Below are 57,671 nucleotides of genomic sequence, written 5' to 3'. Positions count from 1 at the left end.
TCACCACCGAGCTGCCGGCCCGGGTCCTGGCGGCACTGCGCTCCGAAGGCGTCGAGGTGGCTGTCGAGGATGCCCGGATGTGGAAGGCGCATGTCGAGCGTCTGGCTCGCCAGACCGGACCCGATTCCGGTGCGAGGGTCCGCTACATCGGCGCCTCCTCACAGGCAACTTACGCCGCGGCGCAGGGCAAGCCGGACGTGGCGATCTACGACCACCCGGTCGTCGCTGCCGGACGGGTCGAGTTGCTCCCGTTCGTGCGCGAACAGGCAATCTCGATCACGGCCCATCGTTTTGGGACACCTGATCACCTGAGCGACACGATCATCTAGATCCGCGGCACGGATCAGGGCGCCGGCCCGGGCTTCTCAGCCCGGGCCGGCGCCCTTCGTCTGTATGGCAGCATCGATGGAGGCAAAAACCCTTCCACCCAGAAAGATGCCCCCGGATGAACATGGAACCCCGGCCCACCCCGACCGGGTGGGTCCAGGTCATGGTCCTGCTCGTGGACCGCGACCGTCCTGCCCCCGAATCCGATGGCATCGCGGCTGTGGCTCTTGCTTCGGTGCTGGCATATGCCGCGGATCCCTCCCATCCCGACTGGCAGCGGTGGTTATCGGGCCCCGTCACCAAATCGGTGCGCCGGGCTGATGCAAAAACGTATGCGAAGACGGCCCAGGCGCATCCCGAAGCCATCGAGGCCACCCAGGGCCGGGGACGGGCCCTGGCCCTGCCGCCACTGCCCATGGATGGGTTGCCCAAGACGCTGGCCCGGCTACAGGTTTCCGGAACCCAGCTATCGGCGGGCGCGGCGGAACCGGCGGCCGACGGCCTGCCGATGATCGTGCTCAATCAGGATCTGGGGATGAGTACTGGAAAGGCGGCAGCCCAAGCCGCCCACGCACTGTTCGCCTGGGTGCTCGAGCTCGAGCCGCAGCGGGGAGCCGCCTGGCTCCGGGCTGGCCCCCAGGTCGGCATCAGCTGGAGGGGAGAAGCGGAGTTGCTGGCCGGCACTGTTCTTCCGGGCGCGGGACCACTGATCCGCGACGCGGGGCATACCGAGATCGCTCCCGAGTCGGCGACTGCCTATGTGGCGGTCAACTAGTGTGCCCGCCACCTGGGGCGACGCCCGGAACCCGGCTCAAGGAACCGGTCGCGCCGGACTCAGGCCGCGGGCTCCCAGCCGAAGTTGCGTCGCAGTAGGCGACTCCATTTATTGGCCGGAAGTTCGGGGTTCAACATGGCGATGCCCACACAGTACTTGCTCATGCTGACCGGGCGGATGCCCAGCTCTGACAGTGCGGTGGAGGCCGCACCCCGGCCCGATGCCGTCTTGGTTTCGATCACGAAAAGTTCGGGGCCCTGTAAGGCACGGGCCTCGTCGGTGTAGAGCAGATCGACATCACAGGTCAGCCGTTCGCCGTCGATGGGATCAACGAATGTCGCCCTGCGGTAGTCGCTTTCCATCACCGGGTGCAGCTCGGTGGGAGACATGGAGTATTCGGCGGCGAGCACCCCATCCAGGAAGGCTTGGGCATCGTCGGTGATCCGGCCGGCGTCGTCCATTTGGTGGGGGATCCGGTGTTTGACGGTCGCCCCGCGCCGGCCCTTGGTTTTGATTTCGAACATGCACAGGCCGGTGTCGGCATAGGTGCGGGTGCGGACCTTGAAGCGGCGGCGTCGGCCCTGCCGGTGGGCGCGATACTGCTCGAATTCCGGGGTATCGAAGTAGACGGATTCGTAACGGAAGGTACGCCGTCCATCGATGGTGAGCACCCGGAACCTGTCGTCCAGCTTCGCAGCCAGGGCAGTGAATTGTTCGGGGGTCAGCAGGTACTTATGGTCCACGCGGGTCTGCAGGGCGGCACCCTCGTTGACCTCCTGGAGCCCGATCGGTTCCCGGGCGGCGACGGCGGCTTCCAACGCCTCCCGGGCCTTCACTTGGACCCGTGGCCCTGGTTGGCGTACTCCCGCTCCGCGGCGACGGGTGCGGAAACCCCGGAGGTTTCCTGCTGGCGGGCTGACGCGGTCGTGCGTTCCTGGGCACGCCGGGACGTCTTGGCCGGCAATTCGCGGAAGCGGACGTCCACGACGGTGGTGTCACGCACCATATCCAGTTCCAGCACCACGGTGCGGAGGATCCGTGCCCCGAGCAGCTGCTCCAGGGCGGCATCCATGTCCTGGCTACGCGGGTAGGCGGTGTCCAAGGTCACGACCTGGCGGGTCGTGGTCGCGGCAAAGCGGGGGTGGTCGGCGGCGAACATCACGACCAGCAGGGCGGCGGTGATCGTCGGTGCGAGCCAGGCAGGATCCGGGTGCAGACCATTGACCAGTCCGATGGCCAGTGAAATGAAGTAGTAGGCCACTTCCTCCTGGGTCAGGGTGTTCGAACGTAGTCGGATGATCGACAGGATACCGAACAGGCCCAGGCCCAGACCCGCCCCGGCGTCACTGGTCGTCAACAGCAGGGTGACCGCGAAGATGCCCATGCTCAGTGCGACGTAGGCCAGGGCTAGATCCCGGCGGTGATGCCTGCGGAAGTAGACGACGTACACCAGGACTGCGGTTCCCAGAATATTGGCCAGCAAGGCCATCCAAAACGTAAACATGATTCCCTCTCGTTGCTCTGGTGAACAAGCCTAGGAACCGAAGATGAGACAAAGATGAGACGAGAAGGAGAGAAGAATGAGAGCGCCTTGGCCTGTGGATCGAGCTGGTGGTTCACCCGAGGCGCGTGGCGCTACCGGGCGTCCTCATGCGTGCCGCTGGATTCGGCGATCTGTTTGATCGCCGCGAGTGTTTTCGGGATGCCGTCGAGAGCCTGCTGGGTACGGTTGCTGATCTGGGCGTCCGCGCCGTCGCCGAATTTCTCCTCGAACATCGCGATCCCGTCCGGCAAAAAATCCCACGACTCGCGCAGGATCGTTTCGGTATCCGTCGGGGTCATGGTGAAGCCCCATCGGACGAAGCTGCCACCGACGATCCAGGCGAACTCGCGCCCGCGCTCGGCTGTCACGACCTGTGAGCGCGTCTCCCAGATCCGGTGCGCGAGTTCATTTCGGCCGGTGAACCAGGCTCCGGGCAGCCCGGCGCTGGACTCATCGTCCCACCAGCAGGAGGTACATACCGGGCTCCACTCGCCGGTCCGGCGGATGTCGGAGACCAGATCGTAGAGTATTGGGGCCGTGGCCGCCACCGTGATGGACTGTTCGTGGTGGCGGATGCTTGTCCGGCTCATGATTTGCCCTGTGCCGACTGGTCAGCTTTTCGGCCACCCTGCCAGTCCTCTTGCCGGCCGACACGGGTGGTGTCACCGCCGAGGGCGGCCAGCTGTGGCTGCTCACGCAGGCTGCGCTTGAGTTCGGCGAAACCCGGGAATCTGGCCAGCCCGACCACGTGATCCCACAGCTCGACGGCCGAATCCTCGTCCGGCAGCCGGCTGATCACCGGCCCGAAGAATGCCACACCGGCGGGTGGCTCGAAGTGAATGATGGGCGTGCCGACGTCCTTGCCGGTCAGTGCCAGCGCCTCGTCGGTCTCCTGGCGGATCTCACGGTCCCAGGACTCGTCGTCGAGGGCCTGCGCCAGCGCCCGGGGCAGGCCGGCCTCGTCGAGAATTGGCTCTACGAACTCACGCGTGCCTCGCCGCTCACGCAGCTCACCCTCGCCCCGCTGCTCGGCCGGGTCAGGGGCAGCGTCGAAGATGTGTGCGCCGAGGGCCGCATAAAATCCAGCCACCGAGGTGCGGCCATGCTCCGAACGTGCCCGAGCGGCCACCCGCAGAAGCCTGAGCCCTGCCGTGTGCCCGGCCTCGTACTCCGGCGGAAAATGCGCGTCATAGTCGACCTCGGAATTGATCAGCCGCAGCGAGATGAAACGCCAGTCCACGGTGTAGTCGCGCTGCGCCTGCACTTGCCGCACCCATTTGCTCGTCATCCAGGCGAAGGGGCAGACCGGATCGAAATAGAAGTTGATGGTGGCGCTCATCTATCTACCTTGGCACCGGGTGGCACCCCCCGTCCATGCTGGGCACGGCCGTGGCCCACAAAATGGGCACTCGGAGCTCATCCGAGCGGTCAGCAGATTCAACGCTGAACCGCAGGTCGTGGCGACAGAGGGTGGCACAGGCTCCCGCCCCGGGGCCTATTCGGCGTCGTGATCGGTTTCGAGGATGCCCACCAGCCGGTCCAGGGCCGCATCGGCACCTGCCCCTTCGGCCCGTAGCACCACAGTGGTCCCGTGCTCGGCGCCCAGCCCCATCAGAGACAGGATGCTTGAAGCGTCCATCGCCTCGTCGGCGGGCTCGCCCGGAAGGGCGATGGTGACCTCCAGATCCAGTTCGCCGGCGGCTTCGGCGAAGATGGCTGCCGGACGGGCATGGAGCCCCACGCGGCTGGCGATGGTTGCTGTACGTTCTGCCATGGTTTTCTCCTGTGGTGGTGGTGCGGATGGTAGGTGGTCAGAGTCCAAGCTCGTCCAGTATCGGTAGGGCCGAGCGCACTGCCGTGCGGGCCTGGGCTGGGCCTTCGGCCTCCAACGCCAGGGTGGCCAAGCCGGAAGCTTGTGCGTAGGTGACGGTCCGCAGGACGGCGGCAACGGGGGCCAGGGCCCGGGCGGTCATCGAGAGTGAAGCGATCCCCAATCCCACGAGGACGACGGCGAGGGCCGGGTCTGCGGCTGCCTCCCCGCAGACACCCACGGGTGGGATCGGGCCGGAAGATGTTCCTGCGGCTTCGGCACCGGAGACGGTGAGCCGGATGAGTTCCAAGACGGCCGGCTGCCAGGGATCGTTCAAGGCGGATAAGGGGGCTAGCTGACGGTCGGCGGCCATCGTGTACTGGGTGAGATCATTGGTCCCGATCGAGGCGAAGGCGACCGGACGCAGCACCGATGCGGCACGTACCGCTGCGGAAGGAACCTCAACCATGATCCCGGAGTCCGGCAGCCCGGCTACGGTGCAGAGGGCAGCGAAGTCGGTAGCCTCCTGGGCTGTGGAGATCATCGGAGCCATCACCTTCACCTGGGCCTGATGGGCTGCCGCTGCCTCGGCGATCGCCGCCAACTGCCGGGCGAGGACCCCCGGGGCCCCGGTATCGGTACGGAACCCCCGCACACCCAGTGCCGGGTTCGGTTCGCTGGCATCGGTGAGAAAGGGCAGCGGTTTATCGGCTCCGGCGTCCAACGTCCGCACCACGACCTTCTTCCGAGGAAACTCGGCAAAGACCGCCCCGTAGGCGGCGACCTGCTCATCGTGCCCGGGTTCGGTGTCCCGGCCCAGGAAACAGAATTCGGTGCGCAGCAACCCCACGCCCTCGGCCCCGGCGGCGGCCGCGGCGCCGGCATCCGCCCCGCCACCGACATTGGCCAGCAGAGGCACCCGGCGACCATCCGCCGTCGTACCGTGACCGTCGAAGATCTCCAAGGGGGCCCGCGCAGCAAAGGCCTGGGCCGCAACACGCTGCTCGTCCCCGGGGGCGGTGCAGACGGTGCCTGCGGCACCATCGACATAAATATCGGTGCCCTCGGGGATCGATTCCGCTCCCGTGGCTGCGACGATCGCGGGGATGCCCAAGGCGCGGGCCAGGATGGCCGTGTGGGACTGGGGGCCGCCCTCGCTGGTGACCAGGGCGATGACGCGGACCGGATCCAAGGTGGCGGTGTCGGCGGGCGCCAGATCCCGGGCCAGCAGGATGAATTCTGTTGCCGAATCGGGGATCCCGGGCGCGGGGACCCCGCGGAGTTCGGCGATGATGCGCGAACGGACGTCGTAGACGTCGGCAGCCCGTTCTGCCATATAGCCACCCAACGACGTCAGCATTGCCGCCACCGTTTCTGCTGCCTCCCAGATGGCCGGCTCGAGCCCGCGGCCGGCGGCCAGAGCCTTTCCTGCGGTTTTGTGCAGCATCGAGTCGGTGGCCATCAGTGCGGTCGCCGAAAGGACGTCGGCCCCGGCAGGATCGGCTTGTTCGGCCCGGGCGCGCAGGCCCGCGGCGACGGCCTGTCCCGCCTGCTTCAACCGGGCCGTGGAGTCCTCGACATAGCCGGGAGCTTGGCGTACCGAGGCATCAGTGTCCTGCGGGGAGTCGATGGCATCTGCCATGCGGCGGACCGGGCCCAGGATGCGGCCGGGGCTGACGCCGATTCCGTGAAGGGTGCTCATCTGCCTGTCCTTACTGCTGTGGTGTTCTGGGGGTGTCGTGGGTGGTTGCGCCTAGGCGGAGACCGGTACCCGCTGGTCCCGGACGGCGGGCTTGCCCTTCACCGCGTAGCGCTTCAAGGCCAGGACGGCCAGGGCGGAGATGATCATGCCCACGATGATCGAGACGATGAACATGGCCAGGTTGCCGATCGCGAAAGCGACGAACAGGCCGCCGTGCGGGGCCTGGCTGGTGACGTGGAAGCCCATCACCAGGGCGCCGGTGACGCCTGCGCCGAGCATGCTGGCGGGGATGACGCGCAGCGGGTCGGAGGCAGCGAACGGGATGGCGCCCTCGGAGATGAAGGCGGCGCCGAGCAGCCAGGCCGCCTTGCCGTTCTCCTGCTCGGCAGTGGTGAACCGCTTCTTGTCCAGGGCGGTGGCCAGGGCCATGGCCAGCGGGGGCACCATGCCGGCGGCCATGACCGCGGCCATGATCTCCCAGGGGGCTTGGTTGGTGACGGAACCCGTGCCCAGGCCGGCGACGGCGAACGCGTAGGCGACCTTGTTCACCGGGCCGCCCAGGTCAACGGCCATCATCAGTCCCAGGATGAGTCCCACCAGTACCGCTGCGGAGCCCGACATGCCGGAGAGCCAGTTGTTCAACGCGTTGCTCAGGGCCGCGATGGGCCCGCCGAGGAACAGGAACATGACGCCGGAGGCCAGAATGGAGCCGATCAGCGGGATGATCACCACGGGCATCAGTCCGCGCAACAGCTTCGGGACCCGCCAGTTGCCGATCCAGCGGGCGATGACACCGGCGAGCAGGCCGCCGACGATGCCGCCCAGGAAGCCGGCACCCATGAAGCCGGCGACGGCTCCAGCGGTGAAGCCCGGCGCCAGACCGGGGCGGTCCGCCAGCGCGTAGGCGATGTAGCCGGCGAGGACCGGGACGAGGAAGCCCATCGACAGGCTGCCGATCTTGAACGCCACGGCGCCCAGGTAGATATGCAGGCCGCCATCGGGCAGGTTGAACAGGTTGTTCTGCAGACTGACCTTGTCGGCGACGTCGGTGATGTCGTACCCGCCGATCGCGAAGCCCAAGGCGATGAGCAGGCCACCGCCAGCGACGAACGGGATCATGTAGCTCACGCCGGTCAGCAGCGAACGCTTCAGCGCAGCGCCGATCCGCTCGTGGCCCTGGCCCGACTGGCCGTCCGTCTCGGAGGTGCCCGTCCCTGCCGGTACCCGGCGGGCCTGCGGGTTGTCAGCTGCGGCCAGGGCATCGGCGACGAGCTTGGCCGGCTCGTCCACGCCTCGCTTCACGGGAACCTGGATGACGGGGAGCCCGGCGAAGCGGTCCTTATGGCGCACGTCGACGTCCACGGCGAAGATCACCGCATCCGCCGCGGCGATGACTGCCGGGTCCAAGGGGGTCGAGCCGGCGGAACCCTGGGTCTCCACCTGGAGGTCCACTCCCGCTTCGGCAGCCGCTGCGACGAGTGAGTCGGCGGCCATGTAGGTGTGGGCGATCCCCGTGGGGCAGGCAGTCACGGCAACCAGGGTACGACGGCGGGCGGCCGGCTCTGCGGCTGCTGGTGCCGTCGTGTTCGCGGTGCTGACCGCCGGCTGGGTCGGTGCCGGGGAAATGGCGCCCTGGACCAGCTCCACGATCTCGGAGGGATTTCCGGCTGAACGCAGTGCTGAGGTGAAGTCCTTCTTGACCAGGGAGCGGGCCAGTTTGGCGAGCAGCTTCAGGTGTTCTTGGTCGGCTCCCTCGGGGGCGGCGATGAAGAACACCAGATCGGCGGTTCCGTCCTTGGCGCCAAAATCAACGGGTGGGGACAGGCGGGCCATCACCAGGGTGGCCTCGGTGACCGCCGCCGAACGGCAGTGCGGGATGCCGATGCCGCCGGGGACGCCGGTGGCGGTCTTGGATTCGCGGGCGATGCCGTCCGCGGCCAGGTCCTCCGCGCTGGTGGCGCGGCCCGTCTCGGTGACGACCGCCGCGAGCGCTCGAATAACGTCGGCGCTGGTGGGGCCGAGATCGCGGTCCAGGAGGACGAGATCTTCGGTGATGAGCTCGGACATGCTTACTCCTTGGGAGTTTGGGTCGATGAGGCCAGCAGCTGGCCGGTGGGTGCGGCGGTCAGAGGCGTGACGGTGACGGATTCCGGCGAGGTCTGCTCCGGGGTGGGGATCAGCGAACCGGGGAGGGATGCCGCTGCCGCACCGTAGGCGACAGCGGATCGGAGGCATTCGGGCGGTGTGGCGCCGCGATCGTGGGCGATGAGGTAGCCGGCGAGGGATGAATCCCCGGCGCCGACGGTACTGCGGGCCCGCACCGGTGGGTGGGTGGCCCACCAGGCCCCGTCGACGGTGGCGAGTACCGCGCCCTGGGCGCCCAAGGTCGCCAGGACGGCAGCGGTTCCCCGTTGAACTAGCTGGCGGGCTGCACTGGCTGCCAGCTCGGGCGAGGCCTCCAACTCTGCGGCGTTGTGGGTCCCGGCCAGGCTGGCCAGTTCTTCGGCATTGGGTTTGATCAGGTCCGGGAGCGGGCCGGATCCGGCGTATAGATCGCTGAGCGGAGCATCCGAGGTGTCGACGGCGAGCAGCGGCCGGCTTGCGCCGAGGACCTCATGCAGATGGGCGACTATTTTTGCGTAGTAGTCGGTCGGCAGGCCGGGAGGCAGCGAACCGGCAAGCACCACCCAGGAGGAGCCGTTCGCCGTCCGGACCAGGGCTTCGGTGAGGGTCGACTGTTGTGCGGGACCGAGGGTGGGGCCCGGTTCGTTGACCTTGGTGGTGGTTCCATCGGGTTCGGTGAGCGTGACGTTGCTGCGCAGTGGTTGTCCGATGGGCAGGGCCCGGTGCGGCAGCTGATCGACGCCCAGACCGATCACGACGGGGTCCGTGGCGTCCCCGGGGAGCACGGCCAATGTCGGGACCCCGGCGGCGACGAGCCCCCGGGCGACGTTGACCCCTTTTCCGGCAGCCTGTGCGTCGGCTCGGAGGGCTCGCTGGACGGCGCCCCGGATCAGCATGGCGCCCAGATCGATGGTTCGGTCCAGGCTGGGATTGGCGGTAAAGGTGGTGATCATGCCAGGGTCACGTCCACGTCGGCCCGCTCCAGGGCGGCGGCCAGATCGGGGCCGGGGGCCGTGTCGGTGACCAGGGTGTCCACCTGGTCCAGTGCGGCGAAGCGGATGAGGGTCTGTTCACCGAGTTTGCTGGAGTCAGCCAAGACGACGACGCGGCGCGCGCAGGCGACGATCGCTGACTTCACCGCGGCCTCCAGCGGATCGGGGGTGCTGAGCCCGAAGTCGGCGTCGATGCCGTTGGCACCGATGAAGGCGATATCCGGGCGCAGGGCGCGGAATTGGTCAATGGTTGATGCGCCGGTCGCGGCGCTGGTCAGGGCGCGGACCCGACCTCCGATGACTTCGAGCTGGAAGGAACCGCTGGCGGCCACCCGGTAGGCCACGGGTACGGAATGTGTGAGGACCAATAAATCCGCGGCACGGGAAGTGCCCAGGCTGGAGCCCATGGCCTGGGCGAACAGTTCCGTCGTCGTTCCCGCGTCGAGGACCACCGACGTGGCACCCGCCGGCAGCAGTTCCACGGCGGCGGCGGCGATGCGGGATTTCTGCTCGTGGTTCAGCGACGTCCTGACGCTCAAACTTTCCTCCACGGTGCTGGTGGTCCGGGTGGCTACCGCCCCGCCGTGGACGCGTCGTAGGATCCCTTCCTGTTCCAGCTGGGCCAGATCCCGGCGAACGGTTTCACGCGTGATGTCCAGTTGCTGGGCCAGCTCGGCGACGGTGACCCGGCCTTGGCTGGCGACGCGGTCGCCCATCACACGGTGTCGCTCCTCGGCGAACATGGCGCTTTCCCTTCGGTGGCCTTCATCACAACTTATCTGTGTTTCGTTGACTTTAGGGGGTGCTCTAACCAGAAGTCAACAGATAAAAAGAGATACCAACATAAACGGGCTTTGGTGAAGAATGTCTCTGCTTGCTGTCGCTCTCTGCCCCATCAGCGGCTTGCCTCGGCGTTCGTGCTGCGGTTGGCTAGGGTGATGGCCTCCTTAATCGAAGATTACGCACTGCTTTCCGACCAGCGCACCGGCGCATTGGTGTCCGAATCCGGCAGTGTCGACTGGCTCTGCTTCCCGCGCTTCGATTCCGATGCGGCCTTCACCTCCCTGCTGGGCGACTCCGAGCATGGTCGCTGGCTGCTGGCCCCCGCCGGTGCCGCAGATGACTGCGAACCAGACCATCCGGCCCGGCGCTCCGAACGCGTCAAGGCAGCGCGGGCTGCTGGTGTCGCCGATGCAGAATCTGCAGGCGACCCGGCCGATGACGGGCGCCCCGTCGTCGTTCAGCGCACCTACATCGACTCCACGTTCGTGCTCAGAACCCTCTGGAAAACAGTCGAAGGTCAGGTCCTCGTCACCGATCTGATGCCTGTCGGGGCCCGTAGGGCCTCGATCGTGCGCCGGGTCGAAGGCCTCGTCGGCAGTGTGACCATGCACCAGGAGATCAGCTTCCGCTTCGGCTACGGATCGGTCATCCCCTGGGTTCGGCGGCACGAAGACGAATCCACCGGGGTGACGTCGATCGTCGCAATGGCCGGCCCCGACGCCATGGTCCTGCATGGCGACCGGCTGCCCCATGGTGAGGACCACCGCCACGTCGGTGACTTCATCGTTTCGGCGGGCGAAGCTGTCGATTTCGAGCTGAGCTGGTTCCCCTCGCACCGCAAGGTCCCCTCGCGGATCGATCCCGGAGCAAGTATCCAGGAGACCGTCGCCTACTGGCAGCACTGGTCCCGTGATATCCCGACCCAGGACTCCTACCACGACGTGGTCAAGCGCTCGGTTCTGGTACTGCGGGCGCTCACCCATGAGGCCACGGGAGGGATCGTCGCGGCACCGACGACTTCACTTCCTGAAGACTTCGGAGGTGAACGGAACTGGGACTATCGCTTCTGCTGGTTGCGCGATGCCGCCCTGACCCTCGAAGCGATGATGACCCACGGCTACGAGAAGGAAGCGCTGAAATGGCGTGACTGGCTTCTACGTGCCGTCGCCGGTGACCCCGAGGACCTGCAGATCATGTATGGGCTGGCCGGGGAACGGCGGTTGCCCGAACGCGATCTGGACCACCTGCCGGGATATGAGGGATCGCTGCCGGTACGCGTTGGAAACGGTGCTGTGGACCAATACCAGGGCGATGTCGTCGGTGAGGTGCTCGTGGCGCTGGAAAAACTGCGGAACATCGGTGGCGTCGAGGACCATTTCTCCTGGCCGTTGCAGAAGACCCTGCTCGGCTACGTCGAGAAGCATTTCGAACATAAGGACCACGGCATCTGGGAGATGCGCGGGGACCTGCAGTACTTCACCCACTCGCGGGTGATGATGTGGGCCGCGTTCGACCGTGGCGTGCGGGCGGTGCGTGAACACGGGCTCGACGGCGATGACGCCTCGTGGGCGCAGCTGCGCGATCGACTCCATGAGGAAATCATGGAGCAGGGCTTCAACACCGAGGAGAACTGCTTCACGCAGACCTACGGGGACACCGAGGTGGACGCTTCGCTGCTGGTGCTTCCCCAGGTGGGTTTCATCGAATACGACGATCCGAAGATGCTCGGGACGGTGGAGCGCCTCGAGCGCGATCTCATGGACGCGTCGGGACTGCTGTTGCGGTACCGGACGTCGGCGGGGCATGACGGGCTGGCCGGCGACGAACACCCGTTCCTAGCCTGCTCGTTCTGGTTGGTGGAGCAGTACGCCCGGACGGAGCGGATCGAGGACGCCCGGCGGCTGATGGACCAGCTGGTGGGATATTCCAACGGACTGGGTCTGCTCGCCGAGGAATACGACACCGTCAGCGGGCGAATGGCCGGGAACTTCCCGCAGGCCTTCTCGCATCTGACCCTGATCCGGGCAGCGGATGCGATCAACGGGTACTCCCTGCGCAATCGCTGAGTCGTCAACGGGGAGTGACGAAGTGGTTACCCGCGGGTAACATGAGCATATGCACATGATTTTCCGCCTCCTGCTCATGCTCCTGCAGGCCCGCCGCCGGCCGAAACTTGATCTGTTCGACGTCGATTCGATGCCGATGCGTGCCCTGCTCACCGATATCGACGTCGCCGGGCATATCAACAACGGCATGTATTTTTCGATCTTCGACCTCGGGCGATTCGACCTGATGGTCCGCGCCGGAGCGTGGGACACGATGAGGCGTCGTCGCTGGACCCCGGTGGTCCAGGCGGAGACCATCACCTTCAGGAAGTCGGTGGTCTTCAACCAGAAGTTCAGCGTTGAAACACGTATTGCCGGCACGGATGAGCGCAGCATCTATTTCGAGCAGCGGATCGTCGCCGGGGGCGAAATCTATGTCAGTGCCCTGATCTGCACCCGCCTGCTGGGGCGCCAGGGGCCGCTGACCAACGAAGAGATCCTCTCGGCCTTCGGTGCCGCGGTGCCCGAGGACCTGCACCTGCCGGAGTGGGCGACGCGGTGGCGCGAATCGACGGCGCTCCCCGGGGCGCGCAAACCCGCCCCCCACACGTGGGGTCGGCGGGTCCGCAGCTAGCCGCGGTGCCGCTTCGTGGACAACAGCAAGCCTCTGGTGCAAAAATCGGCGCATGAACGATCTGCTGGCGACGGCTCCTGCATCGCGGTCCCTCCGCCCCTTCGCCGCCGACGATGAGCCGTTTGTGGCGATGCTGGCCACCGATCCACGAGTGACACGATATGTCGGCAACGGGGCCACCTGGAGTCCCGAGTACGTGCGCCGACGCGTGACCGAAGCGCTGGCAGCGCTACCGGGCGGTGATCCGGCGGCCGTGCGTTGGTTCATTGGCCTCGAAGCTGGCCGCCGTGTGGGGCTGGTGGTCTCCTCGCGTCGTGGCGCTGTCGTGGAAGTTGGTTATTGGGTCTGCCCCGACGCCTGGGGGCGGGGGGTCGCCAGCTGGATGCTCGGCGCGGCACTGGCACCGATCCGGTCGGTGTTCGGAGATCGGGAGCTGCTCGGCAGGGTCCTGCCCGGAAACCAAGCCTCGATCCGGGTTTTGGAATCCCAGGGGTTCGTGCTCGACCCCGGCGAAGGGCCCGATCTGCGCTACGTTCGTTCGGTCGCCTAGGCCGGGGCCGGGGCCTCAAGAGCGAATTCGGCGAGTTGTCCGCGGATGCCATCAAAATGGCGATGCATCAACCGCGCGGCTGCCGGCTTGTCCTTGGACCGCACCGCGTTGAGGATGTCGCGGTGGATTTGAGCCGTTTCCGTCAGGGTGGTCCCCGGGGTATTGCCGCCCAGGCTGTCGATGGCTTCGTGGATCGTGCGGTAAACCTGCCAGAAGACTCCCAACAGGTTGGTCAACAATTCGTTCTCCAGACAGGAAAACAGCAGGCGGTGGAACTCCTGGTCGATCTCGACGAAGGTCCGCCCATCGAGGGCGTGGGCTTCCATCTGGACGACCAGGGTCGTCAGTTCGTCCAGCCGACTCTCATCGAGGGCGTCGATGGCCGAGCCGATCAGACCGGACTCGAGGGCTTGCCTGACCTCGACGAGTTCGTGCGCCTCGTGGCCCTTATGGCGTAACGACATCCGTCCCCGGAAGGTGAGGCTATCGGCCAGGGCGACCAGGTTGTTGCCGGCGACGAAGGTACCGAACCCGTGCCGAATCTCCACGACACCGAGGGCCTGGAGGACCTTGATGGCCTCGCGCAAGGTATTGCGGCCTACGCCGAGCTCCTCCGTTAGCACTGCCTCGGTGGGTAGGGCATCCCCGGCCCTGAGGCCGCGGTCGATGATCAGGTCCATGAGATCCGTGGTCAAGGCGCGCAGACGTTCCTGGGCGCCGAGTCGGGTGTGACGTGCAGGAGCACTCAAGGCAGGCTTCCTTTCCCGGGGAGGGAGCGATCCGGTGTAAATGGCCCGCTCGTTGATGACTGACGAAGTGTGGGCGACACCACTTGACCATTGTCTGTGATGACGCTTACAGTCTACATGAATACGTCGGACATCCTACGTCCGACTTCTACCGTACAGAAGAGGTAAAACGTGCCCCTCAACAACCTGGCGGCCACCGAAGGCAGCCGACGCAACTTCCTCAAGGTCTCCGGCTTGATGGGTGTCGCAGCAGCCTTCTCGGCTGGTATTGCCGCCTGCAGCAGCCCCGATTCCGCAGGAGCCGGAGCAGCTTCCGCGGCGGCAGGCACGGGCACGATCGAGGCAGGCATTTCCTACGCCCTCTCGACGGGATTCGACCCGATGACGTCTTCGGGCGCCACCCCCTTCGCCGCGAATCTACATATCTTCGAAGGTCTGGTCGACCTCCACCCGGCAACCCGTGAGCCCTACCTGGCGCTGGCGGCAGCCGAACCGAAGGAAGTGGACGAGACAACGTGGGAGGTCAAACTCCGCTCCGGCGCGACCTTCCACAACGGCGATGACGTCACCGTGGACGACGTCGTCTACTCCTTCGAGCGCGTCCTCGACCCCAAGAATGCTTCGCTCTTCGCCCAGTTCGTGCCGTTCATCAAGTCCGTCAAGGCCAAGGGTGAGGACACGGTGGTGTTCAACCTCGAATACGCCTTCCCGCTGTTCGCCACCCGCATCTCGGTGGTGAAGATCGTCCCGAAGAAGATCGCGTCCAAGGACCAAGCAGGTTTCGATGCCAAGCCCATTGGCTCGGGCCCGTACCAGCTGGTCTCGGCGACCAAGGACGACAAGATCGTCTTCAAGAAGTTCGACGACTACAACGGCAAGTACCCCGCAGGTGCTGCCGATATGACGTGGTACCTCCTCTCGGACGCCGCGGCCCGGGTCACGGCCGCCGAATCCGGACGCGTCGCGGCCATCGAGGACGTTCCCTACCTCGACGTGGACCGTTTGGATTCAAAGATCACCGTGAAATCGGTCCAGTCCTTCGGGCTCCTATTCCTCATGTTCAACTGCACCAAGGCCCCCTTCGACAAGAAGGAGGTCCGCCAGGCGCTGCACTACGGCATGGACACCGAGTCGATCATCAAGACCGCGCTGCTAGGCAACGCCAAGCCGGCCACCTCCTACGTCCAGGACACCCACCCGCAGTATGTGGAAGCCGATACGGTGTACGGCTACGACCAGTCCAAGGCCGAGTCGCTGCTCAAGGAGGCCGGCGTCAATAAGCTCGAATTTGAGCTGCTGACCACGGATACCTCCTGGGTCAAGGACGTTGCCCCGCTGATTCTGGAGTCCTGGAATAAGATCCCTGGCGTCAAGGTCACCTTGCGGAGCCTGCAGTCCGGAGCCCTCTATGACGAGAACGTCGACTCCGGCAAGTTCTCGGTGGTGGCAGCACCCGGTGACCCTTCGGTCTTCGGTAACGACATGGACTTGCTGTTGAGCTGGTTCTACCGGGGCGACGTATGGCCCAAGAACCGTTTCCGCTGGAATAAGACCGCCGAGTACAAGGCGGTCCAGAAGAAGCTCGACGAGGCCGCTACGGCTGAAGACGAGGCGAAGGCGGAAGCCGCCTGGAGCGAGGTCATCAACATCCTCGCCGAGGAGGCGCCGCTGTACCCGATCTTCCACCGCCAGCTGCCGACCGCCTGGGACGAAGACAAACTCGAGGGCTTCGAGCCGCTGCCGACCACCGGCGTCTCCTTCCTCGGGGTTACCCCCACGGCCTAGCGCCGCCCCGGCAGGGGTGCCGCCGGCGAACGTCCGGCGGCACCTCGTGCCGACTTTTTTTGAGCACATCTTTCCCCGACACATGGGAGTTCAACCGTGGGGACCCTCCTGCGACTCTTGTTGCGCCGCCTTGCCGCGCTTCCGCTCATGATCTTGGGCGTCACGTTCCTCGTGTTCGTGATCCTCAAACTCTCCCCCGGCGACGAGGCCACCCAGGCCCTCGGTGAGGGAGCCAGCTCCGAAGCCAAGGAAGCCTATCGGGCCGAACGCGGTCTGAACCTTTCACTGCCCGTCCAGTACGTCGCCTTCCTGGGCCGGCTGCTGACACTGGACTTTGGGGTCACCACCCCTCCGTCACGTCCGGTGGCCGGGATGATCGCGCAGGCCTTCCCGCTCACCTTGCAACTCACCGCCTTCGGCGTGCTGATCGCCGTGGTGATTTCGCTGGTCTTCGGTGTTCTCGGGGCGCTCTACCGTGATCGGCTGCCCGATCAGCTGATTCGTGTCTTCTCCATTGCAGCCGTGGCGACGCCGTCCTTCTGGCTCGGTATTCTGCTCATCCAGTGGCTGGCGCTGGGCAAGAACCCACTCTTCCCCTCCGGCGGCATGGCGGGCCCGGGAGAAGGGTTGGGTGGGTGGCTGGCGCATATGACGCTGCCAGCTTTCGCCCTGGCAATTCCCGTTTCCGCCTCGCTGATCCGGGTGGTGCGTACCTCCATGGTGGAGGAACTGGATAAGGATTACGTCCGCACAGCGATCGGCAACGGCGTACCGCGCAACGAAGTGATCAGCCGCAACGTCCTGCGCAATGCGCTGGTGACCCCGGTGACCGTGCTGGGACTACGGATCGGCTACCTCCTGGGCGGGGCCGTCGTGATCGAAATGATCTTCTCCCTGCCGGGGATGGGCCAACTCATCCTCAACGGCATCACCGCCCACGACACCAATCTGGTCCAGGGGGTGGTGCTGGCGATCGCCGTGACGTTTGTGCTGGTCAACATCCTGGTGGACCTCGTGTACCTCTTGATCAACCCCCGCATTAGGACGGTGTAAACGATGGCTCCCTTGGCACCACGCAATGCCCTGGTGGCGCGCCTGAGCTCCGGCGCCACCCGCTTCACATCCCTGACCACCGGTTCGAAGATCGCGTTGGGCTTCCTGCTCCTCATCATTTTGGCAGCGATTTTCGCACCGGTTCTGGCCCCGCACGATCCGCTGCTCTCCGGGATCCCCGCGCAGAAGCCCAGTGCCGAAAACCTCTTCGGTACCGACCGTCTGGGCCGCGATATCTTCTCGCGCCTGCTCTACGGTGCGCGCTCCTCGCTGGTCATCGGTCTCGGCTCCGTGGCGTTGGCCCTGCTGGCCGGTGGGCTGCTCGGTTCGCTGGCAGCGACGAGCAGCAAGGCCACCAACGAGGTCATCATGCGCATCATGGACATGCTCATGGCCTTCCCCGGTATCGCCTTGGCCGCCGCCCTGCTGGCCTCCCTGGGTAACTCGATCCCGGTCATCATCATCGCGATCGCCATCATCTACACCCCACAGATCGCCCGGGTCGTCCGTGCCAACGTGCTCTCCCAATGGGACGAGGACTACTCGCGCGCCGAACGTGTCATCGGTGCCGGCCGCTTCCACATCCTGATCAAGCACATCATGCGCAACACTGCGGCCCCGGTCCTGGTTTTCGCCACGGTCATGGTGGCCGACGCGATCATTCTTGAGGCTTCACTTTCCTTCCTCGGAGCCGGCGTCCAGGACCCCAACCCTTCCTGGGGCAACGTCATCTCCTACGGGCGCACCCTGGTCCTCAACGGTGCCTGGTGGGCCACCACCTTCGCCGGTCTAGTCATCTTGCTGACCGTCCTGGCGTTGAACATCCTCGCCGAGGGCATGACCGATGCGCTCGTGAACCCGAAGCTGCGCGGCAAGACCAAGGTCTCCGATACCGCCAGCGTCGAAGTCGAAGCCGCCGGTGACTCTACCGTCCGCCGCGCCACCGAGGAACTGACAGCGCCCGAAGCTGAGGACGAGGGCTCCAACGCGCCTGACGTCGAGGCTGGCAGCGGTTCCGGGGACCTCTCGGCCGCCATCGGTGCAGGAAGTAGCAGCCGTGGGCAGACAGAGGCCGATCGTCAACGACTGGCCGCGGAATTGGACCGATTGGCCGCGGTAGAAACCACCCGCACCGACCGGTTGCAGTTGGCGGGCGGTGGAGCAGGTGCAGGCACGGTGCTGGAAGTCAGCAACCTCTCCATCCGCTTCCCCGAACGCTACGGTCAGACGCGCATCGTGGACAACGTCTCCTTCACCGTCCGCGAGGGTGAAACCATGGGGCTGGTCGGGGAATCGGGCTGCGGCAAGTCCATCACCTCGCTGGCCATTATGGGCCTGCTGCCGGACAACGCCAGGATCACCGGATCGATCCGGTTCGGTGACCGCGAACTCCTGCCGGAGGACGGCAAGGGCGGGACCCGGGCCGGGGACGCCACGGTCTATAAGGGCCTGCGCGGTTCACAGATCGCCATGGTCTACCAAGACGCATTGTCCTCGCTGAACCCCGCCATGCTCATCAAGGACCAGCTCGGCCAACTGACCCGGCGCGGCGGCCGCAAGAGCCCGGCGGAACTGCTGGAACTGGTGAAGTTGGATCCATCGCGCACCTTGAAGTCCTACCCGCACGAGCTCTCCGGCGGGCAACGCCAACGCGTGCTCATTGCCATGGCGCTCTCTCGTTCACCCAAACTGGTGGTCTGCGACGAGCCGACGACGGCGCTGGACGTGACCGTGCAGAAACAGGTCGTTGACCTGCTCAACGAGCTGCGCGAACAATTGGGCTTTGCCATGGTCTTCGTCAGCCACGACCTCGCCTTGGTGGCCTCATTGGCCCACCGGGTCACCGTCATGTACGCCGGACAGGTGGTCGAGTCCGGTCCGGTCAACGCGCTGCTGACCCATCCGACGCACGAATACACCCGGGGCCTGCTCGGCGCTGTTCTCTCGATTGAATCCGGTGCCGAACGACTCCACCAGATTCCCGGAACCGTCCCGTCCCCGAACGACTTCGCCGACGGTGATCGGTTTGCTGACCGCTCCACGTTGCCGGGAGCCGATGGGTCCCGCCAGTTGGTTCTGACACCGGTCGGCGGCCATGAAGGGCACCTCTGGGCGAGCCCGCAGGAAACCGGAACGATCAGGGGCCGAGGAACCACCACGAAGGGGGAACAGTCATGAGCCAGGCAGCAGCGAGCAGCCAGCCCGTCCCGGTCATCGAACTGAAGGACCTGCACGTCCACCACCGGGCCCGTTCCGGAAAAGCGTTCAAACCGTTGATCGTCAAGGCAGTCAATGGTGTCGACTTCACCATTGGTCGAGGTGAGACCGTCGGTATCGTCGGGGAATCCGGTTGCGGCAAGTCAACGTTGGCCAACGTCCTCGTGGGACTGCAGCCACCGACCTCCGGCGAGGTACTCTTCCGGGGCAAACCCGCGCTGAAACGCAACGCCGCCCTGCGCAAGGAGTTTGGCCGCAGTGTCTCGGTCGTCTTCCAAGACCCCTCGACGGCGCTGAACGCCCGCATGCAGGTCCGTGACATTCTGATGGACCCATTGACCGTGCATGGAATCGGCACCATGGCCAGCCGCAGCCAGAAGGCCGCCGATCTCCTCGGCCTGGTCGGCCTGCCGGCGTCCGCTGGAGCTGCTGTCCCGAACCAGCTCTCCGGCGGCCAACGTCAGCGGGTGGCCATCGCCCGGGCACTGGCCCTGGACCCTGACATCATCGTGGCCGACGAACCGACGTCCGCGCTCGACGTTTCGGTGCGCGCCCAGGTACTGAACCTGCTCTCCGACCTGAAGACCGAACTGAACCTCGGGATGGTGTTCATCTCCCATGACATCCAGACCGTCCGCTACGTCTCCGACCGAATCTGTGTCATGAATGCCGGGGAGATCGTCGAACAAGGCCCCGCGGCCCAGGTCTTCGACGCCCCGACGAATGACTACACCCGCAAATTGCTGGGTGCGGCTCCATCACTGCTTCACGCAGGTTAGCCGGCCCCGCTTCCACCCTTCCAGACCGGCGGCCGGTTTCGGCCGCCACCGAAAATTTTCCCGATAGTATCCAGCAGAACAGGAAACGCATTCCGTGACCGCAGCATCGACCGCACCCACCCGCACCTACTCCGGGGTCATTCCGCCGGTCATCACCCCCCGCACCTCGGAAGGTGAGATCGACACGGCCTCACTCGAACGGGTCGTGGACCACCTGATCGACGGCGGGGTCTCCGGCCTGTTCGTCCTGGGCTCCTCCGGGGAGGTCCCCTACCTGACCAATGACGAGCGTGAGCTGGTCATGACCACCATTTCCGCTCGCAATAACGGGCGGGTTCCGCTATTGGCCGGTGCCAGCGAACAGACCACCAACCGGGTGATCAACGAAGGCCTACGCATGGTCGAACTCGGTGCCGACGCACTGGTCGTCACGACCCCGTTCTATGCCTTGTCCAACGCCGCCGAGATCGAAGCACACTTCCGTGCGGTGAAGAAGGCGACCGGGCTGGATCTCTTCGCCTACGACGTGCCGGTTCGCACCCATGCCAAGCTGCCCCTGGACGTGGCGATCCGCCTGGCCGAGGACGGCGTCATCGTCGGGGTCAAGGATTCCTCGGGCGACGACGTGGCCTGCCGTCGTCTGCTGCTGGCTACCGCTCACATCGAAGGATTCTGCGTCTTTACCGGACACGAAGTAGTGGTCGACGGGGCATTGCTCGGCGGCGCTCACGGTGTCGTTCCCGGTCTGGGCAACGTTGATCCGGCCGGCTACCGGCGGATGTTCGATGCCGCCGCGGCCGGAGACTGGCCGGCGGTCCGCGCCGAACAGGATCGCCTGGCGAACCTGTTCGAGATTGCTTTCACCCCTGACTCCAACCGCGTTTCAGGCGGCGCCTCCGGTCTGGGTTCCTTCAAAACCGCTCTCGTGCTGCTCGGCATCATCGAAACCAACACCATGAGCGTGCCCATGGCTTCCTTGAACGAGGACGAAAGTCAGGCCATCGCCGCCATCCTGCGTCAGGCCGGATTGCTCTAAACACAAACCGGCGGACCGGCGGACACCGGCAGGTTCCGGCGCCGTTCTGCCAGCCATACGGCTTCCCGTCAGCAACTTCAGCATGGAAGAATGCTGACGGGACCGGCAGGCCCGCAGTCGTCCCTCATGAAATACGCCCGGACAGAAAGAGCGCACCATGTCGCCCGATGATTTCCTCTCCACCGTTCAAGGGCGCCTGATCGTCTCCGCCCAAGCCTATCCTGGTGAACCGATGCGCAACCCCCAGACCATGGCGCAAATGGCAGCCTCCGCTGTCGCCGGCGGCGCCGCAGCCGTACGCGTCCAGGGGCTGGCAGATATCCAATTCACCCGATCCGCCGTCGAGGTCCCGGTCATCGGGCTCTGGAAGGACGGACACGAAGGTGTCTTCATCACCCCCACAGCGCATCATGCGCTGGCGGTCGCTTCGGCGGGGGCCCACGTCGTGGCGATTGACGGGACGCGTCGTCCCCGCCCGGACGGGCTGACACTGGCCCAGACCATTGCCCGAGTACATGCCGAAACCCCTGCCCTGGTCATGGCCGACTGTGGATCATTCGATGATGCGGTGGCCGCCGTCGAGGCGGGCGCCGACCTGATCGGCACCACCCTGGCCGGCTATACGGGGGAGCGGCCGAAGACCGATGGGCCCGATGTGGAACTGTTGGCCGCGATTGCCGCCGCCGACCTCGGCCGGCCACTGGTCGCCGAGGGGCGCATCCACACACCGGCTCAGGCCCGTGAGGCTCTCGACGCCGGTGCCGTGGCCGTGGTTGTGGGCACGGCCATCACCCACCCGAGCAGCATCACCGGATGGTTTGACGCCGCCCTGCACCATAATGGAACCCGATCATGAGCCGTATATCAGCATCAGGAGACAACGTGGCCAGTAGCGTCGACCATTTGAACGCACGGATCCTCATCGGGGAAGACCCCGCAGAAGCCGGACGGCTTGCCGCCGAGGTGATCCTGGAAACGGTCAAGGCCAATCCTGCGGCAGTGATCGGTTTGGCGACAGGGTCCTCACCCTTACCCCTTTATGCGGCATTGGCTGTCTCGGATGCCGATTTCTCACGGGTCTCGGGATTCGCCCTCGACGAGTATCTCGGCCTGCCCGACGGGCACCCGCAGTCCTACGCCGAAGTCGTCCGCACCGAGGTCACCGACCCCTTGGGGCTTGATCCAGTCTTGGTCCACACCCCGGAACCACATGGGCAAGACCACGCGGCCGACGCTGAAGCCTATGATGCTGCCATCCGCGCCGCCGGCGGGATCGACGTACAAATTTTAGGTATCGGTTCGAATGGCCATATCGGATTCAACGAGCCGGGATCCGCTTTCGATTCGCGAACCCGCGTGGTTCCGCTGGCCGAGAGAACCCGACAGGACAATGCTCGGTTCTTCGCGTCACCCGAAGAAGTCCCCGAACAATGTGTCACGCAGGGGATCGGGACGATTTTCGAAGCCCGCCAACTGCTGCTCATCGCCCATGGTGAGCATAAGGCCGAAGCCGTCCGATTAGCTCTGGAAGGGCCGGTAGGCCAGGAGTTTCCCGCGTCGGTGATCCAGCGTCACCCGAACGTCACCGTGGTGCTGGATCGGGCAGCCGCTGCCCGTTTGGGGGAACAGGCAAAGCCCTAACCCTCGTCAACGTAGCGAGTGCCCACGGCAATAGGCCGGGCCTCGGGCAAAAATGCCCGAGGCCCGGCCTATGCCATCTGGCCAGCAGTGGCCAGCCTGGCTCCTAGCGGCGGCGTAGGTGCTGCCGGGCCCGCAGGAGCAGAACGGCGGGGATCGCCAACAACAGCAGCGGAAGCAGGAGCAAGAGGCCCCTCGGTGAGGTAATGATCGAGTCCGCAGACACCGCGTCGGTGGACCCTCTCAGCTCCTCGGTTCCGCCAGCAAGCTCCGTCGAACCTGAGAACAATTCTGCGGTGCCATCGGACAGCTTCGTGTTGCCGTCGGCCAATTCGCCGGCACCGTCATCAACCTTGCCGACACCGGTTTCGAGGGTCTTCGAACCGGTATCGAGCTTACCCAGGCCGTCTCCGAGCTGGCTGGTGCCCGCGGAGAGGCGTTCGGCACCGGCATCGAGTTTGCCGGCACCGACGGCGAGCTTGCCGTTGCCTTCGGCCAGGTCCCCGGCTCCATCACGAATCTTGACCGAGCCCTCGGCTGCCTCTTGGGCGCCGCTGACGAGATCAGGGGTTTTCCGCGCCAATTCGCTGGTGCCCTTCTGCAACTTGACCGAGCCGGCCGACAGCGCATGGTTTCCCTCGGCAAGATCCGAGGCTCCCGTGGCGACACGTGCGGACCCGGCAGAGAGCTTATCGGCACCCTCGGAGAGTTCACCGGCACCGGTGGCCAGGGCCGCATTGCCCGTGGCCAACTTGGAAGCGCCCTGATTCAGACGGTTGGCACCGTTGTCGATCTCGCTCAGGCCTGCGTAGAGACGGGCCGTACCGTCCTTGAGCTCATCGGTACCGGCGGAGAGTTCGCCATTGCCGGCGGCGATCTTCTGCGCGCCGTTGTTGAGCTTGGTCAGTTGTTCCTTCAGTAAGCCCAATGGAACCACGCCCTTGGGGCCCTTCGCGGCATCGAGGAGCTCCTGGGTGCCAGCGGCCAGTTCCGCCGAGCCGTCGGCCAATTCGTGGGCGCCGGGGGCGGCCTTGGCGGTACCTTCCTTCAATTGGGCGCTGCCGGCGAGGGCTTCGCCGGTTCCCGCGGAGAGTTTCTTGGTCCCCGCCGAGAGTTCATTGGCGCCCGCAGAAGCCTTCTGCGCGCCGGCCTGCAGTTCTTGTGCCCCGGCGCCGAGCTTCTGGCCCCCGTCGCCGAGCTGGGCGGCCCCGGCGTTGAGTTGATCCGCGCCGGCGGCCGCCTTCTTGGTGCCGTCAACCAGCTTCACGGCGCCGTCGTCGAGCTTCTTGGCTGCGCGGTCTGCCCGGCCAGCACCGGCCGCGACCTTCTGGGACCCGACGGATAGGCGTTTGCCGCCATCGGCCAGCTTCGTGGCCCCCTTGGCAGCTGCTTGCGCGCCGGTGGACAGTTCGCCGGTACCGGAATGCAGTTCCTTGGCACCATCGTCCAGGTCCCCGGCGCCGTTGGAGGCCGTGCTGATGCCCTTCGAGAGTTTTCCTGCGCCCTCGTCGAGGTCCCCGGTGCCCTGATGGAGTTTGATGGCGCCGCTGGCAGCGCGTGTGGCACCGTTGTTCAGTTCGCTGATTCCTGCCTGGGCCTGGCCCATGCCGTTGTCCAGCTTGGAGGCCCCGGTGGCGACCTGGCTCGAATAGATGACATAGAACGCCAGGACCGCCACCAGGAAGAGGCCCAGCAGGACGGTAATGATGGTGTGCATCAGCGAATGCTGCTTGGCAGCGTGATGTGCATGCATGCGTCTCCTCGAAGAGGTCGGGTCGGTCCGGACGGCTCAGCACTGTTCGGCATCATGCCGCTGCGTACTCGCCGGATCCAGTACCGGTTGATTGGTCCGTGATGCCTGACCGGATGGCCGGCGATCGCGGTGGCCCGAGCAGTGGATTTCCGCAGCGGACAAACGTCGTTGGTTGTGACCTGCCTTACATTGAACCTACTGTCCGGTAGGTTTTCAAGGGGTGAGTAGAAAAAATTTTGGTTTCAGTAACAAAGTGCTTTCGGGTGCACCGGACCACTACCCTCTCCTGCCGCTGAGTCGCGCCTACACTGGTGACCATGTCCCGAAACAACGCGTCCACCCACGACGCCCTCGCCGACCAGCACGACCTGATCAAGATCCGTGGTGGTCGGGAAAACAACTTGAAGGACCTCTGCCTCGACCTCCCGAAACGACGGATCACCGTCTTCACCGGGGTATCAGGTTCGGGGAAGAGTTCCCTCGTTTTCGGGACCATCGCCGCCGAATCCCAGCGAATGATCAACGAAACCTATAGCGCCTTCGTCCAGGGCTTCATGCCGACGTTGGCGCGCCCCGACGTCGACGTTTTGGAGGGCCTGACCACGGCGATCATCGTGGACCAGGAACGGATGGGATCGAATCCCCGCTCGACAGTGGGCACCGCAACGGACGCCAACGCCTTGCTGCGCATCATCTTCAGCCGTCTCGGGAAACCCCAGATCGGTTCCCCGCAGGCCTACTCCTTCAACGTCGCCTCGATCAGCGGTGCCGGGGCGGTGACCATGGAACGCCGGGGCAAAAAGGTCAAGGAACGCCGCGAATTCTCCATCACCGGTGGAATGTGTCAACGTTGCGAGGGCAGTGGCACCGTCTCGGACTTCGATCTGAGTCAGTTATATGACGAGGAAAAATCCCTCAACCAGGGTGCCCTGAAGATTCCGGGATACTCGATGGAGGGCTGGTACGGGCGCATCTTCAGGGGATGTGGCTGGTTCGACCCGGATCGACCGATCAGGGACTTCAGTGAGCAAGAGCTCGATGACCTCCTGCATAAGGAGGCAACCAAAATCAAGGTCGAGGGCGTGAACCTCACCTATCTGGGCCTCATTCCACAGATCCGCAAATCTATGCTCACCAAAAGCCTGGACGCCATGCAGCCGCATATCCGTGCCTTCGTGGAGCGTGCCATCACGCTGACTGCTTGCCCCGACTGCGGCGGTACCCGGCTCAGTGAGGCGGCCCGTTCCTCCCGTATTTCCGGCCTGAGCATCGCCGACGTCTGCGCGATGCAGATCAGCGACCTCTCCGATTGGGTTCACACTTTGGACGAACCCGCCGTAGCGCCGCTGCTCGATTCATTGGCCGGACTGCTGGCCTCGTTCGTGGAGATCGGCCTGGGCTACCTCTCCCTCGAGCGGCCCACCGGAACCCTGTCGGGAGGCGAGGCCCAGCGGACGAAGATGATCCGTCACCTGGGCTCGGCGCTGACCGACGTGACCTATGTCTTCGATGAACCCACCGTGGGACTGCATCCACACGACATCGCCCGGATGAACCGATTGCTTCAGCGGCTCCGCGATAAAGGCAATACCGTTCTCGTGGTCGAACATAAACCAGAGACGATCGCCATCGCCGATCATGTGGTTGATCTGGGCCCGGGGGCCGGCACGGATGGAGGAACGCTGTGCTACGAGGGGAACCTGGAGGGGCTGCGCACCAGTGATACCCCTACCGGTCGGCACCTCGGCTATGTGGCCGCCCTGAAAAAGGCGCCGCGTCGGCGGTCAGGAACCCTGGAAATCCGTGGGGCGGACCATCACAACCTTCGCGATGTTGACGTCGATATTCCGTTGGGAGTCCTGTGCGTGGTCACCGGGGTGGCAGGCTCCGGGAAAAGCTCACTCATCCAGGGTTCGATCGCCGGCCGGGAAGGGGTGGTCAGCATCGATCAGGGGGCCATCAAGGGCTCACGGCGGAGCAACCCGGCCACCTACACGGGGTTGTTGGAGCCGGTCCGCAAGGCGTTTGCGAAATCCAATGGGGTCAAACCCGCGCTGTTCAGTTCCAATTCGGAGGGTGCCTGCCCGGCATGCAACGGAGCCGGGATCATCTTCACCGAGTTGGGCGTCATGGCTACAGTGTCCACCGTCTGCGAGGAATGCGAGGGCAAACGATTCCAAGCGGCGGTCCTTGACTACCGGCTTGAAGGTCGAAATATCAGCGAGGTCCTCTCGATGCCGGTCGATGAGGCCCTGCGCTTCTTCGCTGCCGGGGACGCCAGGATCCCTGCCGCCGTGAAGATCCTCGAACGGCTGAGCGATGTCGGGCTGGGCTATGTGACCCTGGGCCAACCGTTGACGACCCTCTCCGGAGGGGAAAGGCAACGCCTGAAGCTGGCCACCCGGATGGGAGAAGAGGGAGGGATCTACGTTCTGGACGAGCCCACCTCGGGACTGCATCTAGCCGATGTGGAGCAGTTGCTGAGCCTTCTGGATCGTCTGGTCGATGCCGGCAAGACGGTGATCGTCATCGAACACCACCAAGCGGTGATGGCCCATGCTGACTGGATCATCGATCTCGGTCCCGGAGCGGGGCACGACGGCGGGACACTGGTCTTTGAAGGGACTCCGGCCGAGCTGGTGGAGGGGAAAACAACGATCACCGGCGAACACTTGGCGGCCTACGTCGGCTCTTGAGGCATATTTCGTCAGGGCAGCTGCCACTCGGCGATATCGGTGTCGACATCGGCCAGCGTGAGCGAACCTTTCGCTGCGGGGATGTCCAGGACGAGGGTTCCGTGGACCGAGGCGCCTGGCTTCAGTTCGACGGGCAATGCCGTGCCTGCGTTTTGGCAGGAGGCGGCAGGGGTGGTGCCCAAGTCGCCGTCGAACCGGGCATCGGCTGTGGAGTAGAAGGACCACTGATTCGGGGAGAGGCTCAAGGGGCGCTGTGCTGCGTCTCCGTGGGAGGCTTTGAAGGACGCGTCGATCTCGAGCACGGCGAAGGCGTCATGATCGGGTTTGCCGCCGTCGATCGGGCAGGTCTCGTGAACCGAGAGGGACGTGACCGTCAAGGTGATCTGGGGTTCGGCGTCTGAACCTTGCAGCGTCAGTTCATCCCCGGGGGCATAGAGTGGCAGCCCGCGTTCACTGGTGATCCGCACCGGGGATTCGTGGGCGGGGATGCTCGCCTCGGGAGCAGCGGGTGAGGTGGGGGCAGTGCCAGCAGCTGTGCGTGTCTCGGTCGCCGTGGCGTCGTCGGGGGTATCCGGGTCGATGATGTTTCCCGCGGAACAGCCCCCGAGGAGCGCGGCGACTGCCGCGATGCCGACCAGCCCCGTCAAGCGTGCGGCAGGCCGTCCCAAATGCTCCAACATGCCCATCATTGTCCCTGACCGGGCGTTGTTGTGTCGACTTCGCGGCATGGCGAGTAAGCTCGGCCCCATGGTGCGTTTTTTCCTTCTGACCTTATTCGTCGTTCTGGCAGCGGCCGCTGTCGTGGCGGCCTCATTCGGGACCACCGGTTGGGTCGTTTTAGGGGTCCTGGTGTTGCTCCTCGTCGGGTTGGGTTTGCATGACCTGTTCCAGACCAAACATGCCATCCTGCGCAACTATCCGGTGCTGGGACGTATGCGCTACCTGCTCGAATCCATCCGCCCGGAGATCCAGCAGTACTTTATCGAGCGGAACACCGATGGGCGGCCCTTCGACCGGGATACCCGCTCGTTGATCTACACCCGTTCCAAGGGGGCCGACAGCCATAAGGCCTTCGGGACAGAACGCGATGTCAATGCCCAAGGCTACGAATTTCTACTGCACTCCAGCGCGCCGGTGGCACCGCCGGAACGGGCACACCGAGTCCGCATCGGGGGACCGGATTGCCGACAACCCTATGAGATCTCCTTGATGAACATCTCGTCGATGAGTTTCGGGGCACTGTCCAAAAACGCGGTCCTGGCGATGAACAAAGGGGCCTCCTTGGGTGGTTTCGTCCAGGAAACAGGGGAAGGTGGGCTCAGTAAGTACCACCTCGAGCACGGTGCTGATATTTTCTGGGAAATCGGATCGGGATACTTCGGCTGCCGCGATAAGAAGGGCAAATTTGCCCCGGAGACCTTCCGGACGAAGGCCGCCACCGAACAGGTCAAGGGAATAACCTTGAAGCTCAGTCAAGGTGCGAAGCCAGGCATCGGCGGCGTCCTGCCGATGGAGAAGCTCACGCCCGAGATCGCCGAGGCTCGCGGGGTGCCGATGGACGAGGATTGTATCTCCCCGGCCTCGCATTCGGCGTTCCACACCCCTCGCGAATTGATGGAATTCGTGGGGACATTGCGTGAGCTCGCCGACGGGAAGCCGATCGGGTATAAATTCTGCGTCGGCTCGCGTACCGATGTGCTGGCCATGTGCAAGGCGATGTTGGAGACTGGCGTCACCCCCGACTACATCATCATCGACGGTTCCGAAGGCGGCACTGGCGCCGCACCGCTGGAATACGAAGATCATGTGGGAACCCCACTGACTGAGGGCCTGATGCTGATGCACAACGCCCTGGTAGGAACGGGCCTGCGAGGTCGAATCCGCTTGGGCGCCGCCGGAAAAGTCGCCACGGGAAGCGATATCGTCAAACGACTCATTCAGGGCGCAGACTTCACCATGAGCGCGCGTTCGATGATGATGGCCACCGGCTGCATTCAAGCACAGCTTTGCCATACCAACCGCTGCCCGGTCGGCGTCACCACGCAAAATCCTCGGCTCATGCGGGCGGTCGATGTGGATGACAAAGGAAACCGGGTGCACAACTACCACAAGCTGACGGTTGCCGAAGCTGGGCAGATCATGGCATCGATGGGGGTCTCCAACCCCGAGCAACTCAATCCACGCATGCTGCGTCGGCGCGTGGACCATCTGACGACCAGTAGCTATGCGGCCATCTTCAACTGGCTGCGACCGGGGGAACTCCTCGAGGACCCCCCGCGCGGCTGGGCGGTGGACTGGAAGGAAGCAGACGCCGATCACTTTGGCGAGTTCGCTCCGATGCCATGGATGGAACAGGACGCCGGCCAAGCAGCAGGTGAGCATACCGTTGGCGGGGAAAGGATCTCAGGTGGCGACCGGCCGGACATGGGCCGGTGGGACGAAACCGGCATCATGGCCACGGTCAAGCAACACACGAACCGGGAATCGGTGGATGACACCGATACCGGCACCACGAGTCTCGTCGAGTCCTCGGGAAACCGGCCTGAATCCAGACCCGGGGGCTAGGCGGGTCCAGGTTCACCCAGCGGCGATGGCAGCGGCAATCTCCTGCTGGTCGACGTCCGCTGGATCGGCGGGAGACCACCGCGGTGTGCGGTCCTTGTCGATGATCTGGGCGCGGATTCCTTCGGGCAGGTCAGGATGCTTCATCAGGTAGTCGGCTACCCGGAGCTCCCGGGCCAACGCCGAGGGCAGATGGGCCTCGTCGCGGGCGGCCCTGACCGCCCGGAGCGCCGTCTGGGTGGATAACGGAGAATTGCCTCGTACTGCTGTGGCGGCCGTGGCAGCCCCCGGGAACGGGCTGGCATCGAGCCGTTCCAGAATGGCCGAAACATCATCGGCGGCGTACGCTTCGTCGATCCAGACGGCTTCCGCAACCAGTCGGGCATCGGGTGCCGGGGTGCCGTGGAGGATCTCGAGGGCCACGGCGACCTCGTTGGCGGGCAATCCGATCAGGTCGGGCAGGGCCGCCAGAACATCCTCGAAGGAATCCTCGGAGATGCAGAAGTCAGCGAATCCCGCATGGATGGCGTCCCCGGCGCCCATGGTCGAGGCGGTCAGGGCCAGGTGTTCCCCGAGGCGCCCCGGAGCCAGGCCGAGCAGGTGGGTTCCACCCACATCGGGGGAGTAGCCGATGCGTGTTTCGGGCATGGCAATGGCCGAACGGGGAGTGACGATGCGGATCCCTGCATGACCTGCCAGACCGACTCCACCACCCATGCAGACCCCGTCCATATAGGCGAGGACCGGTTTCGGGTAGGCGGCGATGAGTCCGTCGAGGCGAAACTCCTCGGCCAGGAACGACAGGAATTCGTGCTGCTTGCCGGTGGTGATGGCTGTGTGGAAGGCCAGAATGTCGCCGCCGGCACAGAAACCGCGCTCACCAGCCCCTCGCAGAACGACGATGCCAACCGCTGGGTCCCCACGCCACTGTTCGAGCTGGTCGGTCAGGGTCTTCACCATCCCCCGGGTGAGGGCATTGATCTGTCGGGGCCGGTTCAACGTCAGCAGGCCGATACCGTCCATGACGTCGATCGACACCTGCTCATCCTCCGCGGCGTTCGTTCCGTTGGTCAGTGTCATCGAAGCCCGTCCCCTGATTGCATCCTGCGTTGTTCCCATTCATTGAAGCTACCGCCCATGGCGGGCGGAGTCTCGAAGGTGGGACAACTGGCCGGTCTGTGTCCTGCGGTCCCAGATGATGGAAGGCCCCGGCAATGTCACGGGACGATGCTGATCTTCCGCAGTTCGGCGGCCAATTTGTCCATGAAGACGTCGACCTTTGGGCTTCTGGAGTTACCCAGCTGAAGGGCGAAGATACTGCGGGCCAACCGGATCTCGGGAACATCCAGAACCACGAGCCCCGGGGGCCGTTGTTGCATGGCCAGCGCCGGGACCAGGGCGGCGCCGAGTCCGGCACCTGCCAAGTGCAGAGAGGCGTTGAAATCGTCGCAGTAGGCAACCACGCGAGGATGGAGGTCGCAGGAGGCGAAGAGTCGGGAGATGACGGTGGCGTCCGAGGTGCCGGCGTGATGCATGATCCAGGGCATGTTCGCCAGCTGAGCCGCCGAAATTTGTGCCCCCTCGGCGATCTTCCACGAAGCCGGCACGACTACCCTGAAGTCATCATCGCCGAGCCATTGCCGGTCCATCGTGCCGGGCCACCCCAGCCCTGACTGGCCGACTTGGAAGACCAACGCCAGATCCAGTTCGTTTCCGCTTTGCAGGCTGGCGATCGTCTGGTGCGGCTCGCCGACGCTGATGCGCAGGTTGATGCCCAGATCGTTCCATCCGGCGGATCCCAAGAGCCGGGGCAGAGCGAAGGTGGCCAGCGAAGGGAAGATGCCCAGACGGAGCTCCTCGGTAGGGTCCGCTCCTGGCCGCCCGGCCGCCGTCGTGCTCGCCGCCAGAAGTGCATCAATATCGGTCAGAACCTTACGGGCATGCCGCGCCATGGTCGTCGCCGCCTCGGTGGGTTCGATGGCCCGGGCCGACCGCCGGAAAAGCGCGACGCCGGTATCGCGCTCCAGCGCAGTCATCTGTTGGGAGACAGCCGATGCCGTATAGCCGAGGGGCACGGCAGCGGCGGCAAACGAGCCGTGCGCGATGACTTCGAGCAGGGTGCGAAGATGCACCGGGTTGACCAACAGCACTCCTGAGTGTCGAAGAGGGGAACAGCAAGCAATGTTATGCCATGCTAGTCCTCGTCGTCCTCCCGGTCGGCTTCCTGCTCGTCATCGAGTTCCCACTGCGAGGCCATCTGCTCGTCCTCGGAGTCGTTTTCCTCGGACTCACCGCTGTCATCGAGGTCCTCCACGACAAGGTAGCTATGACGGCGCAGTGGGTCGATGCGGTCCATGGTCTCCGGATTATCCGAGGAGCCGTCCTCGGGGGAGCCGTAACGTCCGTCTTCGGGCTCGTCGAGATCATCATCGGGAAGTTCGTCGAACACCGTCTCGTCGTAGGTTCCGCTCATGGCCGTTACCCTCCTAGTCCACGTGCCGGGCCTGATGCCTTGAGCACGGTTGACTCCTCCAGCGTAGAACGTGGGGACGGCAATGGGAACGGGGCCTCAGTCGGTCAGCCCCATGGCCTGGCCGGTGAGCCGGACGGAGGCGAGCCGCTCAGCGGCCGTGGAGGCGTTGTGGACGGTGATGAGTTCGTCGGCGTGGGCGCTCCGGGCGAAGCCTTCGAGGTAGTCCTTGACGGCCTCTGGCGTGCCGACAGCGGTGTACGCCATCATCTTGAGGATCTGCTCGCCTGCTGCGGATTCCATCAACATGTCGATCTCCGGCTCGGTGAAGGGGACCTCGCGGCCACGTCCGAGGAACATGGCAACCCGATCCCGCCGGGACTGCTCCATCTGGGCCTGGGCCTGCTGGTTGGTTTCGGCTGCGATAATTCCCACCCCAGCGATGACATGCGGTTCGGAGAGCTGTTCGGAAGGCTGGAAGCTATCCCGGTAGGCCGCGACGGCCGCGTGCAGGGCATCGGGGGCGAAATGTGAGGCAAAAGAATAGGGCAGACCGAGCTGGGCGGCCAGCTGGGCTCCAAACAGGCTTGACCCGAGAATGTACAGGGGCACGTTGGTTCCTGCGCCCGGAATGGCGGATACCGTGGGGATCCGTGAGTTCCCGGTGAGGTAGCCCTGCAGTTCGAGGACATCGTGCGGGAAGGCATCGGCTGCCGCCGGATCACGTCGCAGCGCACGGAACGTCGCCTGATCGGTCCCCGGGGCACGGCCCAGTCCGAGATCGATGCGTCCGGGGAACAGGGTTTCAAGGGTCCCGAACTGTTCGGCGATGACCAGTGGGGAGTGGTTGGGCAGCATCACGCCGCCGGAACCCAGCCGGATGGTCGAGGTCTGTTGGGCGATATGCCCGATCAGGACCGAGGTGGCACTGGAGGCGATGTTGGACATGTTGTGGTGCTCGGCATACCAGATGCGCGTGTACCCAGCGGCTTCGGCGGTTTGCGCCAGCTCGACGGACCCCCGGAAGGTGTCGGCGATGGTGCTTCCTGCGGAAACGGAAGCAAGGTCAAGAAGGGAAAGGGGAATACTCACATAGGGGGCAACCCACCTGCGTCCCCGAACATTCCCCGGGTGTCGCCGCTCTCAGGGTCCTGCCCGGAAGTCCTGCGCCCAACGGGCTGTGGCGGACAGCCCCCCGAAAGTATAGAAATGCAAGCGCACCTCACCATGGAGCCGGTGGTCCAGCCCAGCCGCCAGATCGTTGACGAACCGGTCCGGGCCCGCAGTTCCCAGCAGGTTGGCCAGTGAGAAACCATATTGTTGGGCGATGCCTGCCGAGGAGGAGATTCCGAAACGGCGGGCGTAGCTGAGTAGCCGCTTGATACCTGCCGGGCCGGGGACGCCGATCCTGACCGGGAGGTCGATCCCCCGGCCGCGTAGCTCGGCCAGCCAGGAGAGCACCGGGCGCGTATCGAAGCCGAACTGGGTGATGATGGATCCGGAAAGCCCTGCCGAACGTACGGCTGACGCCTTGTCCTGCAGTGCCGCCCATAACGAGGCGTCGTCGATCTCCGGATGGCCTTCGGGGTAGCCGGCGATGGCGACGCCGGTCACGCCATGGGCTTGCAGTCGTCCGGAGGCGATGAGAGCCAGGGCGTCGGGGAACGGGCCGAGTGGCTCCACGGGATCCCCGCCGACGGCAAAGACTTCGGTGACCCGGGCCTGGGTCACCAGTTGATCGAGGAATCCGTCGAGTTCGCCGAAGGAGGCCAGTCGGCGAGCAGAAATATGGGGGACCGGCTCGTGCCCCGCAGCGCGGACGGCTGCAGCTGCAGCCACGCGCAGACCGGCATCCTCATTGCCCAGGAACGTGACGTTGACCCGTGTCCCCGCCGGGATGGTTCCGGCAGCTTCGGCCAGGGATCGTTGGTCCTTGCCGGTCATCTCCAAGGAGAATCCGCGCACCAGTTCTGCGCCTAAGGGGTGTGGCGAATCCGTGGGGGATGGCATGGTCGGTCCTTCGCTCTCTCAGCCCAACCTATCCATCACCGAGGCGTTCGTCCAGCATCGATCAGGGCAAAAAGAAACGGTGGCATCCCCGAGGGGATACCACCGTTTCCAGGCGTTCACATTGGCCCGTTAGGGCCGAATGGAAGACTTAGACAGTGCGGATGTCCGTGGCCTGCAGGCCCTTCTGGCCCTGGGTCACCTCGAACTCAACGCGCTGGCCCTCTTCGAGGGAGCGGAAGCCGTTCGACTGGATCGCGGAGTAGTGTGCGAACACGTCGTCCGAGTTGTCGTCGGGAGCGATGAAGCCGAAGCCTTTTTCAGCGTTGAACCACTTGACGGTACCAATTGCCATGATATGTGTCCTTTCGAGACTGTCCGCAGGGGACGTAGGGGTTGTCGCCATCGGACTTGACGGTGACATGCAGCTACGAGTATTTACCGCGAGTCAAAAAGAGACACTCCCCGCGAACGGGGCCTTGACACTGAAATTACTGCGAGAAAACTACGACTACGTCATCAACAATACGCGAGATCGCTCCAAGAACCTATTGGATGGTCAAATTCTTTGGGATTTCATCGGTAGGTGGGCCGGGATGGGCCTGCGGGGAGCGCCCCTTGGTGGTTTCCGCGGTGGTTTCCGGGGTGGGCGCCTCCGGCGTTCCGGTGCCGGTGCTCCTGCCCCGCAGAGCGAAGCGGACGACCAATAATGCGGCGACCATGAGGACGACGGCGATGGCCGCCGTGATGGTGACACCTCCGTCGAAAGCCCGTGCGGCGGATTCGGCCAATCCGGTGGCCGCGGAACCCGGGGGCATCGAGCCGGCGACATCGGAGGCCCCGGCCAAGGTCTGCCGGGCACGATCGGCCGCTGCCGCATCCAGCGAGGACGGGATGGTCACCCCCCGGCTGTAGACGGCGTTGAGAATGCTCCCCAGAACTGCGGTCCCCAGCACCGATCCGACCTCGTAGGCGGTCTCCGAGATGGCCGCGGCCGAACCCGCACGTGCCGGAGGAACGGCCGAGAGAGCCAGGTCGTTGGAGATCGTCTCGGCCAGGCCGACCCCGATGCCGAGGATGCAGAAGGCCACCAGCAGGCCGATCAACGATCCGGACCCTCCCAGCGCCACGATCAATGCATAGGCCGCGGCGCTGAAGGCCAAACCGGTCATGACCACGCCGGCAGGTCCGATCCGTTTGACCAGCGGCACGGCGACGAACCCGAAAACGACCGTTAACACCAGTCCGGGGACCATGAAGACCCCAGCCTCCATCGGTGACAGGCCGGCGATGAGCTGCAAATGCTGGGAAAGAAAATAGATGAACCCCACCAGCGCGAAGACACTGAAGAGGTTCACGACCAAAGCGGCGGAGAAGACAGGGTTGCGGAACAGGCGGACGTCGAGCATGGGTGAGCGGCTGGCCAGTTGGCGGCGCACGAAGATGGTGCCACAGGCCAGACCCAGGGCGATCGCCCCGATCCCCAGGGCCAGAGACCCGGCGCCCGTCATCGATTTGATGCCGTACACGATCGGCAGCAGCGTCCCCACGGCCAGCAGGATGCTGGGTGGATCGATGCGCCCCGGGCGAGGGTCGCGGGATTCGGGAATGAGGAACGGACCCAGCGCGACCAGCGGCAGGAGCATGGGGATGGCCATCAAGAAGATCGACCCCCACCAGAAATGTTCCAACAGCCAACCGCCCAGGATCGGCCCCAGTGCGGCACCCCCAGAAAAAGCAGAAGCCCAGGCGGCGATGGCGGTGCGGCGTTCGGAGTCGTCGGTGAAGATGTTCCGGATCAGGGACAAGGTTGCCGGCATGAGCATTGCGCCAAAGACTGCCATGAGCGCCCGAGCGGCGATGAGCGAGGTGGCGTCGGGGACGAAGGCGGCCACGGCCGAGACGAGGCCGAAGCCCACCCCGCCGATCAGTAACAGCTTCCTCCGGCCGATCCGGTCGCCCAGGCTCCCCATGGGGACCAGCAGGCCCGCCAACACCAAGGGGTAGATGTCGATGATCCAGAGCAGCTGGGTCGACGTCGGTTCCAGGGCCCGCGACAGGGACGGGACGGCGAAGCTGAGCACGGTGTTGTCGACGGCGACCAACAGGACAGGGAACATCAGGACGACCAGAGCCGCCCAGCGGCGCGCTCGCCCGGGGTGCTGCCTTCCGGTGTGCTGGTCTTGCAACGTGCTCATGCCAAGGTCCTTGGATTGGGGAGGAATCTCCCGAGTAACTGTACCGTCCGGACGGTATTGAGTCCATATGACATCGATGACGTCGGAGGCGACCAAAAACGCTAGAGTCGGGATCATGTCCAGACCACCAGCAGCACGAGAAAAAATCCTCGACGCCTATGCGAACCTGCTGCGCAGCGACGGGGAACGGGCGGCGACAATGGACGCGACCGCCGCGCTCGCCGGAGTCTCCAAGGGTGGGTTGCTCTACCACTTCCCGTCGAAGGACGCGCTGGCCGAAGCCGTGATCGAGCGCCTGCTCGACGCCGCGCAACAGGACAGCGAACGCATGGCAACCGCGCCCGAGGGTGCTGCCAGATACTACGTGCGCACCTCCACTGTCGAGGAAACAGAATTCGACGCCTTCTACCAGGCTGTCGTGCGTCTGGCGGCGGGATCGCACGCCCCAGCCGTCACCGCTCTGGACCAAGTCCACGCCGATTGGGAACGACTGGTCCGCGAAGATGTCTCAGACCCCCACGCCGCCGAGGCCATCATGTTGATCGGTGAGGGGCTCTACTACCATTCCACGATGCCCGGGACCTGGTCCCGTTCACTGGTGGGTAGGGATATCGGGGCCCTTCTCGAGCAGGTCGATCGACTCAAGAAAGGCTCATGATGGCCCTGCGTTTCAAAACCAAACCCTGGAAGGGCCGTATCGCAGCCCTGGTGGGGATCATGCTGATGGCCCTGAGCGTGCGGGCCGCCGTCGTTTCGGTTCCCCCGCTGTTGGACTTGATCGGTCCGGAGCTCGGTTTCACCGCCTTCAGCACCGGGCTCTTGGCCATGCTGGCCCCGATCATCTTCGGGATCTCAGGGCTGTTCACCCCGCGGATGATTGCCGTGCTGGGACTGGAACGCACCCTGTTGCTTTCCGTGGCGCTGGCCATCGTCGGGCAGGCGGGCCGGGCCTTTGTGGGGGACGTGACCTCCTTCCTGCTGCTCTCGGCGCTGACGATGATCGGCTACGGCATGGGCAACGTGGTCCTGCCGCCGCTGGTGAAGAAATACTTCGCGGACCGGATCTCCACCGTCACCTCCGGCTACGTGACCCTGATCGCCATCGGCACCGCCATGAGTCCCATGTTCGCGGTCCCGCTCGAGCAGGTGTCCAACTGGCGGTTCTCCATCGGCTTCTGGACCCTGGCCAGCGCCGTCGTTCTGGTGCCCTGGTTCATCCAGTTCGCGGCCGACCGGCGCCGGCGGGGTGCGGAGGCTGCAGAACATGCCCGGATCGCGGCGGGAGAGACCCCGGCCGAAACCAAAACCCGGCTCGCCGGCGTCGTCGCGGTGGAAGCGGACCGGAGGATCAACCCCTGGCGTTCCCGGGTGGCCTGGGGCCTGGCCATCTTCCTGGCCGGGAACTCCGGACAGACCTACGTCTACTTCACCTGGCTGCCGCCCTATCTCATCGGTGAGGGGATCTCCCCGGCGGTGGCCGGCAGCGCGCTGGCCTACTTCGCGGTGCTCGGACTACCGGTGAGCCTGTTGGTGCCGCTGGTGGTCCCGCGGATGCGCCAACCCATCTACGCCGTCGGATTCTTCGTCTTGCTCTGGATCACCGGGCACCTGGGCATGTTCTTCCTCCCAACGCAGGGCACCTGGTGGTGGATCACCTCGGCCGGACTCGGGCAGGGGACGTTCGCCATGGCACTCCTGATGATCAACCTGCGCTCGCGCACCACCTATGGGTCCGGGGTGCTGGCAGGATTCAGCCAGGGCCTGGGTTACGCCGGTGCCGCGATCGCCCCGCTGCTTTTCGGTGTGGTCCATGAGGCCACCGGCGGCTGGGGTGCCTCCTTCGGAATGCTGGGCGTCTGCCTGGTGGTCATGGTGACCGGTGCCTTCATGATCAACGGGCCGCACCAGATCGAGGACGACGCCGAAGCCGCCAGGACCCCCGAACGCGTCTAGTCCGTGCCGGCCGAACGCAGCAGGACCTTGCGCAGGGTTTTCAGGTTCCGCGTGGTCAACCGCTCCTTGTGCCGCGGGCTGGCCAGGACCTTGGCGAGCGGGGAGCTCAGCGATGCCCCGCGGGGAACCTGCCAATACAGCACCGAGTCCCCGGCAGCGTAATTCTCCCCGTCGGCGGGCCGTGGGGCAGCAGCCACGACCGAGGCCACGGCCTCCTCGGTGGCGGCGAGGACCACGTAGTCGTGCCGGGGGACCCCGTCGTCGATCGGGGGGAACGGATAGGCCCCGACCAGTGCCGCCACCCGTGCCGTCGTCACGGCGACGACCCGCGCCGGATAGCCGAAACGCTCGCTCAACACCGCCTCGAGCGTCTCCGCCAGGGCGCCGGCATCGTCGTCGTCGGCATCAAGCAGGACGTTCCCCGAGGCCAACACCGTATCCACCCGCCGGTAGCCGGCGGCAGCCAGCGTCGCGGCAAGGTCCTTCATGGTGATGCGGACGCCTCCAACATTGATGCCGCGGAGGAAGACGGCAAAGCGTGTCATGGCCCTATTCTGCCCTCGCCGGGTTCGACAGCGGAAGGCCCCCCGGTAGGCTCGGGTGTCATGAGTATTCGTGCAGCATTCGGCTCCTGGCCATCCCCCCTGACCGCGGCATCACTGGTTGCCACCCGGAGGCCGGTGAGCTTTCCCCGTTTCGTGGCAGACGCCGTCTGGTGGGTTGAAGGCCTCCCCGAAGAAGGGGGACGGAGCACCATCATGGCCGAGGGAGAACCTCAGGTGGAGCTGCTCCCGGCTCCCTATAACGTCCGCAGCCGGGTCCACGAATACGGGGGCGCGGCCTGGGCTCCACTGGTCGACGCTGCCGAAACGGGCAGCTTCGTCTTCGCGAACTTCGCCGATCAGCGGGTCCACCTGCGCTCCCGTGCAGGCATCAGCGCGCTGACCCCCGCATCCTGGCCCCGCCCCGATGCCGGGGGTGACCCGCAACTGCGTTTCGCCGAGTTCGTTCCCTCACGAAGCGCCGACGAAATTCTGGCCGTCTGCGAGGACCTCAGGGGAACAACCCCGGAACGCTATATCGTCGCCATCCCCTTGGACGGCAGCGCCGCCCAGGACGCGACACGGCTGCGCCGGGTGACGCCCTCCTCCCGTTTTGTTGCCTTTCCTCGCCTGAGCCCCGACGCGCGGCATATCGCCTGGATCAGTTGGGAACACCCGCAGATGCCCTGGGACGGGACCGTTTTGCATGTCGGGGAACTCGACGAGGCAGGGAAGGTTGCCCAGGTAACCGACCTGGCCGGCTCGGCGAACGAATCGGTGCTCCAACCCGAATGGCTCGACGCCGGGACCCTGGCGTTCATCTCGGACCGCTCGGGCTGGTGGAATCTCTACCGTCAGACGATCAACGGCGGGCAGGCCCTCGCGCTCTGCCCGCGAGAAGAAGAATTCGCCGAACCTCTCTGGCAGGTCGGTAGCACCTGGTATGCGGTGCTCGAGGACGGGAAGATCCTGGCCGCCCATGGCACCCACGGGATGCGGCTGGGTGTACTCGACCCGGCCACGGGGACCCTGAACGACGTCGAGGCCGTCCTGACCCATGCCCTGCCCATCGAAGTTCACGACGACGGCACGGGCCCACAGGTCCTCACCGTCTCGCAGAACTCCACCGAGGGAGTCGGCATCCGGGTCATCGATCTGTCCTCCTGCCAGATGAGGACCATCCGCAGGTCCTTGGCAGAACTCCCGGACCCCGGGGTCCTCCCCACCGGGAAGGCCATGGAATTCACCGACGAGACCGGGACGGTGGTGCACGCAAACGTCTACGAACCGGCGCTCGCCGGCTACCTGGGCCGTACCGGTGAAAAACCTCCCTTCATCGCCATGGTGCACGGCGGTCCGACCGGGCAGGCGCGGATTGGGCTGTCCTTGGAGATCGCCTACTACACCAGCCATGGTTTGGGCGTGGTGGACGTCAACTATGCGGGATCCAGCGGATTCGGCAGGGCCTACCGGGATCGGTTGGCCGGACAATGGGGCGTCGCCGATGTCCAGGACACCGTCGCGGTCATGCGGGGCCTGGTCGATGCCGGGTTGGCCGACCCGGACCGACTGGCCATCGAAGGCGGTTCGGCCGGCGGCTGGACCACCCTGGCCTGCCTGACCAACACCGAGACCTTCAACGCAGGAATCTCACGCTACGGGGTGGCCGATCTGGAGGCGCTCGTCGCGGACACCCACGATTTCGAGGCCCACTACATGGAGTCCTTGGTGGGCCCGTGGCCCGCGGCCCGTGAACTGTATGCCGAACGGGCGCCCATCAACCACGTCGATGCGCTGGACTGCCCGGTGCTGTTGCTCCAAGGCAACGAGGACAAGGTGGTGCCACCGAATCAGTCGCAGAAGTTCGCCGACGCTCTGGCTGCCAAGGGGATCGAACATGCCTATGTGCTTTTCGCTGGGGAACAACACGGGTTCCGGCAGGCAGCCAATATCGTGCGTGCCCAGGAACTCTCGCTGGCGTTCTACGCCCGCGTCTTTGGTTTTGAGGCCGATGTCGCGCCCATCGAATTGACCAGGGGAGACCCCGGGACAGCATGAGCGCCGAACACCACACCCACGACACCGGCGGCCAGCAAACCGATGCCGCGGTGACGGCCGCGGAGGCGATGGCCCACGGCATGGTGCAGGGCGTCGGATTTCGTTACCGGACCCGGGAACGCGCCGAAGCACTCGGTGTGGAAGGCTCCGCGGTGAATCTTCCCGACGGCAGCGTCTGTGTGACCGTGCAGGGCTCCGCGGATGCGGTCGCGGCACTCATCGACTGGCTACGCTCGCCCCGGACCCCGGGGCGGGTAGAACGTCTAGACGTCCGTCAGATCGAGGTCCGCGGAGACCGCGGAGGCTTCGAGGTCGGCTGAGCCCCAGGAACAACAAAAGGCCGTTTCCGCCCCGAAGGGTGGAAACGGCCTTTTGCGGTGGCTACTTGCGGGTGCGGATGAGCTTGCGGTTCACAAACTCCTCCATCCCGTATTTGCCGAGTTCGCGGCCGACGCCGGAGCGCTTGATCCCGCCGAAGGGCAGTTCGGCTGCTGTGCCGCCGGGCTCGTTGATGAAGACCATGCCGGCGTCGATCTGGTGTGCCACCCGCTGGGCCCGCTGGGGATCCTCGGTGAAGATCGAGGAACCGAGGCCGAACGGGGTGTCGTTGGCCAGGGCCACGGCGTCCTCCTCGCTGGAGACCTTGAAGATCATCGCGACCGGGCCGAAGAGTTCCTGATGGAAGACCTCCATGTCATCGGTGACCCCGGTGAGCACGGTGGGCTGGAAGAAGGCCGAATCATCGGCGACCTTGGAACCACCGACCAGCACCTGGGCTCCCTCGGCAATGGCCGAGTCGACCTGCTTCTGCAGGTTGTCTGCCGCCGACTGCGAGGACAAGGGGCCCACCGCCGTCTGATCGTCGGTGGGGTCCGACGGGGTGATGGCACCGGCGGCAGCGGTGAACTTCTCGACGAAGTCGTCGTAGAGGTCCGCCATGACGATGAAGCGTTTGGCGGCATTGCAGGCTTGGCCACCATTACCCATGCGGGCGTTGACCGCGCGTTTGACGGTCTTATCCAGGTTGTCGGTGTCGAGCAGGATGAATGGGTCGGATCCGCCCAGTTCCAGGACGACCTTCTTCAGGTTGCGGCCGGCGATTTCGGCCACCGCGGAACCGGCACGCTCCGAACCGGTGAGCGATACCCCCTGGATCCGCGGATCGGCGATGAGCTCGGCGATCTGGTCATTGGTGGCGAAGATATTCACGTAGGCGCCCTCAGGGGCCCCGGCATCACGGAAGATCTGTTCCATGGCCACGGCAGATTCCGGGCACTGCGGGGCGTGCTTGAGCAGGATCGTGTTGCCGTTCATCAGGTTGGGGGCTGCGAATCGGGCCACCTGGTAGTACGGGAAGTTCCAGGGCATGATTCCCAGCAACACGCCCAGGCCCTCCTTGCGCACCACGGCTGAGCCGCCGGCGACGACGTCGAGTTCCTCGTCGGCGAGGAATCCGGGGCCGTTGGCCGCGTAGTAGCGGTAGATGGAGACGACGATGCCGATTTCGCCCTTGGCCTGCATGGCAGGCTTGCCCATCTCCCGGGTGATGATCGCCGCCAGTTCGTCCCGGCGTTCCTCGTAGAGGTCGGCAACCCGTCCGAGCAGGGCGGCCCGATCATCCACCGAGGTGTTCCGCCACGTGCCAAAGGCTGAATGCGCGCTGGCGGTGGCTTCCTGCAGGGCCGCGTCGGTGAAGGTCTCGAATTCCTTCTCAACTTCTCCGGTGGCTGGGTTGGTGACGGCGTACATGCTCAACGTGGTCTCCTTCGATGGGGAACGTTAGATCGTGGCCATTATTCCTTAACGGCCAGCTTTCAGGCATAGCGTTCAGGGCGGGGCGAGTATTCCCGCTCAGCGGGACCGTTGGACCCGGGCCTCATCCCAGACGGGTTCCTCCGACTCGTAGACCCTGCCGTCGGAGCCGAAGACCAGGAACCTGTCGAAGGACTTGGCGAACCAGCGATCGTGGGTGACCGCCAGGACGGTTCCTTCAAAAGCATTGACCGCCCGTTCCAGGGCTTCGCCGGAGTGCAGGTCAAGGTTGTCAGTCGGTTCGTCGAGGAGGAGCAGGGTCGCTCCCGAGAGTTGCAGCAACAGGATCTGAAAACGGGCCTGCTGACCTCCCGACAACGAATCGAAGGCCTGCTCTGCCTGTGCGGCCAAGCCATAACCGTCCAGGGCGCCCGAGGCTGCCTCGCGAGCCAGGCCCGAACGGTGCTCGTCACCACGGTGCAGGATGTCGAGCAGGGAACGATGGCCCAGATCGGGCCGGATATGCGTTTGGGCGAAGTAGCCCGGCCGGATGCGGGCGCCGAGCTTGACCTTGCCCTCATGGGGGACCTCGGTCAGGGTGATATCCGAGACGGGCAGGTGCTCGCGTTCGGGATCGGTGCCGCCGGCGGCGAGCAGCCGCAAGAAGTGCGATTTGCCCGAACCATTGGAACCGAGCACGCCCACCCGGTCCCCGAACCAGACCTCGGTGGAGAAGGGCTTCATCAACCCGGTCAGCTCCAGTTTCGTGGCCACCACTGCCCGTTTGGCGGTGCGTCCGCCTTTGAGTCGCATCTTGACGTTCTGCTCCATCGGCAGCGCCTCGGGAGGGCCGATCTCCAAGAACTTCGCTAACCGGGTCTGTGCCGCGCTGTACCGGGTGGCCATATCGGAGCGGAACGCCGCCTTGTTCTTGTACATGTTCACCAGCTCCTTGAGCTTGGCGTGCTCCTCGTCCCACCGTTTGCGCAGTTCCTCGAACCGGGCGTTGCGGTCCGCACGAGCCTCGCCGTAGGTGCCGAAGGACCCGCCATGGATCCATGCGGAGGCCCCGTTGACGCCGGGTTCAAGGGTGACGATGCGTTCGGCGGCCTGGTTCAGCAGCTCGCGGTCGTGACTGATGAACAGCACGGCCTTGTCGGAGCTGCGCAGCTTGCCTTCCAGCCAACGCTTACCCGGGACGTCGAGGTAGTTATCCGGTTCGTCGAGCAGCAGCACCTCGTCGTTGCCGGCGAAGAGGGCCTCCAGGACCAGCCGTTTTTGCTCGCCACCGGAGAGCGTGGTCGCCGGGCGGTGGGCGGCGCGTTCGAAGGGCAGGCCGAGGGCCTCCATGCAGACCACGTCCCAGACGGTCTCAATGTCGTATCCGCCCACGTCACCCCAGTCCACGATCGCCTGGGCGTAACGCATCTGCGTCTTCTCCTCGGCCGCGGGGCCGGAGTGGTCCTCGAGCATGGCGTCCTCGGCGGCTGCCAGCTCGGCCGCAGCCTTCGCCAGGGCGGGAGGTGCTGCGGAAACGAGGAGATCGCGCACCGTGGACTCGTCACGGACCTGGCCGACGAACTGGCGCATGATGCCCATCGACCCCGAAAGGCCGACGGTCCCGCCGTCGGCGGTGAGGTCACCGGCGATGATCTTGAACAGCGTGGTTTTCCCGGCACCATTGGGTCCGATCAGGGCTGTCTTGCTGCCGTTGCCGACCTTGAAGGAGACCTCGTTCAGCAGCTGCGTGCCATCGGAGAGAAAATAGTCGATCCCGGCAACATCAATATGACCCATCCGGCCAGTCTAGGGGCGATCAGGTATGGCTTCCCAACCCCGACCTGTGGGGGACAACGCCCGTGTTCGCTATTGGATCCCTGCTCAGGCCAGTTAGGCCAGACTCCGGTGACAGCCCTGCGGAATCACCGTAGATTAAGTCATATGAAACTTACTGGAGCACTCGAAAAAGCATTCAACGACCAAGTGACCCTCGAGCTCGAGGCTTCCATGGTGTACCGCCAGCTGGCCATCGAAATGGACGTCCACGACCTGCCCGGTATCGCCGGCTGGTTCCGGGCCCAGTCCCATGAGGAAGTCGTTCACGCCGAGAAGTTCATTGCCCATATGACGGATCGCGACGCGAGCCCGGCCATCGGCGACATCAAGGCTCCGGGTGTGAAGACCGATACCGTCCTGAAGGCCTTTGAAGCATCGCTGGCCCATGAGGTCAAGGTGTCCGAAGCCATCCGCAGCCTCTACCGTCTGGCCCAGCAGGAGGGGGACATCGACGCGCTGCCGCTGCTGAACTGGTTCGTCGAGGAGCAGCTGGAGGAAGAAGCCACGGTGGGAGAAATTATCGGTCGCGTCCGCCTGATCGGCAAGGACGGCAACGGGTTGCTGCGCCTGGACGCAGAGCTCTCGGCCCGGCCGGGCGCCGGCGACGCGGCTTAACCTCCCAGCTCCCGGCGCATTCTTTCGAGCTCGCGCCGATCCTTCTTCGTTGGACGCCCCGTTCCGCGGTCGCGGACCGGAACCATCAACGATGGCGCCTTCGGGCGCGCAGGGGTGTGGTCGGTGTAACAACTGGCCGCTGCTTGTGCGCCCACGCGCTTGGAAATGAGGGCGCGCACCTCGAGGATCTTCTCGAACCCGGATTCCCGGACCCGGATCATGTCCCCGGGAACAATGACCGCCGCGGCCTTGGCCGGGCGGTCGTTGAGTCTGACGTGGCCGGCCCGGCAGGCCGCCGTCGCCGCGGAGCGGGTCTTGAAGGCGCGCACTCCCCAGAGCCATGCGTCGATGCGTACCGCTTTGTCCAGAATCTTCATGACCCTCGAGCCTAGCCGCCGATGGCGGGAATCTATGGGCCGACGGTGCGTGCCGTTCCGGATCCCAGGCCTAAGGCGGCACAGGCCTGGGCCGCGGTGTCCTCGATCAGGCGTTCGGCATCTGCTTGGAGCTCGGGGAGGGCCGCAGGCCCGGAAGCAATAGAGAAGGCCGCTGTTAGTCCTGCCTCCCGGCAGGTGGCGGCATCGAGTTGAACTGCTCCGGCGATGACGACGACCCGGGTGTCCGGGTTGGCCGTGCGGCGGACGGCATCAACGACCTTGCCGCCGAGGGACTGGGTATCCAGTCGTCCCTCGCCGGTGAGCACCACGTCGGCACCGGCCAGGGCGTTGCGCAGTCCGACGGCGGTGGAGACCAGTTCAGCCCCCGGGACGGTTTCGGCTCCGACGAGGGACACCAAGGCCAGGGGCAGCCCGCCGGCGGCGCCGAAACCTGGTTGTTTGGCCGCGGCTTCGGCGTCGAGCACGGTCGCCAGATGGGCGAGCCCGGCATCCAGGGTGGCAACATCGGAGTCGGTGGCCCCCTTTTGGGGGCCGAAGACGGCTGCGGCTCCCCGCGGACCGCAGAGCGGGTTGTCGACATCCACAGCGATCCTCCAAGAGATGGTGGCAGCCCGTGGATGCAGCGTCTTGACGTCCACGCGGGCGATGGACGACAGCGCGCCGCCCCCGGGGCCGACGGGGCTGCCCTGGGCATCGAGGAACCGGGCACCCAGGGCGGTGAGCATCCCGGTGCCTCCGTCGGTCGTGGCGGAGCCGCCGATACACAGCAGGATCTCGGATACCCCGGCATCGAGCAGGCGGGCAGCGATGAGACCGACCCCGTAGGTGTCTGCGTCCAGGGGCCGTAGGTCGAGATCTGCGACCTGGGGCAACCCGTTGGCTTCGGCAGCCTCGATGATTCCCGTGCTGCCGTCCGCGGAGAGCCCGTACCGTGCCGTGCAGGGCCGGCGTAGGGCATCAGTGGTTTCTGCGGTCAACGGTTCCGTGCCCCAGGTGGCGAGCAGTGCGTCCAGGGTGCCTTCCCCGCCGTCGGCCATAGGCAGTTCGATGATGGTGGCCGCGGGGCCGGCGACGGCGCGTGCCCCGCGGGCCAGCGCCGCGGCAGCCTGTGCGGCGGAAGCACTGCCCTTGAACGAATCGGGGGCGACGACGATGACGGGAGAGGGGGTGGGGCTCATGGCTCCACTCTAGGGGAGTTCGGTTCGAAGGAATATGGATTAAGTGTCCACTATTTGAACGGTTGCTTCGAAGGAAGCTGTGCAGGATGCACTGTTGAGTGGTTTTCTCGGAAGGATGAGGGATCAGTGGGAGGGGGCCTGCTCCGCGCGCTGCTCGGGCGGGTGGCGGGCCGCGATGATGGACAGTTGCAATGAAGCTGCCTGGGCCGGGATCCGCGGATCGAGTCCCGTTAGTTCGGCGATGCGTTCCAGGCGTTGCAAGGTCGTGTTCCGGTGCAGGAAGAGCTCTCGGGCCGTGGCCGAAACCGAGGCGCCGCAGTCCAGGAAAGCCAGTACCGTCTGGCGGTGACCGGCGCTCAGGGAGTCCACCCGGTGGGCCCAGGAAATCCTGGTTGCCGCGGGTAGGCAGGAGGCGCTGAGCTCGGGGGCCAGCTCATCGAGTTTGAGAATCCCGGAAGCCGGTGCCTCGGGGAGGAGCTCGGGGGCGCTGGCCAGTGCGCCCAGGGCCTGGGCCGCCCCGGACAGATCGTCGCCACCGGCGCAGGAGCCACCATCAAGGACGATGGTCCCCGCCGGGGGGATCTGCGCGGCCCGGGAGTCGGGTCGGGTGGACCGGACCCCGGTCAGCACCCACAGTGCTCCGCCGAAGCGGGCCCGCCGCTGGGGTCCGGGCAAACGTGCCTGCTCCACCTCGGGTTCCAGGGTACCGGCGGTTTGATGGTCCAGGACGGCGTAGAGCCTCCACGGGGCCGCCATCTCGGGCAGCCCGGAGGCCAACGCCTGCGTGATGGCCGAACCATCCACTTCCCCGGATACCAGTCCGGAGAGCAACTCGCGGTCGGCGGCTTCCCGACGGGCCGAATCGTCGAGTTCTCGTTCGCGTTCCAAGAGCAGGACCGTGGTCAGGACCAGCACCTGGGCCACCGGTGAAACCCGCTCAGGGGGCCCGGTGATCCCCAGTACCCCGACGATCTTCCCGTCGAGCCGTAAGGGCAGGTTCACTCCCGGACGTTCCGCGGGCGATCCGCCGTCGTGCACGATCCCCGGCTCGCCTCCGGCGACGGCCCGTGCGACCGTATGGGTCGAACCGACACGATCGGGATCCGTGGAAGCAATGATCCGTCCCGCCGGATCCATCATGTTGATGTTGAACTCCAGCGTCGGGGCGACCTGGTCGATGACGCGTTGAGCCAGTTCGTGGCTGAGGGGCTGGGTCATGCCGTCAGTTTAGGGGGTGGACGTCAGCAGGAGGGTCTCGATGGACTGTCCGAGGATGTCCACGGCCTCGGGGGAGAGTGCGTCTCCGGTGATCAGTACATCGGCTGCACCGAGTTCGGCGATCTGGCAGAGACCGGTGATGCCCCATTTGCTGTGGTCGGCGACGACGACGAGTTCTGCCGCTGCGGCCATGAACGCCCGGTTGGCTTGGGCTTCGAGCATATTAGGGGTGGTAAAGCCGTCTTCGGCGGTCATGCCGTGGATTCCCATGAAGCAGATGTCAACATGCAGTTGGGCCAGGGCTGTAGTGGCCAGGGGGCCCACCAGGGCATCCGAGGGGGTGCGGGTGCCACCGATGAGGATCACCGATTGTGAGGCGTTCTCGGCACTGTAGAAGATCTCGGCGATGCGAGGGGAATTGGTGACCACCGTCAGATCGGCAATGCCCGTGCACTGACCGGCCAGGGCATAGGTCGTGGTTCCGGAGTTCAGTGCGACGGACATGCCCGGCTCGATCAGTTCCGCCGCACGCAGAGCCAAGGCCTCCTTCTCGGGTGCCGCGAGGCCGAGTTTGCGGATGAAGCCAGGCTCGACGCTGGTGGCCGACTGTTCACGGGTTGCCCCGCCATGGACCTTGACCAGTTCCCCGGCCGATGCCAGCGCATTCAGGTCTCGCCTGACGGTCATCTCCGAGATCCCCAACTCGTGGGAGAGTTCGGTAACCCGCACCTGTCCGTATTTGTTCAACTCGTCCAAGATGTGCCGACGACGTTGCGGCGGGAGCATTTCTGCCATGATCGGGCACCTTTTCTGGGATGGGCGGGTGGTCAAAGGAGGGGCACGCCGTGTGACATGCTCCGCCCAGCATAGTCGAGGTTCGAAATTGTGCGAATGAATTGGCGAAAGCAAAACCCCGAGGAGACGCGGCGTAGGGCCATTCACAATTCGTTGACAGTCACCCCTTGTGCTCGAAAGTGACCCGTGCCATAGTAACGGAAAGTCTGATTGCGTTGCTTTATGATCGACTTTGAGCGTTTCTTCAAGAATTCTCCGTCGCTTGGCACCTGAAAACGGGTCTGCGGCACAACCCAAGGAGTCACCGTGGCACATTCCAACCCTCGGAAGAGCGGATATTCGTTCGCACCCAGCCCGTCCTCGCTCGGAGCGGGCCTCAGCGTCCCGGTGGGCCGCCGATCGGTTCTCGGTGGTGCCGTGGGCCTCTCGGCCATGGCCGCCTTGACGGCCTGCGGAGGAGGCGGGGGCGGCTCTGACGTCAAGGAGGGCACCGGCGCCATCTCCTTCGGTTCCAACCAGTCCGACGCCGTGCCGAAGGCCGCCTATCAGAAGATGATCGACACCTTCAAGAAGGACTCGGGCTCCAAGGTCAGCATCAACACCGTGGACCACAACACCTACCAGGAGCAGATCAACTCCTACCTGCAGGGCGAACCCGATGACGTGTTCAGCTGGTTTGCCGGATACCGCATGCGTTTCTTCGCCGACCAGGGGCTGGCCGGGGACATCAGCTCGGTCTGGGACAGCATCGGTGACGATTTCAGTGAGGCCTTCAAGGCCTCCGCGACCGCAACGGACGGAAAACAGTACTTCGTTCCAGTTTCCTACTACCCGTGGGCGGTCTTCTACCGCAAATCGGTTTTCGCGGATAAGGGCTACGAGATCCCGACCACCATTGACGAGTACATGACGTTGAGTCAGGAGATGCAGAAGGACGGGCTAACCCCCATCGGTCTGGGCGATAAGGACGGCTGGCCGGCCATGGGCACCTTCGACATCCTGAACATGCGCATCAACGGGTACGACTTCCACACCAGCCTCCTGGCCGGCGAGGAGTCGTGGGAATCGGACGAGGTCAAAGAGGTCTTCAACGCCTGGACCAAGCAGATGCCCTACCACCAGAAGGGCGGCTTGGGCAGGGATTGGCAGGAAATGGCCCAGGGGCTGCTGCAGAAGAAGACCGGCATGGCGGTATTCGGGATGTCCATCTCCCAACAGTTCCAGGGAGCCGAAGGCGGCGACGCCCTCGAGGACCTGGATTTCTTCAAGTTCCCGAAGATGAACGACGAACACGGCACGGATTCCATCGATGCCCCGACCGATGGGTTCATGATGAGCGCCAAGACGGAAAACGGTGGAACGGCCATGAAACTGCTGGAGTTCCTGGGGAGTGCCGAAGCCGAGCAGATCAACACCGAAGCAGATAGGTCGATCGTGGGCCCGGCCAACGATATCGATACCTCCAACTACACGGCACTGCAGAAGAAGGCCGTGGAGCTGGTCGGGGAAGCCAAGCACACCGCCCAGTTCCTGGACCGCGACACCCGCCCGGACTTCGCCTCCACCGTGATGATTCCCTCACTTCAGGCCTTCATCAAGAACCCGAAGGACATCAACAACATCCTGAAGGACATCGAGGCACAGAAGAAGGCCATCTTCACCGCCTGATTCCGGTGCAGGAGAGGAACACCATGACAACGACGACGCAGCACGCGCCCCCAACCAAACCCCGTAAGGTCCGCCGCTACAGCACCACCGACCGGGTGGTACTCACCCTGATGCTCGGTGCCCCGGCGCTCGTGGTGCTGGCCTTCATCTGGGGGCCGGCGCTGGGATCGGTGTTCCTCTCCTTCACCCGGTGGAACGGGGTGACACCCATGGAACCCGTCGGGTTCCAGAACTATCATCAAGCGGCCACCATCTACCCTCCGTTCTGGCCGGCGCTGCAACACAACGTGATCTGGCTGCTGGTCCTGGGACTCGTGGCCACACCGTTGGGCCTGTTCTTGGCCGTGCTACTGGATAAGAACATCAAGGGCACCCGCGTGTACCAGAGCATCTTCTACATGCCGGTGGTGCTCTCCCTGGCCCTGGTCGGCTTCATCTGGACGCTGCTCTACTCGCAGGATCAGGGACTGATCAACCAGCTCACCGGGGCCAACGTGAACTGGCTGGGCAACTCGGATATCAACCTGTGGGCCGTCCTTGTGGCGGCCAGCTGGCGACACGTCGGCTACATCATGATCCTCTACCTAGCCGGCCTGAAGGGGGTCGACGAATCGATCAAGGAAGCGGCGGCCATCGATGGCGCCAACCAGCGCCAGACGTTCTTCCGCGTCGTGTTCCCGACACTGAAACCCATCAACGTGATCGTGCTGGTGGTGACGGTGATCGAGGGGCTGCGCGCCTTCGACATCGTCTACATCATCAATAAGGGAACCAACGGACTTGAACTGCTGTCGGTGCTGATCACCAACAACATCATCGGCGAAGCCAGCCGGATCGGCTTCGGATCGGCGATCGCCGTCATCCTGCTGGTGATCTCGCTGGTCTTCATCATCACCTACCTGGTTCAGACCTTCACGAAGGAGGGGGCCAAATGAGCGCCGCCACCACAACCCCCGACGGACCGCAGCCGGATCGCATCGTCGCCCACGAGGCGGCAGTGGACACGATGGATACACCCGACCGGGGCCGCCGTGGAGCCGACCACGGCAATAACGCTTCGGGCCCGGCCCCTCATCCGGGCCGGAAGAACAAGGCGCCGCTCCGCCCGGGGCGGGTCATCCTGCACACCGGCCTCATCATCTGGGCGGTGTTGTGGCTGGCCCCGCTCGCGTGGGCCGTCTACACCTCCCTGCGCCCCTACGCGGAAACGGCTGAAAAGGGGTATGTGTCCCTGCCGGACACCCTGAACTTTGATAACTACACCACTGCCTGGACCCAGGCCGATCTGCCCCACTATTTCCTGAACTCGCTGTACATCGCCGTCCCGGCGGTCATCATCGTGCTGTTCATGTCCTCGATGGCGGCTTTTGTGCTGGCCCGCTTCAGCTTCAAACTCAACCTGTTCATGCTGATGTTCTTCACCGCGGCGAACCTGCTGCCCCAGCAGGTCATCATCACCCCGCTCTACCGCATGTTCCTGAGCCTGGACATCTACAACACCCAGTTCGGCGTCGTCCTGATCAACGTGGCTTTCCAGATGGGCTTCTGTGTTTTCGTGCTCAGCAACTTCATGAAGGCACTGCCCGACGAACTGGGAGAAGCCGCGCAGGTCGACGGTGCCGGGGTCTGGCGGCAGTTCTACCAGATCGTCCTGCCTCTGACCCGCCCCGCGCTCGCGGCCCTGGCAACGCTTGAATTCGCGTGGATCTACAACGACTTCTTCTGGGCGCTGGTCCTGCTGCGTGATGGTGACGCCATGCCGGTGACCAGTGCGTTGAACAACCTCAAGGGAGCGTTCTTCACCGATAACAATCTCGTGGCCGCCGGTGCGGTCATGATCGCCCTGCCCACAGTGATCTTGTTCATGATCCTGCAGAAGCACTTCGTCGCCGGGTTGACCCTCGGCAGCAATAAGTAGGAGAAGCACCGTGACCCAGCAGCAGTCCCTGCCGTACCACCTCGACCCCTCACCCGGCGCCGGCACGTTGCCCGCACGCGCCCACCTTTCCTCGGACCGGCCGGAAGCAACCCTGAACGGGGACTGGGGTTTCAGATATTCCGCGTCCGTGGCTGCCGCCCACCAGGACCCTGCCGCGCAGGACTCCCGGTTCCCCCATACGGTGGCCGTTCCCGGACACTGGGTCCTTGATGCGGCCAACGGGTCCCTGATCACCGGAAGAATCAACCGCTTCGGCAGCCCCTGGTACACCAACGTCGACTACCCGTTTCCGCTGGATCCGCCCTATGTCCCCGACGAAAACGGCACGGGAGACTATCTGCGCGAATTCACGCTGGAGGACCTGGGTTTCAGCGCAGCAGTCCTGGCCGGCCTGGGCCGGGTGATCCTGCGTTTCGAAGGCGTGGAATCGACGTTCAAGGCCTGGCTCAACGGCACAGAACTCGGCCACGCCTCGGGTAGCCGACTCAGCCACGAATTCGATGTCACGGACCACCTGCACCACGGGATCGGGAGCAACCGGCTCGTCGTCCGGGTGCATGCCTTTGCTGCCGCCAGTTATCTGGAAGACCAAGACCAATGGTGGCTGCCGGGCATCTTCCGCGACGTCACACTGATCGGCGAACCTGCCGCAGGCATCCAGGATGTGCGTATCGTCGCCGATTACCACGACGGTGCCGGCCACCTCGCCCTCGAAGCCGAGGCCCCGGCCAGGGCCTACCCGCTGCGGCTCTCGATCCCGGAACTGGGGATCGAACACCGGATCGAAGCACCGACCGGTGGAACCGCTACAGCAAAAATCGACGTGGCCGTCGGACCGGTCCTGGGCTGGAGCGCCGAAACGCCGCGGCTCTACGCGGCCACGCTGGCCTCCAGCGAAGAAACGGTATCGCTACGACTGGGATTCCGTCGGGTCGACATCTCCGACGGAGTGCTGCGCGTCAACGGTGCACCCATCCGTTTCCGCGGGGTCAACCGGCATGAATTCCACCCGAGGGTTGGACGCGCCATTACCGCCGAATTCACCCGCAGCGAGCTGGAAACCATGAAGCGGCACAACATCAACGCCATCCGCACCAGCCACTACCCGCCGAACCACCATCTGCTCGACCTCGCCGACGAACTCGGGTTCTGGCTCATCGACGAATGCGACCTGGAGACCCACGGCTTCGTCGCCACCGGCTGGGAAGCAAACCCTTCGGATGACCCGATCTGGCTTCCTGCCTACCTGGACCGGATCGAGCGAACCTGGCGCCGCGACGCGAACCACTCCTCAGTGGTGATGTTCTCGCTGGGCAACGAATCAGGTACCGGCGCCAACCTGGCCGCCATGGCCGACTGGCTGCGCAGCCATGACCCCATGCGTCCCATCCACTACGAGGGCGACCACGAGGCCCGCTACACCGACGTCTACTCGCGGATGTATGCCACCCCGACCGAATCGGATTCGCTTCTGGCACGGAACCCCGTCCCCTGGGTGAGCGCCGAAGGTTCTGACAGGATTTCAGCCCAGCCCTACATCTTGTGCGAGTACGTCCACGCCATGGGCAACGGCCCCGGCGGGATGAGCGATTACGAGGCCCTCTTCGACACCCACCCACGGGCGGCAGGTGGTTTCGTCTGGGAATATAAAGACCACGGGATCCTCGCCTCCACCCCGGATGGCCGGCAGGTGTACGCCTACGGTGGTGACTTCGCCGAGCCGATCCACGATTCCAACTTCGTCTTGGACGGACTCGTTTTCGCCGACGGCACCCCGAGCCCGGGACTCATCGAATATGCCAAGGTCATCGAACCCTTCAGGGTCACCATCGGGGAAGATCTCCGAATCCAGAACCGTCAGGACTTCGAAGACACCACCGGGTACACCTTCCACTGGCGGATCGATGGTGCCGACAGGGGACCCGAAGCGGCGGGGGAGCCCCTGGCCGCCGGCATCCTTGAGGTGCCGACCACTGCGCCCCGGTCCACCAGCACTCTTGCCCTCCCGGCGGCGGCGAATAAGCACCCCGGTGCCCTGCTGAGCGTTTCCGTACACCTGGCAGAGCCGACCTGGTGGGCCCCTGCCGGCCACGAGGTGGCCTGGGGACAGGGTTTGACCACTGGTCGTCCGGGCCCCGCAGAGGATCCAGAGCTCGCCAAGCACCCCGGAGGCACTGCTGCGCAGCCCTGGGAGCTGGCCGCCTTCGACGAGGCCGGATTATTGCGCTCCCTCGCGGAGCTGGAGCTGGCCGGTCCCGAACTGTTGGCCTTTAGAGCCCCCACCGATAACGACGATGGGACCATCGAACCCAGCCGCGGGATGCGCCCCGGGGGTCCGGATACCGTCGGGACCAATGCACAGGCCCCCGAGGATTTCGATTGGGATGCCTATGCGGGGCTGGCCCCCGAACCCGTGAGAGCCATCGCCGAAAAGTGGCGTGCCGCGGGGCTGCACCGGCTGCAACGCCGGACCGTGTCGACGCGGGCAACGGCCGGGGAACTGGCCAGTGCCCACCGCTATGGTGCCCCGGCCCGGCCCGAAGGCTTCGGCGTGGACCTGAACTTCAGCGCCACCGGCACGTCCCTGCGCCTGCGGGCACGGATGGAAGCCTTGCAGGAGTACGGATTCCCTCTGGCCCAACTGGGGCTTGGCTTCACGCTGCCAGCCGCGGTATTGACTGACGCCTCCACCGCCCGATTCACCGGGGCGGGGCCGGGTGAAAGCTATGCGGACTCCCGTGCGGCCCAACGTTTCGGCACCCACCCGCTGCCGGTCGGAGCATTGCGCACCGACTATCCGCGCCCCCAAGCCAACGGCCGCCGCGGTGATCTGCGGTCCCTCGACCTTGAACTGGTGGACGGCAGGACCCTTCGGCTGACCATCCTCGACGGGCCGCCGGATACCGGATTTACGCTCAGCCCGTGGAGCCAGCAGGAACTGGCCGCCGCCAGCCACCCCACCGAGCTGCCCGAATCCACCCACTGGCATCTGGGAATCGACGCCGGACAGCATGGCCTGGGCAGCCGTTCCTGCGGTATCGACGTCGCCGAACCGGAGGCCTTCACCGCACGCCGTGCCGAGCTGCTCCTCGAGCTGGCCGTCCTCCCGGGCGGGGATGGAACGGCATGAGTCTCCATTCGCTGAGCGGGCACGGCGTGGCCCTGATCCTGCAGACCGCCGGCGATCCCGCCGTCGTGCACTTCGGCGCCGATCCGGGGGACCCGCCTGAGCAGGAATCCACCGGCCCGGTGCTGCATTCGAATTATGACCACCCGCTCACGTTGCCGCTATGGCCTCAAGCCAGTGCCGGCTGGGCCGGGACCCCGTTCCTCGAGGGCGGACGGGGTGGCCGGGACACCTCAGTGAGCTTCGCCAACCCCCGGGTCACCACCGGGGAAAGCCAGCTCACCCTCTCAACCACGGATGCCCAGACCGGGCTGAAACTAGCCACCGATCTCGAACTGCTGCCCGGCGGTCTGCTGCGCCTGCGCCATACCCTGACCAATATCGGGGAGGACGGCTATGAAGTCAGGGCGTTGAACGCCATGCTTCCCGTCGGGCAACAGGCCACCGAACTCTTGGACACCGCAGGACGCTGGTCCCGTGAACGCTCCGAACAGCGACTGCCCTTCGGCATCGGAACCCATGCCCGGACCGGTCGTCGAGGGCGTACCGGGCATGACGCACCCCTGCTGCTCGCCGCTGGCACCCCGGGCTTCGCCAACCGCAGGGGCGAACTCTGGGCCGCGCATTTGGGGTGGAGCGGAAATAGCACGGTCTTCGCTGAACGCAGCACCAATCCAAGCCACCTCCTCGGTGCCGGCGAACTACCGGGAACCGGTGAAATCGTCCTCGAAACCGGGCAGAGTCATATCAGTCCGTGGGTGTACTTCGCCTATTCGGATACCGGGCTTGACGGGGTGTCCGCCCGTTTCCACACCTATTTGCGCTCACGCGCCAACCATCCGCGCCGGACACGGCCCGTGGTGCTGAACACCTGGGAAGCCGTCTACTTCCAGCACGACCTCAGCGAGCTGATCTCGCTGGCCGAAGCCGCCGCCGAGGCCGGCGTGGAACGATTCGTGCTCGACGACGGATGGTTTGGTTCCCGCCGCGATGACACCTCAGGTCTGGGGGACTGGCAGGTCTCACCCCAGGTCTGGCCCGAGGGCCTGACCCCCCTGATCAGCCAGGTCAACGCGTTGGGCATGGAATTCGGCCTCTGGGTGGAACCCGAAATGGCCAACCCCGATTCCGAACTGGCCACCGGCCACCCCGACTGGCTCTGCCGGGCCCGCGGCGACCAGCTCGCCCCGACCTGGCGGAACCAATACGTCGTGGACCTCACCATCCCTGCGGCCTACGCCCACATCTTCACCGCCCTGGACACGGTGCTGACCGATGCGGAACGGGCCGGAACGCCGATCGCGTTCCTGAAATGGGACCAGAACCGTGACCAGACCGATATGGCCTCGGCCGGAAGACCCTCACAACATCGGCAGACCCTGGCCGCCTACACCCTGATGGATGAACTGAAGGCCGCACATTCAGGATTGGAAATCGAAGCCTGCTCCTCGGGGGGAGCCCGGGTCGATCTGGGGGTGCTCGAACACGCCGACAGGGTGTGGGCCTCGGATTCCAACGACGCCCTGGAACGCCAACATATTCAGGAACTGACCCAACGGCTCCTGCCTCCCGAGCTGGTGGGACAACATATCGGCCCGGCCACAGCCCACACCTCGGGACGCACCCACGCACTGGCCTTCCGCGGGATCACCGCCCTCTTCGGGCACTTCGGGCTGGAATGGGATATCCGTGAAGCCCAGGGGGCCGACCGGCAGACCCTGCACCAGCTGGTCGGGCTCTACCGGAAGCACCGGCGGCTGCTGCATTCCGGGGTTTCGGTCCGGGCCGATCTCGGCGATGACGCGTTCAGCCTGTACGGCACCGTAGCCGCCGACGGGTCCGAGGCGCTCTATGCCTTTGCCTTGCTGCGTTCCTCCGTCGGGGTCGGCCCCGGCGTCATGGCCCTGCCGGGTCTGCGGCCGGAGAAGACATACCGGGTCTCGGCCATCGTGCCGGGTAACGAACCGGGAACCTTCATTCACCGGGAACCGCCGGCCTGGCTCAACAACGGCTTCGTCGCCACCGGCAACTACTTATCAACCGTTGGATTGGCCTTACCTGCCCTGAATCCCGAGCGGGCCATCCTGCTCCACGCCGAAGCACTGGAGGCTTTGTGAGCACCATGAACAGCCCCACCGAAACCACCGATACCGAGGCCCTCCGTCGGCCAGTCCGCACCCGGATGGCTGATGGCCGTGAACTGTTGTATTTCTTCGACCATCCCGACCAGCACGAGGACTTCGTCCCCCCGGCAGACCTGCGCGAACTGCCCGAGCGGCCCGCCGCCGCCCGTCTGCGCCGGGACCCGCTGACCGGGGAGTGGGTTTCCTTCGCTGCCCACCGGCAAGGAAGAACCCATCTGCC

The 57,671-nt window shown here is 65.1% G+C and carries 51 protein-coding genes (2 of these 51 only partly in view); 25 read left to right on the top strand and 26 right to left on the bottom strand.

What is annotated here, in order from left to right; translation table 11 throughout:
- Together FM101_RS03260 and FM101_RS03255 are read left to right on the top strand one after the other, a co-directional pair.
- On the top strand, positions 1–329 hold the 3' portion of the coding sequence (locus FM101_RS03260; protein WP_086995385.1) for a proline dehydrogenase family protein. Its footprint begins 3,403 nt before the window's first position; 329 of the gene's 3,732 nt are visible here — the last part of the coding sequence; its start codon lies off the left edge, out of view; its stop codon occupies positions 327–329.
- Between the two features lie 116 nt (positions 330–445).
- Positions 446–1,102, top strand: coding sequence for a peptidyl-tRNA hydrolase (locus FM101_RS03255; RefSeq protein WP_241895457.1), 657 nt, complete (start codon positions 446–448; stop codon positions 1,100–1,102).
- Between the two features lie 59 nt (positions 1,103–1,161).
- On the opposite strand, the gene FM101_RS03250 is transcribed toward FM101_RS03255, so the two are convergent.
- The 9 genes from FM101_RS03250 to FM101_RS03210 all read right to left on the bottom strand — a co-directional run bounded on the left by FM101_RS03250 (position 1,162) and on the right by FM101_RS03210 (position 10,016).
- Entirely contained in the window at positions 1,162–1,938 is a 777-nt protein-coding gene (locus FM101_RS03250) for a polyphosphate polymerase domain-containing protein (protein ID WP_086995382.1), read from the bottom strand.
- Positions 1,935–2,606, bottom strand: a complete 672-nt coding sequence (locus FM101_RS03245) for a DUF4956 domain-containing protein (RefSeq protein ID WP_086995378.1) — start codon at positions 2,604–2,606, stop codon at positions 1,935–1,937. Before FM101_RS03245 ends, FM101_RS03250 begins: the two co-directional genes overlap by 4 nt.
- A 131-nt stretch (positions 2,607–2,737) precedes the next feature.
- Positions 2,738–3,235 (bottom strand): SRPBCC family protein, encoded by a 498-nt coding sequence (locus tag FM101_RS03240; protein ID WP_086995375.1) that lies wholly within the window; start codon positions 3,233–3,235, stop codon positions 2,738–2,740.
- A complete protein-coding gene (locus FM101_RS03235) occupies positions 3,232–3,984 on the bottom strand; it encodes a hypothetical protein (RefSeq protein WP_086995370.1) in 753 nt (250 codons plus the stop codon). The genes FM101_RS03240 and FM101_RS03235 overlap by 4 nt, the downstream gene beginning before the upstream one ends.
- Before the next feature lie 156 nt (positions 3,985–4,140).
- A complete protein-coding gene (locus FM101_RS03230) occupies positions 4,141–4,419 on the bottom strand; it encodes an HPr family phosphocarrier protein (protein WP_086995367.1) in 279 nt (92 codons plus the stop codon).
- Positions 4,420–4,456: 37 nt separating this feature from the next.
- A complete protein-coding gene (locus tag FM101_RS03225) occupies positions 4,457–6,157 on the bottom strand; it encodes a putative PEP-binding protein (protein ID WP_086995364.1) in 1,701 nt (566 codons plus the stop codon).
- Positions 6,158–6,208: 51 nt separating this feature from the next.
- Complete coding sequence (locus FM101_RS03220; RefSeq protein ID WP_086995360.1) at positions 6,209–8,224, bottom strand: PTS fructose transporter subunit IIABC; 2,016 nt, start codon at positions 8,222–8,224, stop codon at positions 6,209–6,211.
- A gap of 2 nt (positions 8,225–8,226) precedes the next feature.
- Positions 8,227–9,234, bottom strand: coding sequence for a 1-phosphofructokinase family hexose kinase (locus FM101_RS03215; protein WP_086995357.1), 1,008 nt, complete (start codon positions 9,232–9,234; stop codon positions 8,227–8,229).
- The gene (locus tag FM101_RS03210; RefSeq protein WP_086995355.1) at positions 9,231–10,016 is read right to left on the bottom strand and encodes a DeoR/GlpR family DNA-binding transcription regulator; all 786 of its coding nucleotides are present in this window, start codon (positions 10,014–10,016) and stop codon (positions 9,231–9,233) included. Before FM101_RS03210 ends, FM101_RS03215 begins: the two co-directional genes overlap by 4 nt.
- A gap of 195 nt (positions 10,017–10,211) precedes the next feature.
- Here FM101_RS03210 and FM101_RS03205 point away from each other — a divergent pair, with 195 nt between their 5' ends.
- From FM101_RS03205 to FM101_RS03195, 3 genes are read left to right on the top strand one after another with little or no spacing between them, the layout of a single operon-like run.
- Positions 10,212–12,122, top strand: a complete 1,911-nt coding sequence (locus FM101_RS03205; protein WP_086995352.1) for a glycoside hydrolase family 15 protein — start codon at positions 10,212–10,214, stop codon at positions 12,120–12,122.
- Positions 12,123–12,171: 49 nt separating this feature from the next.
- Entirely contained in the window at positions 12,172–12,735 is a 564-nt protein-coding gene (locus FM101_RS03200; protein WP_086995347.1) for an acyl-CoA thioesterase, read from the top strand.
- Between the two features lie 52 nt (positions 12,736–12,787).
- Positions 12,788–13,285, top strand: coding sequence for a GNAT family N-acetyltransferase (locus tag FM101_RS03195; protein WP_086995344.1), 498 nt, complete (start codon positions 12,788–12,790; stop codon positions 13,283–13,285).
- Here the strand turns inward: FM101_RS03195 and FM101_RS03190 are convergent.
- Complete coding sequence (locus FM101_RS03190; RefSeq protein ID WP_241895456.1) at positions 13,282–14,034, bottom strand: FadR/GntR family transcriptional regulator; 753 nt, start codon at positions 14,032–14,034, stop codon at positions 13,282–13,284. The two genes, FM101_RS03195 and FM101_RS03190, sit on opposite strands and share 4 nt — an antisense overlap.
- A 171-nt stretch (positions 14,035–14,205) precedes the next feature.
- Between FM101_RS03190 and FM101_RS03185 the strand changes: the two genes are divergently transcribed.
- The 7 genes from FM101_RS03185 to FM101_RS03155 all read left to right on the top strand — a co-directional run bounded on the left by FM101_RS03185 (position 14,206) and on the right by FM101_RS03155 (position 22,545).
- Positions 14,206–15,819, top strand: coding sequence for an ABC transporter substrate-binding protein (locus FM101_RS03185; RefSeq protein ID WP_179204210.1), 1,614 nt, complete (start codon positions 14,206–14,208; stop codon positions 15,817–15,819).
- Positions 15,820–15,915: 96 nt separating this feature from the next.
- Complete coding sequence (locus FM101_RS03180; RefSeq protein ID WP_086995341.1) at positions 15,916–16,872, top strand: ABC transporter permease; 957 nt, start codon at positions 15,916–15,918, stop codon at positions 16,870–16,872.
- A 3-nt stretch (positions 16,873–16,875) separates the two neighbouring features.
- Positions 16,876–19,050 carry a dipeptide/oligopeptide/nickel ABC transporter permease/ATP-binding protein gene (locus tag FM101_RS03175; protein ID WP_086995337.1) on the top strand — a complete coding sequence of 725 codons (2,175 nt, stop codon included), beginning with the start codon at positions 16,876–16,878 and terminating at the stop codon, positions 19,048–19,050.
- Positions 19,047–19,868, top strand: a complete 822-nt coding sequence (locus FM101_RS03170; protein ID WP_086995335.1) for an ABC transporter ATP-binding protein — start codon at positions 19,047–19,049, stop codon at positions 19,866–19,868. The genes FM101_RS03175 and FM101_RS03170 overlap by 4 nt, the downstream gene beginning before the upstream one ends.
- Positions 19,869–19,962: 94 nt before the next feature.
- Positions 19,963–20,904, top strand: a complete 942-nt coding sequence (locus FM101_RS03165; protein WP_086995332.1) for a dihydrodipicolinate synthase family protein — start codon at positions 19,963–19,965, stop codon at positions 20,902–20,904.
- A 157-nt stretch (positions 20,905–21,061) separates the two neighbouring features.
- Positions 21,062–21,760, top strand: coding sequence for an N-acetylmannosamine-6-phosphate 2-epimerase (locus tag FM101_RS03160; protein ID WP_086995329.1), 699 nt, complete (start codon positions 21,062–21,064; stop codon positions 21,758–21,760).
- Positions 21,757–22,545 carry a glucosamine-6-phosphate deaminase gene (locus tag FM101_RS03155; protein WP_086995326.1) on the top strand — a complete coding sequence of 263 codons (789 nt, stop codon included), beginning with the start codon at positions 21,757–21,759 and terminating at the stop codon, positions 22,543–22,545. Before FM101_RS03160 ends, FM101_RS03155 begins: the two co-directional genes overlap by 4 nt.
- Before the next feature lie 103 nt (positions 22,546–22,648).
- On the opposite strand, the gene FM101_RS03150 is transcribed toward FM101_RS03155, so the two are convergent.
- Positions 22,649–24,295 carry a hypothetical protein gene (locus tag FM101_RS03150; RefSeq protein WP_086995323.1) on the bottom strand — a complete coding sequence of 549 codons (1,647 nt, stop codon included), beginning with the start codon at positions 24,293–24,295 and terminating at the stop codon, positions 22,649–22,651.
- A gap of 317 nt (positions 24,296–24,612) precedes the next feature.
- Here FM101_RS03150 and FM101_RS03145 point away from each other — a divergent pair, with 317 nt between their 5' ends.
- Positions 24,613–26,991: an ATP-binding cassette domain-containing protein gene (locus FM101_RS03145; protein WP_086995320.1), complete on the top strand. Its 2,379-nt coding sequence runs from the start codon at positions 24,613–24,615 to the stop codon at positions 26,989–26,991.
- A gap of 11 nt (positions 26,992–27,002) precedes the next feature.
- On the opposite strand, the gene FM101_RS03140 is transcribed toward FM101_RS03145, so the two are convergent.
- Complete coding sequence (locus tag FM101_RS03140; protein WP_096224448.1) at positions 27,003–27,671, bottom strand: hypothetical protein; 669 nt, start codon at positions 27,669–27,671, stop codon at positions 27,003–27,005.
- Positions 27,672–27,717: 46 nt separating this feature from the next.
- Between FM101_RS03140 and FM101_RS03135 the strand changes: the two genes are divergently transcribed.
- The gene (locus tag FM101_RS03135) at positions 27,718–29,556 is read left to right on the top strand and encodes an FMN-binding glutamate synthase family protein (RefSeq protein ID WP_241895454.1); all 1,839 of its coding nucleotides are present in this window, start codon (positions 27,718–27,720) and stop codon (positions 29,554–29,556) included.
- A 12-nt stretch (positions 29,557–29,568) separates the two neighbouring features.
- Here FM101_RS03135 and FM101_RS03130 read toward each other — a convergent pair whose 3' ends face one another.
- The 7 genes from FM101_RS03130 to FM101_RS03100 all read right to left on the bottom strand — a co-directional run bounded on the left by FM101_RS03130 (position 29,569) and on the right by FM101_RS03100 (position 36,228).
- Positions 29,569–30,633: an enoyl-CoA hydratase/isomerase family protein gene (locus FM101_RS03130; RefSeq protein ID WP_086995311.1), complete on the bottom strand. Its 1,065-nt coding sequence runs from the start codon at positions 30,631–30,633 to the stop codon at positions 29,569–29,571.
- A gap of 137 nt (positions 30,634–30,770) precedes the next feature.
- On the bottom strand, positions 30,771–31,697 hold the full coding sequence (locus FM101_RS03125) for a LysR family transcriptional regulator (protein ID WP_086995308.1): 927 nt from the start codon (positions 31,695–31,697) through the stop codon (positions 30,771–30,773).
- Between the two features lie 50 nt (positions 31,698–31,747).
- Positions 31,748–32,026, bottom strand: a complete 279-nt coding sequence (locus FM101_RS03120; protein ID WP_086995306.1) for a hypothetical protein — start codon at positions 32,024–32,026, stop codon at positions 31,748–31,750.
- 96 nt (positions 32,027–32,122) lie between these two features.
- Complete coding sequence (locus tag FM101_RS03115) at positions 32,123–33,115, bottom strand: LLM class flavin-dependent oxidoreductase (protein ID WP_086995303.1); 993 nt, start codon at positions 33,113–33,115, stop codon at positions 32,123–32,125.
- 51 nt (positions 33,116–33,166) lie between these two features.
- Complete coding sequence (locus FM101_RS03110; RefSeq protein WP_086995300.1) at positions 33,167–34,033, bottom strand: methylenetetrahydrofolate reductase; 867 nt, start codon at positions 34,031–34,033, stop codon at positions 33,167–33,169.
- A gap of 148 nt (positions 34,034–34,181) precedes the next feature.
- Entirely contained in the window at positions 34,182–34,385 is a 204-nt protein-coding gene (locus tag FM101_RS03105) for a cold-shock protein (protein WP_086995297.1), read from the bottom strand.
- Positions 34,386–34,578: 193 nt separating this feature from the next.
- Complete coding sequence (locus FM101_RS03100) at positions 34,579–36,228, bottom strand: MFS transporter (RefSeq protein WP_086995294.1); 1,650 nt, start codon at positions 36,226–36,228, stop codon at positions 34,579–34,581.
- Between the two features lie 115 nt (positions 36,229–36,343).
- On the opposite strand from FM101_RS03100, the gene FM101_RS03095 reads away from it, so the two are divergent.
- Positions 36,344–36,886, top strand: a complete 543-nt coding sequence (locus tag FM101_RS03095) for a TetR/AcrR family transcriptional regulator (RefSeq protein ID WP_086995291.1) — start codon at positions 36,344–36,346, stop codon at positions 36,884–36,886.
- The gene (locus FM101_RS03090; RefSeq protein ID WP_241895453.1) at positions 36,883–38,181 is read left to right on the top strand and encodes a CynX/NimT family MFS transporter; all 1,299 of its coding nucleotides are present in this window, start codon (positions 36,883–36,885) and stop codon (positions 38,179–38,181) included. The genes FM101_RS03095 and FM101_RS03090 overlap by 4 nt, the downstream gene beginning before the upstream one ends.
- Here the strand turns inward: FM101_RS03090 and FM101_RS03085 are convergent.
- Positions 38,178–38,726, bottom strand: a complete 549-nt coding sequence (locus FM101_RS03085; protein WP_086995288.1) for a DUF1697 domain-containing protein — start codon at positions 38,724–38,726, stop codon at positions 38,178–38,180. The two genes, FM101_RS03090 and FM101_RS03085, sit on opposite strands and share 4 nt — an antisense overlap.
- Before the next feature lie 60 nt (positions 38,727–38,786).
- Between FM101_RS03085 and FM101_RS03080 the strand changes: the two genes are divergently transcribed.
- Both FM101_RS03080 and FM101_RS03075 read left to right on the top strand, forming a co-directional pair.
- Positions 38,787–40,781, top strand: coding sequence for a prolyl oligopeptidase family serine peptidase (locus tag FM101_RS03080; RefSeq protein WP_086995285.1), 1,995 nt, complete (start codon positions 38,787–38,789; stop codon positions 40,779–40,781).
- Entirely contained in the window at positions 40,778–41,101 is a 324-nt protein-coding gene (locus FM101_RS03075) for an acylphosphatase (RefSeq protein ID WP_086995283.1), read from the top strand. The genes FM101_RS03080 and FM101_RS03075 overlap by 4 nt, the downstream gene beginning before the upstream one ends.
- A 61-nt stretch (positions 41,102–41,162) precedes the next feature.
- Here FM101_RS03075 and FM101_RS03070 read toward each other — a convergent pair whose 3' ends face one another.
- Entirely contained in the window at positions 41,163–42,530 is a 1,368-nt protein-coding gene (locus FM101_RS03070) for an NAD-dependent succinate-semialdehyde dehydrogenase (RefSeq protein WP_198962457.1), read from the bottom strand.
- 102 nt (positions 42,531–42,632) lie between these two features.
- Positions 42,633–44,330 (bottom strand): ABC-F family ATP-binding cassette domain-containing protein, encoded by a 1,698-nt coding sequence (locus tag FM101_RS03065; RefSeq protein WP_086995278.1) that lies wholly within the window; start codon positions 44,328–44,330, stop codon positions 42,633–42,635.
- A gap of 144 nt (positions 44,331–44,474) precedes the next feature.
- Here FM101_RS03065 and FM101_RS03060 point away from each other — a divergent pair, with 144 nt between their 5' ends.
- Positions 44,475–44,984, top strand: a complete 510-nt coding sequence (locus FM101_RS03060; RefSeq protein ID WP_086995275.1) for a ferritin — start codon at positions 44,475–44,477, stop codon at positions 44,982–44,984.
- Here the strand turns inward: FM101_RS03060 and FM101_RS03055 are convergent.
- From FM101_RS03055 to FM101_RS03040, 4 genes are all read right to left on the bottom strand, one after another.
- Positions 44,981–45,361 (bottom strand): RNA-binding S4 domain-containing protein, encoded by a 381-nt coding sequence (locus tag FM101_RS03055; protein ID WP_086995272.1) that lies wholly within the window; start codon positions 45,359–45,361, stop codon positions 44,981–44,983. The two genes, FM101_RS03060 and FM101_RS03055, sit on opposite strands and share 4 nt — an antisense overlap.
- Positions 45,362–45,393: 32 nt before the next feature.
- Positions 45,394–46,560 (bottom strand): glycerate kinase, encoded by a 1,167-nt coding sequence (locus FM101_RS03050; protein ID WP_086995269.1) that lies wholly within the window; start codon positions 46,558–46,560, stop codon positions 45,394–45,396.
- A 123-nt stretch (positions 46,561–46,683) separates the two neighbouring features.
- Positions 46,684–47,778 (bottom strand): CdaR family transcriptional regulator, encoded by a 1,095-nt coding sequence (locus FM101_RS03045; protein WP_086995266.1) that lies wholly within the window; start codon positions 47,776–47,778, stop codon positions 46,684–46,686.
- Positions 47,779–47,787: 9 nt separating this feature from the next.
- Positions 47,788–48,573 carry a DeoR/GlpR family DNA-binding transcription regulator gene (locus FM101_RS03040; protein ID WP_086995263.1) on the bottom strand — a complete coding sequence of 262 codons (786 nt, stop codon included), beginning with the start codon at positions 48,571–48,573 and terminating at the stop codon, positions 47,788–47,790.
- Positions 48,574–48,879: 306 nt separating this feature from the next.
- Between FM101_RS03040 and FM101_RS03035 the strand changes: the two genes are divergently transcribed.
- The 6 genes in view from FM101_RS03035 to galT are tightly spaced (at most 23 nt apart) and all read left to right on the top strand, a layout consistent with a single transcriptional unit that may run on beyond the window.
- Positions 48,880–50,241, top strand: coding sequence for an ABC transporter substrate-binding protein (locus FM101_RS03035; RefSeq protein ID WP_241895452.1), 1,362 nt, complete (start codon positions 48,880–48,882; stop codon positions 50,239–50,241).
- 23 nt (positions 50,242–50,264) lie between these two features.
- Positions 50,265–51,176 carry a carbohydrate ABC transporter permease gene (locus FM101_RS03030; RefSeq protein WP_086995260.1) on the top strand — a complete coding sequence of 304 codons (912 nt, stop codon included), beginning with the start codon at positions 50,265–50,267 and terminating at the stop codon, positions 51,174–51,176.
- Complete coding sequence (locus FM101_RS03025; RefSeq protein WP_198962449.1) at positions 51,173–52,159, top strand: carbohydrate ABC transporter permease; 987 nt, start codon at positions 51,173–51,175, stop codon at positions 52,157–52,159. The genes FM101_RS03030 and FM101_RS03025 overlap by 4 nt, the downstream gene beginning before the upstream one ends.
- A gap of 10 nt (positions 52,160–52,169) precedes the next feature.
- Positions 52,170–55,310: a glycoside hydrolase family 2 TIM barrel-domain containing protein gene (locus tag FM101_RS03020; protein WP_086995257.1), complete on the top strand. Its 3,141-nt coding sequence runs from the start codon at positions 52,170–52,172 to the stop codon at positions 55,308–55,310.
- Positions 55,307–57,424: an alpha-galactosidase gene (locus tag FM101_RS03015; protein ID WP_086995254.1), complete on the top strand. Its 2,118-nt coding sequence runs from the start codon at positions 55,307–55,309 to the stop codon at positions 57,422–57,424. Before FM101_RS03020 ends, FM101_RS03015 begins: the two co-directional genes overlap by 4 nt.
- A gap of 5 nt (positions 57,425–57,429) precedes the next feature.
- A protein-coding gene (gene galT / locus FM101_RS03010) for a galactose-1-phosphate uridylyltransferase (RefSeq protein ID WP_086995423.1) crosses the window boundary here: on the top strand, positions 57,430–57,671 show its start. 907 nt of this gene lie beyond the right edge of the window; the window shows 242 of its 1,149 coding nt (coding positions 1–242); the start codon lies at positions 57,430–57,432; its stop codon lies off the right edge, out of view.

It is taken from the genome of Arthrobacter rhombi (assembly GCF_900163545.1).
Lineage (GTDB): Bacteria > Actinomycetota > Actinomycetes > Actinomycetales > Micrococcaceae > Arthrobacter_H > Arthrobacter_H rhombi_A.
Note: the sequence above shows the minus strand (reverse complement) of the source record. Positions and strands in the feature narration are given on the sequence as shown.

Bases quoted from the DNA above. Each gene is read 5' to 3' on its own strand.
- FM101_RS03105 (WP_086995297.1), bottom strand. From the start codon at position 34,385: ATGGCAATTGGTACCGTCAAGTGGTTCAACGCTGAAAAAGGCTTCGGC.
- FM101_RS03040 (WP_086995263.1), bottom strand. From the start codon at position 48,573: ATGGCAGAAATGCTCCCGCCGCAACGTCGTCGGCACATCTTGGACGAG.
- FM101_RS03170 (WP_086995335.1), top strand. From the start codon at position 19,047: ATGAGCCAGGCAGCAGCGAGCAGCCAGCCCGTCCCGGTCATCGAACTG.
- FM101_RS03195 (WP_086995344.1), top strand. From the start codon at position 12,788: ATGAACGATCTGCTGGCGACGGCTCCTGCATCGCGGTCCCTCCGCCCC.
- FM101_RS03245 (WP_086995378.1), bottom strand. From the start codon at position 2,606: ATGTTTACGTTTTGGATGGCCTTGCTGGCCAATATTCTGGGAACCGCA.
- FM101_RS03090 (WP_241895453.1), top strand. From the start codon at position 36,883: ATGATGGCCCTGCGTTTCAAAACCAAACCCTGGAAGGGCCGTATCGCA.
- FM101_RS03235 (WP_086995370.1), bottom strand. From the start codon at position 3,984: ATGAGCGCCACCATCAACTTCTATTTCGATCCGGTCTGCCCCTTCGCC.
- FM101_RS03230 (WP_086995367.1), bottom strand. From the start codon at position 4,419: ATGGCAGAACGTACAGCAACCATCGCCAGCCGCGTGGGGCTCCATGCC.
- FM101_RS03205 (WP_086995352.1), top strand. From the start codon at position 10,212: ATGGCCTCCTTAATCGAAGATTACGCACTGCTTTCCGACCAGCGCACC.
- FM101_RS03210 (WP_086995355.1), bottom strand. From the start codon at position 10,016: ATGTTCGCCGAGGAGCGACACCGTGTGATGGGCGACCGCGTCGCCAGC.
- FM101_RS03155 (WP_086995326.1), top strand. From the start codon at position 21,757: ATGAGCCGTATATCAGCATCAGGAGACAACGTGGCCAGTAGCGTCGAC.
- FM101_RS03080 (WP_086995285.1), top strand. From the start codon at position 38,787: ATGAGTATTCGTGCAGCATTCGGCTCCTGGCCATCCCCCCTGACCGCG.
- FM101_RS03055 (WP_086995272.1), bottom strand. From the start codon at position 45,361: ATGAAGATTCTGGACAAAGCGGTACGCATCGACGCATGGCTCTGGGGA.
- FM101_RS03025 (WP_198962449.1), top strand. From the start codon at position 51,173: ATGAGCGCCGCCACCACAACCCCCGACGGACCGCAGCCGGATCGCATC.
- FM101_RS03100 (WP_086995294.1), bottom strand. From the start codon at position 36,228: ATGAGCACGTTGCAAGACCAGCACACCGGAAGGCAGCACCCCGGGCGA.
- FM101_RS03160 (WP_086995329.1), top strand. From the start codon at position 21,062: ATGTCGCCCGATGATTTCCTCTCCACCGTTCAAGGGCGCCTGATCGTC.
- FM101_RS03030 (WP_086995260.1), top strand. From the start codon at position 50,265: ATGACAACGACGACGCAGCACGCGCCCCCAACCAAACCCCGTAAGGTC.
- FM101_RS03060 (WP_086995275.1), top strand. From the start codon at position 44,475: ATGAAACTTACTGGAGCACTCGAAAAAGCATTCAACGACCAAGTGACC.
- FM101_RS03175 (WP_086995337.1), top strand. From the start codon at position 16,876: ATGGCTCCCTTGGCACCACGCAATGCCCTGGTGGCGCGCCTGAGCTCC.
- FM101_RS03225 (WP_086995364.1), bottom strand. From the start codon at position 6,157: ATGAGCACCCTTCACGGAATCGGCGTCAGCCCCGGCCGCATCCTGGGC.
- FM101_RS03120 (WP_086995306.1), bottom strand. From the start codon at position 32,026: ATGAGCGGAACCTACGACGAGACGGTGTTCGACGAACTTCCCGATGAT.
- FM101_RS03240 (WP_086995375.1), bottom strand. From the start codon at position 3,235: ATGAGCCGGACAAGCATCCGCCACCACGAACAGTCCATCACGGTGGCG.
- FM101_RS03075 (WP_086995283.1), top strand. From the start codon at position 40,778: ATGAGCGCCGAACACCACACCCACGACACCGGCGGCCAGCAAACCGAT.
- FM101_RS03110 (WP_086995300.1), bottom strand. From the start codon at position 34,033: ATGCCATCCCCCACGGATTCGCCACACCCCTTAGGCGCAGAACTGGTG.
- FM101_RS03070 (WP_198962457.1), bottom strand. From the start codon at position 42,530: ATGTACGCCGTCACCAACCCAGCCACCGGAGAAGTTGAGAAGGAATTC.
- FM101_RS03065 (WP_086995278.1), bottom strand. From the start codon at position 44,330: ATGGGTCATATTGATGTTGCCGGGATCGACTATTTTCTCTCCGATGGC.
- FM101_RS03150 (WP_086995323.1), bottom strand. From the start codon at position 24,295: ATGCATGCACATCACGCTGCCAAGCAGCATTCGCTGATGCACACCATC.
- FM101_RS03255 (WP_241895457.1), top strand. From the start codon at position 446: ATGAACATGGAACCCCGGCCCACCCCGACCGGGTGGGTCCAGGTCATG.
- FM101_RS03220 (WP_086995360.1), bottom strand. From the start codon at position 8,224: ATGTCCGAGCTCATCACCGAAGATCTCGTCCTCCTGGACCGCGATCTC.
- FM101_RS03050 (WP_086995269.1), bottom strand. From the start codon at position 46,560: ATGAGCCCCACCCCCTCTCCCGTCATCGTCGTCGCCCCCGATTCGTTC.
- FM101_RS03045 (WP_086995266.1), bottom strand. From the start codon at position 47,778: ATGACCCAGCCCCTCAGCCACGAACTGGCTCAACGCGTCATCGACCAG.
- FM101_RS03140 (WP_096224448.1), bottom strand. From the start codon at position 27,671: ATGTTGGAGCATTTGGGACGGCCTGCCGCACGCTTGACGGGGCTGGTC.
- FM101_RS03095 (WP_086995291.1), top strand. From the start codon at position 36,344: ATGTCCAGACCACCAGCAGCACGAGAAAAAATCCTCGACGCCTATGCG.
- FM101_RS03130 (WP_086995311.1), bottom strand. From the start codon at position 30,633: ATGACACTGACCAACGGAACGAACGCCGCGGAGGATGAGCAGGTGTCG.
- FM101_RS03085 (WP_086995288.1), bottom strand. From the start codon at position 38,726: ATGACACGCTTTGCCGTCTTCCTCCGCGGCATCAATGTTGGAGGCGTC.
- FM101_RS03135 (WP_241895454.1), top strand. From the start codon at position 27,718: ATGGCGAGTAAGCTCGGCCCCATGGTGCGTTTTTTCCTTCTGACCTTA.
- FM101_RS03215 (WP_086995357.1), bottom strand. From the start codon at position 9,234: ATGATCACCACCTTTACCGCCAATCCCAGCCTGGACCGAACCATCGAT.
- FM101_RS03015 (WP_086995254.1), top strand. From the start codon at position 55,307: ATGAGTCTCCATTCGCTGAGCGGGCACGGCGTGGCCCTGATCCTGCAG.
- FM101_RS03200 (WP_086995347.1), top strand. From the start codon at position 12,172: ATGCACATGATTTTCCGCCTCCTGCTCATGCTCCTGCAGGCCCGCCGC.
- FM101_RS03145 (WP_086995320.1), top strand. From the start codon at position 24,613: ATGTCCCGAAACAACGCGTCCACCCACGACGCCCTCGCCGACCAGCAC.